This is a genomic window from Sphaerochaeta pleomorpha str. Grapes (assembly GCF_000236685.1).
Lineage (GTDB): Bacteria > Spirochaetota > Spirochaetia > Sphaerochaetales > Sphaerochaetaceae > Sphaerochaeta > Sphaerochaeta pleomorpha.
Map to the genome: position 1 here is coordinate 113,523 of NC_016633.1, position 57,671 is coordinate 171,193.

General features: G+C 44.2%; 52 protein-coding genes (2 of these 52 cut by a window edge). 24 read left to right on the forward strand and 28 right to left on the reverse strand.

The annotated features are described in order from the left end of the window. Positions 1 to 731: the 5' portion of a UDP-N-acetylmuramate dehydrogenase gene (murB, locus tag SPIGRAPES_RS00535; RefSeq protein WP_014268822.1), read on the reverse strand. Its footprint begins 187 nt before the window's first position; only the first 731 of its 918 coding nucleotides appear in the window; it begins with the start codon at positions 729 to 731; the stop codon falls past the left edge of the window. Between the two features lie 51 nt (positions 732 to 782). Here murB and cysS point away from each other — a divergent pair, with 51 nt between their 5' ends. From cysS to SPIGRAPES_RS00555, 4 genes are all read left to right on the forward strand, one after another. Further along, complete coding sequence (gene cysS, locus SPIGRAPES_RS00540) at positions 783 to 2,201, forward strand: cysteine--tRNA ligase (RefSeq protein WP_014268823.1); 1,419 nt, start codon at positions 783 to 785, stop codon at positions 2,199 to 2,201. 27 nt (positions 2,202 to 2,228) lie between these two features. Next, positions 2,229 to 2,747, forward strand: coding sequence for an RNA polymerase sigma factor (locus tag SPIGRAPES_RS00545; protein ID WP_014268824.1), 519 nt, complete (start codon positions 2,229 to 2,231; stop codon positions 2,745 to 2,747). Between the two features lie 3 nt (positions 2,748 to 2,750). Continuing rightward, entirely contained in the window at positions 2,751 to 3,284 is a 534-nt protein-coding gene (locus SPIGRAPES_RS00550) for an anti-sigma factor family protein (protein WP_014268825.1), read from the forward strand. Between the two features lie 109 nt (positions 3,285 to 3,393). Continuing rightward, entirely contained in the window at positions 3,394 to 6,048 is a 2,655-nt protein-coding gene (locus tag SPIGRAPES_RS00555; protein WP_014268826.1) for a valine--tRNA ligase, read from the forward strand. Between the two features lie 77 nt (positions 6,049 to 6,125). On the opposite strand, the gene SPIGRAPES_RS17540 is transcribed toward SPIGRAPES_RS00555, so the two are convergent. The 7 genes from SPIGRAPES_RS17540 to lon all read right to left on the reverse strand — a co-directional run bounded on the left by SPIGRAPES_RS17540 (position 6,126) and on the right by lon (position 12,585). After that, complete coding sequence (locus SPIGRAPES_RS17540; RefSeq protein WP_425358209.1) at positions 6,126 to 6,356, reverse strand: VOC family protein; 231 nt, start codon at positions 6,354 to 6,356, stop codon at positions 6,126 to 6,128. Further along, a complete protein-coding gene (locus tag SPIGRAPES_RS17195) occupies positions 6,262 to 6,516 on the reverse strand; it encodes a VOC family protein (RefSeq protein ID WP_215904761.1) in 255 nt (84 codons plus the stop codon). Before SPIGRAPES_RS17195 ends, SPIGRAPES_RS17540 begins: the two co-directional genes overlap by 95 nt. A gap of 181 nt (positions 6,517 to 6,697) precedes the next feature. Beyond that, positions 6,698 to 6,871, reverse strand: coding sequence for a hypothetical protein (locus tag SPIGRAPES_RS17125; RefSeq protein ID WP_014268828.1), 174 nt, complete (start codon positions 6,869 to 6,871; stop codon positions 6,698 to 6,700). Positions 6,872 to 6,964: 93 nt separating this feature from the next. Continuing rightward, positions 6,965 to 8,110 carry a glycosyltransferase family 2 protein gene (locus SPIGRAPES_RS00565; RefSeq protein ID WP_014268829.1) on the reverse strand — a complete coding sequence of 382 codons (1,146 nt, stop codon included), beginning with the start codon at positions 8,108 to 8,110 and terminating at the stop codon, positions 6,965 to 6,967. After that, entirely contained in the window at positions 8,110 to 8,868 is a 759-nt protein-coding gene (locus tag SPIGRAPES_RS00570; protein WP_014268830.1) for a hypothetical protein, read from the reverse strand. The genes SPIGRAPES_RS00565 and SPIGRAPES_RS00570 overlap by 1 nt, the downstream gene beginning before the upstream one ends. Before the next feature lie 8 nt (positions 8,869 to 8,876). Next, complete coding sequence (locus SPIGRAPES_RS00575) at positions 8,877 to 10,130, reverse strand: U32 family peptidase (RefSeq protein ID WP_014268831.1); 1,254 nt, start codon at positions 10,128 to 10,130, stop codon at positions 8,877 to 8,879. Further along, positions 10,120 to 12,585 carry an endopeptidase La gene (gene lon, locus SPIGRAPES_RS00580; protein ID WP_014268832.1) on the reverse strand — a complete coding sequence of 822 codons (2,466 nt, stop codon included), beginning with the start codon at positions 12,583 to 12,585 and terminating at the stop codon, positions 10,120 to 10,122. Before lon ends, SPIGRAPES_RS00575 begins: the two co-directional genes overlap by 11 nt. A gap of 427 nt (positions 12,586 to 13,012) precedes the next feature. Between lon and arcC the strand changes: the two genes are divergently transcribed. Together arcC and SPIGRAPES_RS00590 are read left to right on the forward strand one after the other, a co-directional pair. Next, a complete protein-coding gene (gene arcC, locus SPIGRAPES_RS00585; RefSeq protein WP_014268833.1) occupies positions 13,013 to 13,957 on the forward strand; it encodes a carbamate kinase in 945 nt (314 codons plus the stop codon). After that, a complete protein-coding gene (locus tag SPIGRAPES_RS00590) occupies positions 13,947 to 14,507 on the forward strand; it encodes a LemA family protein (protein WP_050805739.1) in 561 nt (186 codons plus the stop codon). Before arcC ends, SPIGRAPES_RS00590 begins: the two co-directional genes overlap by 11 nt. On the opposite strand, the gene SPIGRAPES_RS00595 is transcribed toward SPIGRAPES_RS00590, so the two are convergent. Beyond that, complete coding sequence (locus SPIGRAPES_RS00595) at positions 14,461 to 15,777, reverse strand: Lnb N-terminal periplasmic domain-containing protein (protein ID WP_014268835.1); 1,317 nt, start codon at positions 15,775 to 15,777, stop codon at positions 14,461 to 14,463. The two genes, SPIGRAPES_RS00590 and SPIGRAPES_RS00595, sit on opposite strands and share 47 nt — an antisense overlap. A gap of 86 nt (positions 15,778 to 15,863) precedes the next feature. On the opposite strand from SPIGRAPES_RS00595, the gene recO reads away from it, so the two are divergent. The 6 genes from recO (at position 15,864) to SPIGRAPES_RS00625 (ending at position 21,794) form a co-directional block, all read left to right on the forward strand. Then, positions 15,864 to 16,613 carry a DNA repair protein RecO gene (gene recO, locus SPIGRAPES_RS00600; RefSeq protein ID WP_014268836.1) on the forward strand — a complete coding sequence of 250 codons (750 nt, stop codon included), beginning with the start codon at positions 15,864 to 15,866 and terminating at the stop codon, positions 16,611 to 16,613. Positions 16,614 to 16,649: 36 nt separating this feature from the next. Next, a complete protein-coding gene (gene recJ / locus SPIGRAPES_RS00605; protein WP_014268837.1) occupies positions 16,650 to 18,797 on the forward strand; it encodes a single-stranded-DNA-specific exonuclease RecJ in 2,148 nt (715 codons plus the stop codon). Between the two features lie 118 nt (positions 18,798 to 18,915). Next, positions 18,916 to 19,125, forward strand: a complete 210-nt coding sequence (rpsU, locus tag SPIGRAPES_RS00610; protein WP_014268838.1) for a 30S ribosomal protein S21 — start codon at positions 18,916 to 18,918, stop codon at positions 19,123 to 19,125. A 240-nt stretch (positions 19,126 to 19,365) separates the two neighbouring features. Then, on the forward strand, positions 19,366 to 20,250 hold the full coding sequence (locus SPIGRAPES_RS00615; protein ID WP_014268839.1) for an NAD(P)-dependent oxidoreductase: 885 nt from the start codon (positions 19,366 to 19,368) through the stop codon (positions 20,248 to 20,250). Continuing rightward, positions 20,250 to 21,332, forward strand: coding sequence for a 3-phosphoserine/phosphohydroxythreonine transaminase (serC, locus tag SPIGRAPES_RS00620; protein WP_014268840.1), 1,083 nt, complete (start codon positions 20,250 to 20,252; stop codon positions 21,330 to 21,332). The genes SPIGRAPES_RS00615 and serC overlap by 1 nt, the downstream gene beginning before the upstream one ends. 6 nt (positions 21,333 to 21,338) lie before the next feature. After that, positions 21,339 to 21,794 (forward strand): Lrp/AsnC family transcriptional regulator, encoded by a 456-nt coding sequence (locus tag SPIGRAPES_RS00625; RefSeq protein ID WP_014268841.1) that lies wholly within the window; start codon positions 21,339 to 21,341, stop codon positions 21,792 to 21,794. Between the two features lie 53 nt (positions 21,795 to 21,847). Here SPIGRAPES_RS00625 and SPIGRAPES_RS00630 read toward each other — a convergent pair whose 3' ends face one another. Then, positions 21,848 to 22,258 (reverse strand): flavodoxin domain-containing protein, encoded by a 411-nt coding sequence (locus SPIGRAPES_RS00630; protein ID WP_014268842.1) that lies wholly within the window; start codon positions 22,256 to 22,258, stop codon positions 21,848 to 21,850. A 172-nt stretch (positions 22,259 to 22,430) separates the two neighbouring features. Between SPIGRAPES_RS00630 and SPIGRAPES_RS00635 the strand changes: the two genes are divergently transcribed. The 3 genes from SPIGRAPES_RS00635 to SPIGRAPES_RS00645 are packed head-to-tail and all read left to right on the forward strand — an operon-like array spanning position 22,431 to position 25,230. Further along, positions 22,431 to 23,423, forward strand: coding sequence for a dihydroorotate dehydrogenase-like protein (locus tag SPIGRAPES_RS00635; RefSeq protein ID WP_014268843.1), 993 nt, complete (start codon positions 22,431 to 22,433; stop codon positions 23,421 to 23,423). A 3-nt stretch (positions 23,424 to 23,426) separates the two neighbouring features. After that, positions 23,427 to 24,563 (forward strand): 1-acyl-sn-glycerol-3-phosphate acyltransferase, encoded by a 1,137-nt coding sequence (locus SPIGRAPES_RS00640; protein ID WP_014268844.1) that lies wholly within the window; start codon positions 23,427 to 23,429, stop codon positions 24,561 to 24,563. A gap of 28 nt (positions 24,564 to 24,591) precedes the next feature. Next, positions 24,592 to 25,230, forward strand: a complete 639-nt coding sequence (locus SPIGRAPES_RS00645; protein WP_172635054.1) for a hypothetical protein — start codon at positions 24,592 to 24,594, stop codon at positions 25,228 to 25,230. Here SPIGRAPES_RS00645 and mutL read toward each other — a convergent pair. From mutL to SPIGRAPES_RS00670, 5 genes are all read right to left on the reverse strand, one after another. Next, positions 25,227 to 26,993 carry a DNA mismatch repair endonuclease MutL gene (gene mutL, locus SPIGRAPES_RS00650; RefSeq protein ID WP_014268846.1) on the reverse strand — a complete coding sequence of 589 codons (1,767 nt, stop codon included), beginning with the start codon at positions 26,991 to 26,993 and terminating at the stop codon, positions 25,227 to 25,229. The two genes, SPIGRAPES_RS00645 and mutL, sit on opposite strands and share 4 nt — an antisense overlap. A 66-nt stretch (positions 26,994 to 27,059) precedes the next feature. Beyond that, positions 27,060 to 29,456, reverse strand: a complete 2,397-nt coding sequence (locus SPIGRAPES_RS00655) for a hypothetical protein (protein WP_014268847.1) — start codon at positions 29,454 to 29,456, stop codon at positions 27,060 to 27,062. A 20-nt stretch (positions 29,457 to 29,476) separates the two neighbouring features. Beyond that, positions 29,477 to 30,841, reverse strand: coding sequence for a hypothetical protein (locus SPIGRAPES_RS00660; RefSeq protein ID WP_014268848.1), 1,365 nt, complete (start codon positions 30,839 to 30,841; stop codon positions 29,477 to 29,479). A gap of 72 nt (positions 30,842 to 30,913) precedes the next feature. Beyond that, a complete protein-coding gene (locus SPIGRAPES_RS00665) occupies positions 30,914 to 31,669 on the reverse strand; it encodes a tRNA 2-thiocytidine biosynthesis TtcA family protein (protein WP_014268849.1) in 756 nt (251 codons plus the stop codon). A gap of 2 nt (positions 31,670 to 31,671) precedes the next feature. After that, positions 31,672 to 32,952, reverse strand: a complete 1,281-nt coding sequence (locus SPIGRAPES_RS00670) for an HD domain-containing protein (protein WP_041384784.1) — start codon at positions 32,950 to 32,952, stop codon at positions 31,672 to 31,674. A 78-nt stretch (positions 32,953 to 33,030) separates the two neighbouring features. Between SPIGRAPES_RS00670 and SPIGRAPES_RS00675 the strand changes: the two genes are divergently transcribed. The 5 genes from SPIGRAPES_RS00675 to SPIGRAPES_RS00695 all read left to right on the forward strand — a co-directional run bounded on the left by SPIGRAPES_RS00675 (position 33,031) and on the right by SPIGRAPES_RS00695 (position 38,349). Further along, positions 33,031 to 33,483: a hypothetical protein gene (locus tag SPIGRAPES_RS00675; RefSeq protein WP_041384351.1), complete on the forward strand. Its 453-nt coding sequence runs from the start codon at positions 33,031 to 33,033 to the stop codon at positions 33,481 to 33,483. A 133-nt stretch (positions 33,484 to 33,616) separates the two neighbouring features. After that, positions 33,617 to 34,639, forward strand: a complete 1,023-nt coding sequence (locus SPIGRAPES_RS00680; RefSeq protein WP_014268852.1) for an ABC transporter substrate-binding protein — start codon at positions 33,617 to 33,619, stop codon at positions 34,637 to 34,639. Between the two features lie 69 nt (positions 34,640 to 34,708). After that, positions 34,709 to 36,406 (forward strand): ABC transporter permease, encoded by a 1,698-nt coding sequence (locus tag SPIGRAPES_RS00685; protein ID WP_245535451.1) that lies wholly within the window; start codon positions 34,709 to 34,711, stop codon positions 36,404 to 36,406. A gap of 11 nt (positions 36,407 to 36,417) precedes the next feature. Next, positions 36,418 to 37,500: an ABC transporter ATP-binding protein gene (locus SPIGRAPES_RS00690; RefSeq protein ID WP_014268854.1), complete on the forward strand. Its 1,083-nt coding sequence runs from the start codon at positions 36,418 to 36,420 to the stop codon at positions 37,498 to 37,500. Between the two features lie 201 nt (positions 37,501 to 37,701). Further along, complete coding sequence (locus SPIGRAPES_RS00695; RefSeq protein ID WP_014268855.1) at positions 37,702 to 38,349, forward strand: TetR/AcrR family transcriptional regulator; 648 nt, start codon at positions 37,702 to 37,704, stop codon at positions 38,347 to 38,349. A 177-nt stretch (positions 38,350 to 38,526) separates the two neighbouring features. Here SPIGRAPES_RS00695 and SPIGRAPES_RS16360 read toward each other — a convergent pair whose 3' ends face one another. From SPIGRAPES_RS16360 to SPIGRAPES_RS00755, 12 genes are all read right to left on the reverse strand, one after another. Continuing rightward, on the reverse strand, positions 38,527 to 40,017 hold the full coding sequence (locus SPIGRAPES_RS16360) for a DUF1302 family protein (protein WP_014268856.1): 1,491 nt from the start codon (positions 40,015 to 40,017) through the stop codon (positions 38,527 to 38,529). Positions 40,018 to 40,036: 19 nt separating this feature from the next. Continuing rightward, positions 40,037 to 40,825: an outer membrane lipoprotein-sorting protein gene (locus SPIGRAPES_RS00705; protein ID WP_014268857.1), complete on the reverse strand. Its 789-nt coding sequence runs from the start codon at positions 40,823 to 40,825 to the stop codon at positions 40,037 to 40,039. Between the two features lie 107 nt (positions 40,826 to 40,932). Continuing rightward, positions 40,933 to 43,692 (reverse strand): efflux RND transporter permease subunit, encoded by a 2,760-nt coding sequence (locus tag SPIGRAPES_RS00710; RefSeq protein ID WP_014268858.1) that lies wholly within the window; start codon positions 43,690 to 43,692, stop codon positions 40,933 to 40,935. Between the two features lie 262 nt (positions 43,693 to 43,954). Beyond that, positions 43,955 to 44,686 carry a DUF4405 domain-containing protein gene (locus SPIGRAPES_RS00715; protein ID WP_014268859.1) on the reverse strand — a complete coding sequence of 244 codons (732 nt, stop codon included), beginning with the start codon at positions 44,684 to 44,686 and terminating at the stop codon, positions 43,955 to 43,957. Positions 44,687 to 44,817: 131 nt separating this feature from the next. Then, positions 44,818 to 46,095, reverse strand: a complete 1,278-nt coding sequence (locus tag SPIGRAPES_RS00720) for an L-cysteine desulfidase family protein (protein ID WP_014268860.1) — start codon at positions 46,093 to 46,095, stop codon at positions 44,818 to 44,820. A gap of 21 nt (positions 46,096 to 46,116) precedes the next feature. Then, positions 46,117 to 46,758 carry a GntR family transcriptional regulator gene (locus SPIGRAPES_RS00725; RefSeq protein WP_014268861.1) on the reverse strand — a complete coding sequence of 214 codons (642 nt, stop codon included), beginning with the start codon at positions 46,756 to 46,758 and terminating at the stop codon, positions 46,117 to 46,119. A 16-nt stretch (positions 46,759 to 46,774) separates the two neighbouring features. Beyond that, positions 46,775 to 47,614: a carbohydrate ABC transporter permease gene (locus tag SPIGRAPES_RS00730; RefSeq protein ID WP_014268862.1), complete on the reverse strand. Its 840-nt coding sequence runs from the start codon at positions 47,612 to 47,614 to the stop codon at positions 46,775 to 46,777. Positions 47,615 to 47,632: 18 nt separating this feature from the next. After that, positions 47,633 to 48,502: a carbohydrate ABC transporter permease gene (locus SPIGRAPES_RS00735; protein ID WP_014268863.1), complete on the reverse strand. Its 870-nt coding sequence runs from the start codon at positions 48,500 to 48,502 to the stop codon at positions 47,633 to 47,635. Positions 48,503 to 48,568: 66 nt separating this feature from the next. Then, positions 48,569 to 49,924, reverse strand: coding sequence for an ABC transporter substrate-binding protein (locus tag SPIGRAPES_RS00740; RefSeq protein ID WP_014268864.1), 1,356 nt, complete (start codon positions 49,922 to 49,924; stop codon positions 48,569 to 48,571). A gap of 26 nt (positions 49,925 to 49,950) precedes the next feature. Further along, positions 49,951 to 50,904 (reverse strand): uroporphyrinogen decarboxylase family protein, encoded by a 954-nt coding sequence (locus tag SPIGRAPES_RS00745; RefSeq protein WP_014268865.1) that lies wholly within the window; start codon positions 50,902 to 50,904, stop codon positions 49,951 to 49,953. A gap of 214 nt (positions 50,905 to 51,118) precedes the next feature. Next, complete coding sequence (locus SPIGRAPES_RS00750; protein ID WP_014268866.1) at positions 51,119 to 51,490, reverse strand: hypothetical protein; 372 nt, start codon at positions 51,488 to 51,490, stop codon at positions 51,119 to 51,121. A 102-nt stretch (positions 51,491 to 51,592) separates the two neighbouring features. Next, the gene (locus tag SPIGRAPES_RS00755) at positions 51,593 to 53,137 is read right to left on the reverse strand and encodes an IS1634 family transposase (RefSeq protein WP_014268867.1); all 1,545 of its coding nucleotides are present in this window, start codon (positions 53,135 to 53,137) and stop codon (positions 51,593 to 51,595) included. 238 nt (positions 53,138 to 53,375) lie between these two features. Between SPIGRAPES_RS00755 and SPIGRAPES_RS00760 the strand changes: the two genes are divergently transcribed. Genes SPIGRAPES_RS00760 through SPIGRAPES_RS00770 form a run of 3 tightly spaced genes read left to right on the forward strand, consistent with a single transcriptional unit; the run spans position 53,376 to position 55,623 of the window. Further along, positions 53,376 to 54,161, forward strand: coding sequence for an ABC transporter substrate-binding protein (locus tag SPIGRAPES_RS00760; RefSeq protein WP_014268868.1), 786 nt, complete (start codon positions 53,376 to 53,378; stop codon positions 54,159 to 54,161). Positions 54,162 to 54,176: 15 nt separating this feature from the next. Next, the gene (locus SPIGRAPES_RS00765) at positions 54,177 to 54,845 is read left to right on the forward strand and encodes an amino acid ABC transporter permease (RefSeq protein WP_014268869.1); all 669 of its coding nucleotides are present in this window, start codon (positions 54,177 to 54,179) and stop codon (positions 54,843 to 54,845) included. Further along, positions 54,838 to 55,623 carry an amino acid ABC transporter ATP-binding protein gene (locus SPIGRAPES_RS00770; protein ID WP_014268870.1) on the forward strand — a complete coding sequence of 262 codons (786 nt, stop codon included), beginning with the start codon at positions 54,838 to 54,840 and terminating at the stop codon, positions 55,621 to 55,623. Before SPIGRAPES_RS00765 ends, SPIGRAPES_RS00770 begins: the two co-directional genes overlap by 8 nt. A gap of 111 nt (positions 55,624 to 55,734) precedes the next feature. Here the strand turns inward: SPIGRAPES_RS00770 and SPIGRAPES_RS16365 are convergent, their stop codons facing one another. Further along, positions 55,735 to 56,802: a GGDEF domain-containing protein gene (locus tag SPIGRAPES_RS16365; protein ID WP_172635055.1), complete on the reverse strand. Its 1,068-nt coding sequence runs from the start codon at positions 56,800 to 56,802 to the stop codon at positions 55,735 to 55,737. Positions 56,803 to 57,299: 497 nt separating this feature from the next. Here SPIGRAPES_RS16365 and SPIGRAPES_RS00780 point away from each other — a divergent pair, with 497 nt between their 5' ends. Beyond that, positions 57,300 to 57,671, forward strand: partial view of a transporter substrate-binding domain-containing protein gene (locus SPIGRAPES_RS00780; RefSeq protein ID WP_014268872.1) — the 5' portion only. It continues 453 nt past the right edge of the window; only the first 372 of its 825 coding nucleotides appear in the window; it begins with the start codon at positions 57,300 to 57,302; its stop codon lies beyond the right edge, outside the window.

Consider the following 57,671-nt stretch of genomic DNA (forward strand, 5'->3'; position numbering starts at 1 on the left):
CACTCTTCGATGAGTTTTCCTGCAACGTGTCCAGGAGGGTTTTTGAATACACAACCGAGACTGGGATTATCATACTGGCCGTCCAGTTTCCGTTTTCTCTTGGCTTCCTCTTTGCGGAGTCTGGCATCTGAGGTCTGGATAGTAGGGATGAGGCGAAAACCTGCCTCGTACATGATGAAATCCCTATGGTCGGAAAAAGGGGACTTCCTGTAGGAGAATTCGTCAGCATGGGTTTGCATCCGGTGCAGTTTGCCGTCGAGGGTCATATAATCGACATAATATAGCAAATCGCTGGTCTGTACGTTGTTTGCCCCGCTGTTGCCAAAGATTGCCCCACCGATTGTTCCCGGGATACCCCCTAGGTTTTCCAAACCGGAAAGCCCTGCCTCGATGGACCTGTCTATTGCCCGGTCGAGAGAGAGCCCACAACGGACACAGAAAAGCTCACCGGAAATATGCAGTCTGGTAAGATGCGTCGTCACAATGGTCAAACCTTCGATCCCGTTATCACTGATCAGGCAATTCGAGCCACCCCCGAGAACCGTAACCTTCATTTGCTGCTCTTCTGCATAGCTTAAAAGCGAACGCAACTCTTCGAAATCCGAAGGGTGGGCTGCGCAGTCAGCTTTACCACCGGTATGGATGGTGGTATGGTCAGAGAGAGGAACCTCATATTCCAGTAATTCTTCAAGGTTGATTTTTTCACCACTATTGCGTACATTGATAGCCATGAGGGTATCTTATCCCCTTTTATCTGGGTGGGCAACCCAAAGGAGTTTTGAATGTCTATTTCCCTCTATAATACTATGAGTCGGAGCCTGGAAGAATTCAAACCGATTAGTAAAGAAGAAGTCGGGATGTATACTTGTGGTCCAACCGTATACAATTATGCCCATATCGGGAATCTCAGGACCTATCTTTTTGAAGACCTCTTGAAGCGCACGTTGCTTCATGCAGGGTATTCGGTAAAACATGTCATGAATATCACTGATGTCGGACATCTTAGTGGAGATGGCGACGAAGGTGAGGACAAGATTGAGAAAATGGCACATAAAGTCCATAAGACAGTCTGGGAAGTTGCCGATTTCTACACGAAGGCCTTTTTCAAGGATTCTGAGGCCTTGCATATTATCAGGCCTGAAGTGGTCTGTAAGGCTACCGATCATATTTCCGATATGATTGCCTTGATCAAACGCCTTGAAGCAAGCGGGCACACCTATGTAAATGGAGGGAATGTCTATTTCAGTATTGATTCCATCCCAGACTATGGTAAATTGGCTAGGTTGGATCTATCCAGTCTCCGTACTGCCGTACGCGATGATGTAACTGATGATTCCAACAAAAAGAATAGTAAGGATTTTGTCCTTTGGTTCACGAACAGTAAGTTCGGGGATCAGGCAATGATGTGGGATTCTCCCTGGGGAAGAGGATTCCCCGGATGGCATATAGAATGTTCTGCGATGAGTATGCGCTATCTTGGTGAAGAATTTGATATCCACTGTGGTGGTATCGACGCCATTCCCGTTCATCATACGAACGAGATTGCCCAGAGTGAGGCAGCAACCGGGAAAAAATGGGTCAATTATTGGATCCATGGAGAATTCCTGCTGGATAATTCTGGTAAAATGAGTAAAAGCAAAGGGGAATTCCTTACTTTGGCTTTGCTCATTGATAAAGGGTATGACCCCATGGATTACCGCTATTTTTGCCTTGGCGGACATTACCGGAGCCAGTTGAAATTCTCTTTTGAATCACTGGATACTGCGCATACAGCACGTTCCAATGTATTCGATAGGGTCATAGCCTTAAAGAGGGAAGGGGCAAAGGAAATACCCTTGGAGAGCGAAGCTGCAAAAGCCTATGCTGCCGCCTTCGATGAACACATCAACAATGATTTGAATACTCCGCGGGCTCTTGCCGATCTTTGGGGTGTCCTAAAAGATGATACGTTGCTTTGTGATGAAAAATATACTTTGGTGCTCTATTTTGATGACCTCTTTGGGTTAGGTCTCAAAGATCTGACAGTTCCAAAAGAACATGTTGTCGACAACCCTGAAGCACTTGCCTTGCTTGAGCAGCGCACTCAAGCAAAGAAAGAAAAAAACTGGTCGCTCGCGGATTCGATTCGCCAGCAACTGGATGCGTTGGGGTTTCTTGTCAAAGATACAGCCTCTGGGCCTACTTTGGAAAAAAAGATGTAACTTGGTTACCAGTGAGTTGTTAAGGTTATGGAAATACAGAGCAACGATGAGCGTGCGTTCAAGCAGGTGTATGAGCAGGTTTTCCCGATTTTGATGCGTGTTGTGTATCATGTCACCAATAATCAGGATCTTGCGGAAGAAATTTGCCAAGAAGCATTCATCAGGTTTTTTGATAAGGGGATGGAATTTGCAACCCTTGATGATGCCAAGTATTGGCTAATCAGGGTTTCAAAGAATCTTGCCATCAACCAGGTCAAGCGGAAAGCGCGTGAACAGGGGATGGTTGAAAAGCTGAAGCGGTATCCTTCTTCGCACTCGAACAACAAGGATGGTGGACAGGTCCTCGTTGAGAAGGAAACTTGCAAGCAAGTTCAGGATGCAATTGATATGCTTCCAGAGAAATTCCGGCTTGTCATCGTGATGAAGGAGTACACTGATATGGACTATAAGCAGATTGCCCAGGTTTTGCATATTTCCGAAAGCAATGTGAAGGTAAGGGTGTACCGGGCACGGAAAATGCTTGAGTCCATCTTAAACCAGGAGTAGCCTATGTGTGTCGATGATGAATTGTTGAATACTTTTTTAGATGGTGAACTTGCAGAACCTTGGAGAACCCAGGTTGAAGAGCACTTGAGCTATTGTAGTGCCTGTAAACAACGGTTGGAGCAATTGCGGACTCTGCATGAAAAAATTGCAAGCGCAGCGCTGAGGATGGAGGATATTAAGCCAAGGCAGGACCGTGTTTTATCATATTTTGAAAAAAGCCGGTTCCCTTCCAATAAAAAAATGGGGATTTTCCGCAAAAAGATCCAGGTTAAGCTTGTCCCTGCGTTGATTACTACAGCAGCAGCCTTTGTCGTTGTATTTATAGGTGCGTTCGTATTGTTCGGGACAAATGGACAACAGACGCAGCAGATATTGCCAGGGGTCTCAACTCCTATCGACAGTGTCAATGTCAGACAGGTTTCCGATATGCAGGAGGTAACCCTCGATTCTTTCTCCCTCGAGCAAATAGTGCAACATCTCGATTCGATGGGATATGCAGTGAAACTTGAGGTAAAAGCGGTTACACCGCTTGATTAAGTATTGATTCCATTATTTTCCTCGCTTTTAGGGCTCTACAACTTACTTGTAGAGCCCTTGTGATTCTGTTACTATAGTTGCAATATTTTTCGCTGTCAGGAGGCGTATTGTGAAGGCTGTCGAATTGCCAAAGGCCTATGATCCAAAAGACTTTGAGGATCGTGTGTACGAGGTCTGGGAAAAAGAAGGAATGTTTCGACCGAACGAGGGTGAAGGCGAGGCCTTTACCATTGTCATGCCCCCTCCGAATGTTACGGGAATCCTGCATATGGGCCATGCCCTGAACAATTCCCTCCAGGATATTCTTACCAGGTATTACCGGATGACCGGCCGACCGACCCTTTGGGTCCCCGGAACCGACCATGCAGGGATTGCTACCCAGAATGTGGTAGAACGCCAGCTTGCCAAGGAAGGGTTGCGTCGTCAGGACTTGGGACGGGACAAGTTTTTGGAACGTACCTGGGCGGTCAAGGAAAAACACCACGATATAATCAAAAGCCAGCTTGAAAAAATCGGAAGCAGCTGTGACTGGGAACATGAGCGATTCACCATGGATGAAGGCCTCAGTAGGGCTGTAAGGGAATCCTTTGTTACGCTGTATGAGCGTGGCCTTATCTATAAAGGCGAATATCTGGTCAATTATTGTCCCAAATGCGGGACTGCCTTGGCCGATGACGAAGTCGAATATAAGGAATTACCTGGAAAACTATGGGATATCCGTTATCCTTACAGTGATGGGTCTGGCTATATAACCGTTGCGACTACCCGACCTGAGACCATGTTCGGGGATGTGGCTGTTGCGGTAAACCCTGATGATGAACGATATACGTCCTTGATCGGGACTATGCTCGATCTTCCCCTTACCGATCGGAAGATTCCCATCATTGCCGATAGTTTTGTCGACCTTTCCTTTGGTACCGGAATGGTAAAGATTACCCCTGCCCATGATCCTAACGACTGGCAATGTGGTAAACGGCACAATCTCCCTGCTATCAATGTGCTCAATGGTGATGGCACCCTCAATGAGAATTGCCCTGAGAAATATCGTAATCTTCCGGCTACCGATGCCCGCAAACTGGTTGTCGAGGATCTTAGGGCACTGGGTGTCTTGGGCAAGGAAGTCGAGCATAACCATGAGGTAGGACATTGCTATCGCTGTTCTACAGTCATTGAACCATACCTTTCCAACCAGTGGTTTGTCTCTATGAAGGGTATGGCTGACAAAGCCCTTGCAGCCTGGAAGAACGATGAATTCACTTTCTATCCCAGACGTTGGGAGAACACCTATTCCCATTGGCTCGAAAACATCCATGACTGGTGTATTAGCCGCCAGCTCTGGTGGGGGCATAGAATCCCGGTCTGGTATTGTGAAGATTGCGGCGAAGTGATTGTTTCCCGTGACGATGCCACCGAATGTCCGAAATGCGGTTCGAAAAACCTCAGGCAGGAAACCGATGTGCTCGATACCTGGTTCAGCTCCTGGCTCTGGCCGTTCAGCACCCTTGGCTGGCCTGACAAAACAGCAGACCTTGAGAAATTCTTCCCTACCAGTACCTTGGTTACCGGTTATGACATCATTTTCTTCTGGGTTGCCCGGATGATCATGGCATCCCTGGAATTCTTGGGTGAGGTGCCTTTCAAAGATATTTACATTACCGGTCTCGTGCGGGACAAGCAGGGTAGGAAAATGTCCAAGAGCCTCGGCAATGGCATTGATCCTTTGGAGGTCATCGACCAGTATGGTGCCGATGCAATGAAGTTTACCCTTTGCTATATGGCAACCCAAGGACAGGATATCCTTATCGATATGGATTCCTTCAGGATGGGTTCCCGTTTTGCAAACAAGATATGGAACGCCGCAAGGTTCCTGCTCATGAATCTTGAGGGGGCAAACCTCCTCGATAGTAAGGAACTTACCCTTACCACCATGGACAAATGGATTTATAACCAGCTCAACGAAGCCACTTTGAAGGTTAAGGTTGCGATGCAGGGGTATAAATTCAATGATGGGGCACAGGCTATCTATGATTTCTTCTGGAACGACTTCTGTGACTGGTATGTTGAGAGTGCAAAGCACAATCTCTATAGCGAGGACCAGGCAGTCAAGGATCGTTGTGTAACCATCCTTCTTGATTTGTTGGCCGAATCAATGCGTCTGATGCATCCTTTTGTTAGCTTTATCTCCGAGGAAATCTATCAGAAACTTCCGAACGTACATGATAGCCTGATCACCAGCCGCTATCCTGTTTTCACAGAAGAGAGGAGTTTCAAGGATGATGCTCTGATGGTATCGCGTATGCAGGAAGCAGTTACCTCACTCAGGGCTGTTCGCAGTGAATTGGGTATTCCGATCGAGAAGAAAATCCGTGTGGTTATCAAATGTGACAAAGATTTTGTTGCGAGTGATTTCTTTGCAGAAGAGAAATGCCTTATTGCTTCCTTTGTCAATGCAAGCGAATTGTTGATTGACAATGACGGTAAGACAGATGTGCAGGGAGCTTTCCCTGTTGCTGGGACAGGCTATGAATCCTATGTCTTTGTTCGAGAGGCCATAGACCTTGAAAAGGAAATAGATCGTCTGAAATCTGACTTGCAGAAAAATACGGCTAGCCTTGAAGGTGTGTTGAAGAAACTCTCCAATGAGAAATTCCTGAACAACGCCAAGGAAGAGGCAATTGCCAAGGAGCAGGGCAAGAAGGCCGAATTTGAAGAGAAGATCGAGAAAGGCAATAAACACCTTGCCTTGCTTAAGTCCTTCCTCTAAAGACTTTTTTCTACAGTTTCTGGAAAAATGGCCTGTCTCCGGTAGGGGGCAGGCCATTTCAATACAAAAACTACGTATTAGGTAATTTCTGCAAAAATTTCATGTATATTGCCATCTGGGTCTGCAAACAGTGCTGTTCTTTGATTCCAAGGCATGTTTTGTGGTTCGCGAATAGAAGTTGCTCCTTTTGAGATTATCATCGTAAACGATTCATCAACATCGTTTACGATTTTCACAGGGGAAAGCAAGTTCAAAGCTCTGTCCAAATGACGCTTTCCTATATTCACTGCTATAGGCATACATAACATCTCTCATACAAATTGCAAATCTTGCTCCATCGTTTTCAAATTCAACATACTTGCCAAGGTCATTTTCAATGGTAAATCCGAGTACTTGATTATAGAAATTTTTCATTTTATCAATAGTATTTGTCCAAATCGTAATAAGATTGATTTGAGCTTTCATCATAGAGTATTCCTTGTTCTTCTTGACTAGTTTGTGAACCTAAGGTAAAAACTTCTTCTCAAGTTGCTAGTATCTGTTCTTTCTGATGCAATAGCTATGTAAAAAAAATCATTCAAACTAAAAGCAATGTCCAGTACAAAAAAAGCGCCCCATGCGGGACGCCATTAAACTTGAAGCATAAGTACTATTCAGTCTTTTCGTCCTGAATTTCCTTTCTTCTTTCTTTACAAAGCTTAGCAATTTCGGCCAGTGCCTTACGGGCTCTAGCTGCCGATACCTTTATACCTTTCTCAGAAAACTTCTGGTTTTCTGCAAGGTAGGTTTCATACTGTGCAACGATTTGCTCGTGAATAGTCATGGAATCCTCCGTTGGTCTAGGTTACCTTATTCTACCATGCTTTTTATTTAGTGCAAGAGATAAACTCAAAATAAACGCCCCAAATGCTGTTTATTATGTTATTTTTCTGTCTTTCCATACAAAACCTTTTCCGCTAACCCTCAGATAATACCCGTGAATATACATACTGACTACAAAAAGGAATGACAGTGGGCCCATGATGGCTACCTTAAAGGGATATCCATGGAACAAGGCCATCCTGATCCATGAGCCAAACAGGAGAAACGAACCTACCAAAGCAAGGGTTCCTGGTAACAATACAGCCGGATTGTCTTTGGAAATTACAAGCAGGACAGCTGAAAAGGGAAGTGAAAAAGCACATCCAATAAGCAGCATTGCTGCAACGAATATCGCGAAAAACATTGGTACCGATTGTTTGATTACCCCCGTTATGCTTCTTTCCGTACCTTTGAAAGAATCTTTGAACGAAGTATACATGGTACAGGATACATTGTTTTTTAAATCGGCAAACATCTGTTTATGGCCGTTTCTCGCAAAAGTACGGGCAAGCATGACATCATCGCAAATTACGTTTTTCATGGTAGAAAATCCGCCAATGGCAATAAGGGCAGATTTTCGAATGAACAGATATTGTCCGATGGCCATGGAAAATCCTGGAAATTGTAATTTTTCCTGCAGTTTTATGGGCAGATAGAGCACGGTATTCAATATCATTACACTGATGAGTGTCCATGTGAATATTCCTGTGCTTCTCTGCAGGGGATAGCCACTCAACAGGGAAGCCTTATGCTTGACCAGTACGTTCAAGCCGAACTGGACACTATGTATTCCATGAACCGTATCACAATCGGTAAACAACAGGAATTCACCTTTGCTTTCTTCAAAGAGCTGTTGCATCGCAAAGAGTTTTCCCCTCCATCCATCGTTTAGCTCCCTTCCTCTGATATATCGTACACGCGTATCTTCTTTTTGCAGGGCAAGGACTTTATCAGCCGTCCCATCAGTTGAATTATCATCAAGTACAAGGATTTCCAGGTTTGTGTAGCTTTGTTCCATCATGGATCTGACACATTGTTCAATCGTTGTTTCTTCGTTCCTGGCTGGAATGACGATACTTATAAAAGGGGACAATTCTGTTTTTTCAGTTGCATTGAGCTGTATGAGCCTTTTTTTATTTGTAGTGGAGAGTATGGCTGCATAGCATCCTACTAGCAAAAGTATGAATGAGAATATAAGCATCAGTTTGTTTTCTCCAATTCTGCAAGATATTCATCAAGCATATTGTCTAAACCATAGAGTGCTTTTGCTGCTTTCAGGTAGCCTGAGGCATTACCAAGATCACCAAGTTTGTAACAGGCTATTCCTATTCCGCTATATACGTTGGCAAGGTCCCATTTCGCAAGGGAATCCTTTTTTTGTCGTAGTACTTCCAAAAACATAGATAAGGCTTCCTTGATACTGTTTTGGGATATGGATGGTGAGTATAACATACTGTTCGCCTTTAAAAGAATTGCCGTCGTCTCCGTTGGAAAGTTTGTATAGGCTTTTCCTATCAGCTTGGAACTTGCAATTCCCCGGGAAAGGTTTAAGGAGCTAATCAGATACCATATGCCATTGATATCTGCGAGTGCACAATACGAGTAGAGAGTGTCTTTGCCCAAAGTGCCGGCCTTTGTTTCAGCTTCCCCCAGCAATTCCTTGGCATAAGGAATTTGCTTGGGTTCGACCTCTATACACATCCTAGCCAGCGCAGTATCTGCTTTGATTTCCAGCACCACGCGTTGTGTTGCGTCAAGGGAAGAGGAAGGCATTGCCAGGATCTCTGATCTGATCTGTTTTGCTTGTTCGAAATTGCCTGTGTTTTTCGTTTCTTCCAACAACTGTGAATACAGCGGGATACCTTGGAGAAACGCATAGCTGTCCGTAACAGTCTGTGCTGCTGAGGTATGCAGGACAAGGAAAACAAACAGCAAAACAAAGGCAATTGTCTTTCGCATACTACCTCTTATTTTCCGATTTCACGGCGAATGATATATCCTTTTTTTACCGGTAGTTCTGTTTTCAAGTACTGGACTTTACAATGGTCAGCCTGAAAAACTTCCTGGAACTTTTCATCTAGCAGGATAAAGTCGGAGTCTTCAAGTTTCAAGACATCGTTACCTATATATTCAAGGGTTTGTCCGACCTTGATTTGGTTTCGTAAATCCATCGACCAGACATGTTCTTGTACTTCCTCGTTTATAAAGCCACAGAATAGGTAGTCCCGAAGGTATCCTGACTGGGTGCTTGTATCTATGGATTCTCCCATTGCAGGGTCAACAGGTCCATGTCCATAGAAGAAACCTGTAGAATACTCACGATGGCTGATATTCATCAGGTCATCCCGATATTCCATCCAGCTAGCATCACCGGTTTCCAGGGCTTCCATCGCTTTCTTGTAGGCACGGGTGACTACCGCTACATAGTAGGGGCTTTTCATACGGCCTTCAATTTTCAATGAATCGATCCCTGCATCTACAAGGTCTTTGACATGGTCGATCATGCAAAGATCCTTGGAAGAAAGGATAGTCGTATACCCATCCTGCTCACTGATAGGATAGTAGACCCCGGGTCGCTGTTTCTCTTCCAAGGCAAGGTTCCCGCTTTGCAATAGCTGGTAATCCCAGCGACAAGTATGGGAACAATCCCCTTGGTTGCCACTTCGTCCAGTAAGGAAACTGGAAAGAAGGCAACGACCGGAGTATGCCATACACATAGCCCCGTGCACGAAGGTTTCCAATTGCAGATCGGGAACAGCATCCTTAATCTTCCTGATTTCAGAAAGGGAGGTCTCACGTCCTAAAATAACCCGGGAAAAGCCTAGGGACCGATACACCGAAGCACTGCTACTGTTCATGCAACTGGCCTGGGTAGAAAGATGAAGCTCTACCGAATCGCCGAATGCCTCGCGTATGATCGGGACCAGCCCAATATCACTGATTATGAATGCATCGAAAGGCCATTTTTTGATTTCAGGTATCTGTTGTTTCAAGTCTTGGATCTGGTCCTCATGAAACAGGATATTCATGGCACAGTAGAGTTTTTTTCCGGTTTTTTGCTTTAAAGCAACAACTTTGGCAAGGTCTCCCTCACCAAAGTTATGTGCATTTGCCCGAAGGGAAAAATCTGAAAGCCCCATATAGGCTGCATCTGCGCCGTAATCGAAAGCCACGGCCAGCTTTTCAAAGTTTCCGGCCGGGCTCAGTAGCTCAACGCTCACGCAGAACCTCCCCGACAGCCTTGGCAACTGCCGCGGATATCGAAGCCAACTCACTGGTATTGATACCAGGTTGTTCAATTGGTTCCATTGCAACCCGCTCGTTATCCTTGGGGAAGGCATGGGTCAGGACTTCTTCAATGTTACCGACAAGATGGAAGGTAATTCCTTCCTTGACTGTAGCATCGAGTTTATCCAGGTCACGTTTGTTGAACTGGGGTATAAGGATGGTGTCAATCTTGTTTCTCCTGGCAGCGAGGACTTTCTCCTTCAATCCTCCGATCGGCATGACTTTGCCCTTAAGCGAAAGTTCACCGGTCATTGCAAGGTTTTCCTTGATTATCTGGTTGGTTACCAATGAGTACAGGGCGACAGTCATGGTTACTCCTGCTGAGGGGCCATCCTTAGGGGTAGCACCTTCGGGAACATGGAGATGGATTGAGTTGTTCTCAAACCAGGACTTATCAATCTTGTGCTCCTTCGCATGGGCTTTAATCCAGGTATAGGCAATGTTTACCGATTCCTGCATCACATCCCCAAGCTGACCGGTCAGTTTCAAATCGCCCTTGCCAGGGACATTCTGGGCTTCGATGATAAGTGTGTCACCACCCATGCTCGTCCAGGCCAACCCGATTGCCATACCCGGTTTGTCTGCCTTGAGGATCTCATCCTCGACGAAGACAGGCTGGCCCAAAAACAGTTCAAGGTTCTCGTTGTCAATGACAACGGGAAGTTTGGTATCGGGATTTTCTTCAATCATAAGGGCAACCTTTCGATTGATCTTATGCAACGATTTTTCGAAATTCCTGACTCCCGCTTCCCTGGCATATTCGTCAGCTATTTTGCGTAGGATGGCTGGGGAATACTTAATCTCTGCTTTGGTGAGGCCATGTTTCTCCAAGGATTTGGGAACAAGGTACTTTTTCCCGATGGCGAGTTTCTCGTCACTGGTATAACCGGATAGTTCAATAATTTCCATACGGTCGAGCAACGGTCTGGGAATGGTTTCCAGAGTGTTTGCCGTACAGATGAAAAGGATCTCAGAAGCATCGAAGGGGAGATCGAGGTAATTGTCCCTGAACGTGGTGTTCTGCTCAGGGTCGAGAACCTCGAGCAAGGCACTGGCTGGGTCGCCCTGATAGGATACCCCCATCTTGTCGATTTCATCGATGAGGAATACAGGGTTTTTCGTCTTGGTTATCCTAAGACCCTGGATAATCTTTCCGGGCATTGCCCCGATATAAGTTCGCCGATGGCCTTTTATCTCGCTTTCGTCATTCATGCCGCCAACCGAGAAACGGAAATATTGCTTTTTCAGGGCACGGGCAATGGAGATTCCAACACTTGTCTTACCGACTCCCGGAGGGCCGACAAGGCAGATGATCGAGCCTTTTGTATCTTTTTTCTTTTTGCGGACTGCAAGGAACTCAAGGATTCTGTCTTTGACTTCTTTTAGTCCATAATGGTCATGTTCGAGTATTTTCCTGGCAGATTCTATGCTGAAATTCTCGCTCTTCGGTTCTTTCCAGGGAAGGTCGGAGATGATTTCAAGATAGGTTCTGCTAATAGAATATTCGGGGCTGCTTGGATCCATTGCCTCAAGGCGTGCCATCTCCCTGCTTACCGTTTCCTCGGCTTCCTGGGGGAGGGGAAGACCCTTGAACTTGTTTTTGAGGCGATTGATCAATTCAACCTTGGGGTTGGTTGTCATTCCGAGTTCGGCCTGAATGCTTTTTAACTCTTCCCTCAAAAAATATTCTCGTTGGTTTTTCTCGATCTTCTGATTGACCCTAGCCTGGATTTTTTCCTGCACAAGGGCGATGTTCTGCTCGTTTTTGATGAAGACCAATACTTTTTCAATACGTTTGCGAACGACCAGGGTCTCAAGGATTCCCTGTTGTTCTTTTCTTTCGACGTTGAGGATGCTTGAAATAAAATCAGCGAGTTTGCCCGGATGGTCGATATTTACCATATTCAACCGCATCTCTTCACTGAAGAGCTGATTGTTTTTGGTTAATTGTTTCATTTCCGTAAGCAGAAGTCTGGTCCAGGCACGTAACTCTTCCGGTTCGTCCTCGATGTCTTCAAGATAGGAAACCTCGGCCACCAGATAGGGGCCGCTAGGGTAGTATTGTTTGGTTTCAAACCTCTTGAGAGTAGATATGAAAATACTGATCCCGCCGTCAGGGAGTTTTATTTTCTTTACGATTTTGGCGACGGTTCCCACTGTATACAGATTATCCTTGGTATATTCCTCTTGTTCCAATTCGTCTCTGACCAAGAGAAGGCCAAGGTAACCGCCATGCTTGATAGCCTGGTTTACGATATCGACATCCTGGTTATCCGTGATCATCAGGGGTGTGAACAATCCGGGGAATACGGGATTGCCCGTTACCGGAAGGATAAACAAATTATTGGGAAGCAGTTGCTCGATGGGCATGAGTTCCTGTTCAGACATAGCGCCTCCGTTAAATAAAAGTAAAATGGAAGGGTTCTTTGCCCCTCCACCATAAAAGTAATCAAACTTTGCAAGGAAGGAAAGTATCTAATCCTCTTCTCTTAGCCATTTGACTCCAAGTTAGCATAAAGGGGTATCAAGGAGTGCGAAAAAACCTTGAAAAACAAATAAGGAAGTAAAAGTCATACTAGCAAAATAGAGGGCAAACAAACACATTTCTTTCGTATCAAGACCCAATGCTCTTCTCATGTTCTCCCCATATCCGCTCGAGTCTATACGAAATACAGGGGTATGGTCAAATGGACGTACCTGTAAGAAACCTAAATCAACTGAGAGAGAAAAAGTGTTGCAATTTGTTGCATTTGTGGTATGATAGGGTTACTGAAGAAGTAAAAAGAAGAAACGTACCAAGGAAGGAAATATAGCTATGGATAGCAAGCTGATTGTCATCGCCATTGGCGGAAACTCATTGATTGAGGATGCAAAACATGTAACGGTTTCAGCCCAATATGAGGCTGCAAGAAAAACAGCAGAACACATTGTCAAGCTCGTCAAGGCTGGACACAGGGTGGTTATTGCACACGGTAATGGGCCTCAGGTAGGGTTTATCCTGCTCCGTGCTGAGTTTTCCCGTTCAATCTTGCATACTGTTCCCCTGGATAGCTGCGTAGCCGATACCCAGGGTGCAATAGGGTATCAGTTGCAGATGGCTTTGGATAACGAATTCAACAAGGCAGGGCTTCACCCCTCGGTTGCAACCGTCGTTACCCAGGTAGAAGTATCGGACAATGATCCTTCTTTCCAGAAGCCCTCAAAACCTATTGGGTCCTTCATGACCAGTGAGGATGCAAATTACCACAAGGAACATGACAAATGGGAAGTTGTTGAGGATGCCGGCCGTGGGTATCGTCGCGTCGTTGCAAGTCCCAAGCCGAAGGCAATTGTTGAAATCGATACGATCAAGACTTTGCTTGATAACAATATCATCGTCATTGCCGGAGGTGGTGGTGGCATTCCCGTGGTACGCGACGAGGATGGTTATCTGCATGGACGCGAAGCCGTAATAGACAAGGATCTTGCAGCAGCTTTAATGGCCAAACAGTTGAAAGCAGATCTCTTTGTCATTTCCACTGCAGTCGAGAAAGTATGCCTCAACTACGGCAAACCCAACCAGAAGACGCTCGATACAGTAACCATCGCAGAGGCTGAACAGTACATCAGCGAAGGCCATTTTGCCCCGGGAAGTATGCTTCCCAAGGTTCAGGCAATCGTTGATTTTGTTAAATCGACAGGTAATACCGGTCTGATTACCGATCCCGAGCACATCTATGGTGCCCTATACGAGGGAAAGGGAACGAAGATTGTCCTCTAAAAAGCCCTATTTTCCAAACCTCCGCAGTGCTGTAATCAGCATTGCGGTTGTTTGTGTACTTTTGGTACTGGCTGTGCTTGTCATTGACCGTTCGACTGTCATGCGGTTGAACCGATATATGGCGAAGGTTGAGACTGCCAGAGAAGATGCAATCGAGCAAATCGATCTTCGCTTTTCCTACGCTGGGAAATTATCCATTCTGATGAGCAAAGGGGAGCTTGGCGCTCCCTTATCAGCAGCGGTTTCACTGTATGCACCCCAAATGGATATTGAAGGGTTAAGCTTGGCCTACAATTCACTGGACAGTGTTTTGTCGAATCTCCAGAAACAAATATACCAGGAACCGGATTACCTTTTGTATCTTGCCTATTTTGAAAAACTATATGACTGTGAAACGGCCTTAACCCAGGCAGTTCTGACCTATAATGGTGAATCTGAGAATTTCAACAGACAGATTTCCGCGTTCCCGGCAAAATTCATTGCCAAACGGCTGGGAATGGAGCCTATGGTTCCTTTCTCAATTGCAAAGGCTTTGAAAAGCCGTCCTTGACAAACCCGACCAAATAGAAAGGTGTAAGTAGCAGGATGATGTTTAGATTATCCTGGATACATAGGGCTGGGAAAAGTCCCTTTGCAATGACTAGGAGCACAATAAGGATTGAAAAGATTCTATAGGTCTTCAATACCGGTTCTGCTCCTTTTTTCTTAGATATGGCTAAACCAAAGCTTTTGAAACAGGCATAGAAAAGCAGCGGATTGATAAATACTATGTTCTCATTGAACCACGTCATGTCCATGTTTGAAAGAGTCATCATACCAAGAAGCAAGGTACCAAGCACAGATAGGATGAGCAGTACGGTTCCATTGAGCAGGGCCCAGAGTTTTCTTTTCCCCCTTCGTAACAAAATCAGGCTCAAGAGACCCAGCCCTACTCCTGCAAGGGCAAAATAGCCGTCGTCGCTGACATTTTTGGGGGAGGGGACGAAACGAATATTCAATCCTGCAGTATCATTCAGGACAGACGTATTTTGGCTAAGGGGAGTTCCGTCTGCATAGGAAAAATCGAGAACCGAATGGTAAAGGCTGTCAGGAAGGAACATTTCATCATAACGGTCCACTGGTTTGTCTACCGTATGACCCTGGAGAAAATCAAGGAACAATTGGGTTGCCTTGTTATGGGAAATGCTTCTGTCAGCAAGGGACCGGTAGGTTCCCCCTGCATCTTGGCTCTCAGCCCAGGTCCTGAATTGGTTTTGAGTCGCTGCATTGATGATGTCTCTCAGACGTGTTGCGCAATTATCCCTGTAGAAATGGTATAAATAGGTGTTGTTTCCTTCTTTCGTGTTGTTTTGTAGGAAACGAACAGTTGTAAACTTTGCTTCATCGGACAGGTTTAAATCTGTCCAATAGACATCGCGGTTCTCTGCGATTGCATCTTCGATTCTCCAGTCCGCCCCACTTGCAAAAACAGAATACAGCATCCTTCCTCTTGCGAAATTCAAGTAGAAATGCTTTTGGCTGGTGTCGAAGATACCGTAATCATACATGACCTTCTGTCCATTTGGTTGGGAAACAACCAGGGCGCTGTGTCCAAACCAGGCATAGAGGGGGTCTCCTGGGCCAATCGTGACCAGGCTGATAGTACAATCCTGTATCCAATCGCTTTGATTTTGGGCCAAAGGCTTGGAAAAATCCATTTTGGAAAGCTCAAGTTCGCTGTCGAAAGGTTGATCGTTGCTTACATTGGGCATAATGCTGAAAGAAAATGCCTGCATTGTTAGGCAGACAAGGAAAACCATTACCATGATTCGACGTTTCATGGTGGGAAGAATATCACAGCAAGACGATTCTTCCAACCAGTTGACGTTTTGTCTTGTTACAACTAATCTCAAAAAGTGGAGGCTACATGGAACGAAACGTATCGTCCTTGGCAATTGTGGTCCATAGCCAACGGTACGGGCAACTGCACCGTAAGTTGAAATTGCTTACTGTTGATTTTGGTTTGATCGATGTCGTTTCCTATGGGGCCCGGAAATCTGTGAAAGCTGTGAAGGCCGAGGTCTTTGTCGATGGCCAGTTCTTCCTTTATTATAATCCTGTAAAGAAAAGCTATACACTTTCCGATGTCCAGGTAGTAGCTACCCATGATGAAATTCGCTCCGACCTTGGTGCTACTTATGCCGCTTTGTTTTTTTGCGAGATGATCATGAAGACCCATGGGGGTGATAGTCCCCAGCAATATGATTTGATGAGCAAGGCTTTGGATATGCTCGTCTCTCACAGGATGCTTGCAAACCGGATTCTCATCCAGTTTGTCTGGAAGCTTATTGCTATTTGTGGTCTCCAGTCGGGCTTGGAACGTTGCCCCATATGTGACCGGTTATATGAAAGCAATGAAATTCTTTCGTTCAATGCACAATTGTCTGCCCCTTGTTGCAGTGATTGTGCTACATTGGATTCAGCGATGATGCTTCCTCCCGGTGCGAGGAAATATCTGAGTGTAACTGCTTCCATGGATTTTGTATCCGCTGTTTTTGTTGCATTGAGCGATACCGCTACCTTGCGAATCAAGAACTATCTGTTGAGGTATGCTGCCATCGTAAGCGGTGGCGCCCTCAAAACCCTCAGTGGAGGTCTGTTGCAAACAGAGCTCTGAAGTGTTTTTGCATATTTATTGTAAGGTTGTATATATATGTTTTGGAAAAAAAGTCCGGTTTCTTCACGGGATGTCAAGCGCCTGCACGAGCAGTATGGCGTTGACTTGTTGTGTTCTTCAATTCTTGCTCGTCGTGGCCAGACCGAAAGCGAGCAGATTAAGTTTTTTCTTGAAAATGAATTGACGTTTCTGCATAATCCGTTCCTGTTCGACGATATGGAAGAGGTAGTCGACCGTCTCAATGTTGCCGTCGCCGAGGGTGAAAAAATCCGGGTTTTCGGTGACCGCGATGTTGATGGAATAACGAGTACTGTGCTTATGGTGCAGGAATTCCAGAGACTGGGGGTAGAGGTTTCCTACAAGCTTCCTGATGGGGATGAACCGTACGGTATGACCATCGATGGCGTTGAAGCTGCCGCTGCAGACGGGATTACCCTCATCGTAACGGTAGACTGCGGCATTTCTAACAATGCTGAAATTGCCCATGCGAGGTCATTGGGAATAGACACCATAGTACTTGATCACCATATCAGTGGCGAAGAACTCCCCCCCGCGCTTGCAATTATTGACCCGAAGGTTCCCGGCTGCGGGTATCCGTTCAGTCACCTCGCAGGTTGTGGGGTAGCGGCAAAGGTAATTTGGGCGCTACGGTTCAGCCAGACTGATTTTTATCACGAGGACTGCATTCTTTTACATGCACAACCGGGTCATGATACGGTCATTATCCAGGCTATCCGGGTGGAGAACCTTCTCGAGATTGACCGGGTGATCGAGGAGATTAACCCAGGGTTGCTTTCTCCTTCACAGAGCAAGGCACTTAAGTTCCTTTCCTGTGATGTGCCCATACTTGTGCTCGATGCTCCCTCTGAACTGGCCCAGTTGAGACTCGCTTTTGGCAAGGCTGTCGACATCCATTTGGTCGATATGCGTTCACAGATGGAAAATGTCATGCCGGTTATCAAGGGGAAAAGCCTTTTTGCACTCTCCAATATGAGCAGGGCGATGAAGTATAGCGTGCATGGCCGGGATGAGCTTCAGGTTCTCTATACGCTTTTTATCGCCTATTGCATGAAAAAGTATCCTCTTCTCGATACCGGTTATGAATCGATTCTCGACTTGGTTGCCATTGGTACCATTGCAGACTTGATGCCCATGGAAGACGAGAATAGGTTACTGGTTAAAAGAGGCCTGAAGGTATTGACTGCAGGGACGCGTCAAGCTCTCTTGCCCCTTTTCTCCATGCAGAACCTCGTTGGGAAGCAACTTTCTACCAGTGATCTCTCCTGGCAGATTTCCCCTATCATAAACGCAAGCGGACGGATGGGAAAACCCTCGGTTGCTGCCGACATGCTTTTGTCCCCCGACCTTTCCCATGCTGAGCAGTTGGCAGGGGAGTTGGTCAGGTTGAACAAGGAGCGTCAGAAACTGGGGGAGGAAGCCTGGGACAGAATGCTGCCCATGGCAAAGGAAAGCTTTGAGAGTACTGGTTCAAAACTGGTGGTGGTCGAGGATTCTTCTCTTTCCCGCGGAATTACGGGGGTTATGGCAAGCAGGCTGCTCAAGCAGTTCAATGCGCCGTCTCTGGTGTTGGCGACGGTAGGAGGATCCAGGGTATCAGCTTCCATGCGGAGCCCCGATGATTTCAATGTCCGTGAATTCCTTTCGCTTTTCAGCGATTTGTTCCTTGATTACGGTGGCCATGTCTGTGCCGGTGGATTCTCGATGGATCTGAAAAACCTTCCTGTTTTCAAGAAACGGGTTATGGAGGAAATCGACCAGATGGATTGTCTGGAAGCTGAAGGCGAGACTGTCTCGATCGACTGCACGCTTCCCCAGGCTTACATGACTCCCGATATTATCAAGGTTGTTGAGTTCTTTGAGCCGTATGGCGAAAAGAATCCCCCGCTGGTTTTATTGATGGAAGGGGCTGTTATTGAAGATATTCAGTTTATGAACAATAACAAGGGGGGAGCGCAACACGTGCGCCTTACGATTGCTTTCGGCCAGTACAAATGGCCGGCGTTGTATTGGAAAGCAGGGGAGAGGGTAGGAAGGGACTTTGACAAAGACTCTGTGGTAGATATCGCTTTTCGTCTCGGGAGAAACTATTTTCGCAACCAATCGACTTTGCAACTGACAGTGATCGACCTTAAGACTGAAGCGGATAAACTTTCTGGAAAATAAGATAGAGGAAGGTGTTCCTTGCGATATTTGGCTTGAAATACTTGACAGAGACGGTTGTTTTCGGCAAGCTGATTAAGCATTTTAGACCCAGTGATCGGGAAGGGGGGTGAGAATTAATATGGCATACGTAAAAGTAGATGACAATGAACCTTTGGAAAAATCAATCAAGCGTTTCAAGCGCATGGTCGAGAAAGAAGGCATCATCCGCGAATGGAAGAAGCGGGAGTACTTTGAAAAGCCCTCCACTATCCTTAACAGGAAGAAAAAAGCTCTTGCACGCAAGCAGATGAAAAAGGTGCGCAAGTTGCACGTTTCAAAGAGTTACTAAAACAACAGTACCGCCGGATTTGCTTCGGCGGTATATTTTTTGTCCGAATTTTCATGTACTTTTCATTTGTTGGCAATCAATTCTGTTTATACAGTAACATTTAATAGATATTTTTATAAATACGTAAATTTTTATAAATAAAATTAGACAAGAGCCTCTTTTTTGTGTACAATCTTGAGAAGAAGATATGTAATCATGGGCTTGATTCCATGAAGAACAGGAAAGAGAGGAACGAAAAACATGCTAATTCTTATTTCTGACGCTTTTGATGCATCGCTGGCATCTCGTCTTGGGGCGCTTGGCGAAGTGACAACTGACAAAAATCGCCTTGGCGAAGCAAATGTCGTACTTGTACGAAGTAAAACAAAGTGCACCAAAGAATATATCGATCAGGCACCAAACCTTAAGTTGATTATTCGTGGTGGCGTCGGTATTGATAATATTGATAAATCCTATGCAGAAAGCAAAGGAATCATTGTTCGCAATACTCCAAAGTCTTCGGCAATCGCTGTAGCGGAATTGGCTTTTGCCTTAATGCTCAGTACCCCGAACAATATCGTTACCTATCATAATGGTATGAAGAATGGCGAATGGTTGAAGAACGTCAAACGCACTGAACTCTTTGGAAAGACTCTCTGCCTCTTTGGTATCGGAAACATTGCAAGCAAGGTTGCCGAACGGGCAAAGGCTTTTGGTATGACCGTCGTTGCCTTTGACAAGTATGTTCCCTCTTCCCCGCTTGCCGAAATGAAAGCAACACCTGAGTTGGCAGTAGAAGACGCAGACTATATCTCCTTGCACCTGCCTCTCACTGACGAAACAGAAGGTATGGTAAACAAGAGCCTTATTTCCCATTGTAAGAAAGCCCCGGTTATCATCAATACCGGTAGAGCCCTGTGTGTAGATGCCAACGACATGGTTTCCTGTCTCGCCGACGGTTCCGTTGCCTGGTATTGCACCGATGTATTCCCGTCAGACCCACCTGCACCTGATTATCCTATCCTTAAGGCCGATCATGTGACCCTTACACCCCATGTCGGTGCAAACAGCAGCGAGAACCTGCTCCGCATCGGTGATGAAGCCTATTCAATTATGGAAGAACTCAAAAACGGAGGAAAAATCTAATGGAACGTAAAAAGAATTTCTTTGCCGGCCCTTCTGTGTTACCTATGGAAGTACTGGAGCAGATGCGCGACCAGATGGTCGAATATAATGGACAGGGCTTGTCCATGGTAGAGGCTAGCCACCGCGGTGGACTTTTTGAAGACATGTATGACGAATGTCTTGCTACCTTCAAGGAACTCTTGCATGTACCTGATGACTATGACATGTATTTCCTTGGTGGTGGAGCTACCCTCCAGTTCACCATGATCCCCATGAACTTCCTTCGCCCCGGAACGGTTGCCGACTACATCAAGAGTGGCACCTGGGCCAACAAAGCAGGCGAAGATGCCGAGAAACTTGGCAGTGTCAATTACTATTATGATGGTACTGATAACAAATTCACTTCTCTGCCTGATCCTGCTACCGTAAAACCCAGCAAGAACAGCAGTTACCTCTATCTTTGTTCCAACGAGACAATCGGAGGAATCGAATGGCAGGATTTCCCTGATACCGGAGATGTACCCCTTATCGGTGATATGTCCAGCGATATCCTTTCCAGACCTGTTCCCGTGGAAAAGTTTGACATGATCTATGGTGGTGTCCAGAAGAACCTGGGACCTGCCGGTGCTACCTTTATCATCATGAAGAAGTCTTTGCTTGAAAAGCAGAATTCCAACCTGACCGCCTATATGGATTACAAGCTTCACAGCAAGGAAAAAGGCCTGTACAATACTCCTCCTGTATTCTCAATCTGGGGTGTCAAGCTCGTACTCGACTGGATCAAGAAAAATGGTGGGGCTGAAGGCATGGCTGTCCGTGCCCAGGAAAAGAGTTCCATTATTTACAATGTAATTGATAGCTCTGCATTCTTCCGCAGTCCTGTAGATGCTAAGTATCGTTCGAAAATGAACATTGTTTTCCGTCTTCCTAATGAAGACTTGGAGAAGAAGTTCGTGAACGAAGCCCAGAAAGAAGGTATGCTTGGATTAAAGGGGCACCGTTCTGTTGGAGGATTGAGGGCAAGCGTGTATAATGCATTGCCAAAAGAGGACGTTGTTTCTCTTGCTCAGTTCATGAAGGAATTTGAAAAAAATAACGGTTAGGCCATAATGAAAAGTAAAATGGATGAGACAAACAAGGCAATTATCAAGCAACTGCGTGACGGACGGAAGCCATTTAGTGCTATTGCAGATGAACTGGGCATTACCGAGAATACGGTACGTGCCCGGGTGAATAAACTCATGGATGAGGGAGTTCTGCAGATATCCGGGCTTGTAAACCCAGAATCAATTCCTGGTTTGCAGGTAGTTATGATGGGTGTCAAGCTTAAGACTTTGGACCTGGAGAAAAAGGCTAAGGAGTTTTCTGAACTCCGTGGTGTTATCTCGGCTGCTGTCGTGACCGGTCGCTATGACTTGATTGTCCAGTTGGTCCTTGCAGAAGACGAAGGGCTTTCACTCTTGGATTTCTTCAAGAGTGAGCTTGATAAAATCGACGATATTGCGGAAGTGGAGACCTTTGTTGTCTACCAGTCCCACAATTTCAGGATTCCTTATATTCTGTAGGCAATTTCCTTTTTACATTTTTCAAGGGGGTACCAGGTTTCTGGTACCCTTTTCTAGTTCTGTACAAAGGAATTCGCAAAAAGGCTTACAGCGTGTAAATCTTCTTCGTTTGGTCTATTCGCATGCAGCTTTCCCGCTTGTCCCCGGCAATGGAATTCCTTGTCACTGACACTAAGGCCTTTTTGTTTTGCAATTCTTTTTATTGGCCTATAGGTAGAATGCAGTATCGCTGCAGTACCAAAAACGACTATCTTTGAAACCTGGCCAGGTTGAAGGCGAGAAAGAAACTCCCTGACCGATGGATCCAAAGTACCCCCATAGACAGAGCTACCAAGAAAAAGGATGTCTGCTTTCTCCAGGGGGGTTTCTATTGTTTCTGCTGGAACTCCCACAGTTTTTGCTATGGCCTCTGCGAGTTTTTTGGTGTTACCTGTTTTCGTGTAATATCTAATTGCAATATCCATTATCTCCTCCGATTACCTTTAGTATTATCCTTGATTGTTGTGGTGTATAGGGTATGGGCCCATGATTTCTCGAGGAACTTGTACCGGTTTTATAGAGGAAAGTATTTTTTCATGGTATACTTTTTTTGCTACGTCGAAAAAAAGCAATTAATGTTCCTTTGGAGGGCTTATAATGGCAGATTTGTCAACGAAATATCTTGGTCTAAATTTGAAGAACCCAATCATTGCAGGGAGTAGTCCCCTGACATCTTCTCTCGATTCCTTGAAAAAATGTGAAGATGCAGGGATCGGTGCTGTTGTCTTAAAGTCAATTTTTGAAGAACAGATTGATAATGATTCCAATTCAAAAGTATCAGAAACTGAAGAATTCCTTACCCATGCAGATGCGTATGAATTTGTAAAAAATGCAAGTATGGATCGCGAGATAGACCTGTATCTGACGATGCTTGAAAATGCAAAAAAATCTTTGGATATTCCTGTAATCGCCTCTATAAACTGCAAGAAAAACGGTGCATGGATAGAATATGCCAATCGTTTTATCCATTGTGGTGCTGATGCCATCGAATTGAACCATTACATTATCGCTGCCGATATTGAAATTGAGGGATCATCAATCGAGAAAGAATATTTTTCTTTGGTCAAAGCAGCAAGAAAACAGATTAAAGTGCCATTGAGCCTTAAAATGGGTGCCTCCTTTTCTTCATTGGCAAATGTGTTGAGAAGGCTTGATGAATTATCCATTGACGGTGTTGTGCTGTTCAATAGATTTTTCAGTCCTGATATCGATATTGAGTCAATGTCGATGGTCCCTGCACAGATGCTGAGCAGTGAGGATGAATATACACAGTCACTCCGATGGACTGCGCTCATGAGTGAGGAACTTCGGTATGATATTTGTGCATCCAGGGGTATCCACAGTGGAAAAACCGTTATCAAACAATTACTGGCAGGAGCAAAATCCGTGCAGGTTTGTTCGGTGTTACTCAAGGAAGGCTTGACCAGTGTATCCAAGATGACAAGTGAACTTGAGTCTTGGATGGATCGCCATGAATATGCCCATATTGCTGATTTCAATGGAAAACTTGCCCAGGAGAGGATTGCAGATCCTTCCAGCTGGGAACGAAGTCAGTACATGAAGTCCATTCTGGGCGCCCAGAAGGGATAACCTATGAATTTGGATAAGTATAAAGATATTGGTCCTTACAGGGGGGCGGATATTCAATCTGCCCTCGATCGTGTCATGAAAGATGGGTCAGGCATTGGCCATGTCCTGGATTTGCTCATTCCTGGTGATAGTCCGGAACAAGTTGAAAAGAAGGCAAAGTATCGTGAGCATATTCACGGTTTGCTGCAATCGGTGAAAACCTATGACGACTTTCAACGGAAAATAACAGCCGGGATATTTCTCGATGCTATCATGAAGAGCAGTGTCAATGTTTTTTCTACCAGTGGAAGCGAAAATATCGAGAAGGATAAAGCCTATTTGTTTATGAGCAACCACCGGGATATTGTACTCGACTGCGCACTCATAGACTATGCGTTGATTCATTGCGACCGAATGATTTGTGAGATGGCTATCGGGGACAATCTTCTTACGAACCAGTTTGTAACAGATTTGTTTAAACTGAATGGTGGGGTTACTGTCAAGAGAACGCTCCCTATGCGGGAAAAATATCTAGAATCAGTCCGTTTGAGTTCGTATTTCGTTGAGATAATCACTGAAGAGAATAAATCCATCTGGGTTGCCCAGAAAAGTGGTAGGGCAAAAGATGGGCTCGATAACACAACCCCTGCAATTATCAAGATGTTGCACCTTTCCCAGAAATCGAAAGGGATCTCTTTCAACGAGGTTGTCAACAGATGCCATATCGTTCCGGTTGCCGTTAGTTATGAATACGATCCCTGTGACTTGATAAAATCGAAGGAAGAGGTTGATCGGATAAAAAAAGGCGAGCGTACCAAGAAAAAATATGAGGATATCATCAGTATCGTGCATGGTTTGAAAGGCTATAAAGGAAATATCCATATTGCCTTTGGAACCCCTATTCAAGGAGCATACGAGAATTCCGATGAAGTAGCACAAGAGATTGATCGACAGATCCATTTGAATTATAAGTTATGGCCGACTAATTGTTTTGCCTATGATTATCTGGAAGGCAAACACGATTTCGCTTCTTCCTATGCTTCTTTCGATTCTGAAAAATTCCTTGCCAGGTTCAAGGATGCAAATGAAGATGTCAAACAGTATGCACTCAATGCATATGCAAATCCAGTACGGTCTTTCCTTGCAGCCCAGAAGCAATAGGGCTCTGCGGGGCCTCCTTTTAACAACCATGGCCATTCTGGCCATGGTGTTTCTTTCCTGTAGCCGAACACCTTTTTCCTTGGTTTCAGAAACCCATATGGTGAGTTCTGTGACCCGTTACGGGAAAGGCGGCGAAATATTGGAAACCTACGAAAATCTCAGTATCTACATCGAAACAGAAGAGGCTGGAAACCTTGGCATGCAAATGCAGGTGACTTCCCCCAGTGGTCTCAATATTTGGAATTTCCCTGCAACACTGAAAGAAATGGACGGAAAAGTATTATATGGTAGTTCTGCATTAGCTTTGCCTGAGGGAAAATATCTGGAAAATGGTCTCTGGCACATTTTGGTTATGAGAAAGGATGGCAAGAGCCTAGAAAAGGATTTTTTGGTCCAGACACGTACCGAGAAAACGGTCAGCGCCCCGTATCAGGTCTCGTTCAATAAGCAGACAGGTTTTCTTTCACTGCAAAAACCGGATGCAGATCAATTTTGCATGATCTCCCTGCTTTCAAAAACAAATACAGTAATCTATGAAGGTGAAATGCAGGGTGATTCACTGGATGTTAAAAAACTTACAGAGAGATGGACCCAGATAGATTCTGTGATGGTTGGGTTTTATAATTCTTTTGAAAACAGGTCTATTATTGGGTGGTACACCTTTTAGGTTCTGCCGACCGCTTCGCTGAGTTCTTGCTTGTTGAGTCTTACCACAAAGGTTCTGCCATGCGGGCAACATGGGTCTTCCATGGCAAATACTTTATCCAATATTGCTTTTGCAGTGATTTTGTCCAGCACATCACCGCTTTTTATTGCAGCATGGCAAGACACAATAGCATACAGGCCTTTTTCCACCTCGGCAGTATCTCCGGTATGGTTTTGGATAAAAGCAACTACCTCTTGTTCAATGTCCCTGAACATTGCAGGTATCGAATAGAGTTTCCAAAAGAGATCTGCGCTTTTCTCAAGCTTTATCCCCAGATTCAGGTATACATCGGTATTCTCCCCCAGATAATTGTCGACGTCACGGTCGACTTCAAATTCAACGGGGATCATAAGAGCCTGTACTTCTTTCTTTCCCCTGATCTCATCAAAAAGAATACGTTCATGGGCTGCATGTTGGTCTACCAGAAATAATTCTTCTCCTTTTTGGGCAATAAGGAACAGATTGAATGCTTGTCCGATATAGGTGTAATCATTTTCAACAGCCTGGGAAGCCCAGATATCTTCTTGCTCAGTGGTTCTGGTTGCCTGCATGGAAGTGTCTACCTGTGATAACACCTCCCGTGCCTTGGAAAACCACAAAGGATCGCTGGGTTTTTCTCTCTGTGCAGGTATTTGGGAAAAGGAATTCCTCTGAACAGGTGCTCTATAGGGGATTTCCAGGTTTTCAGCGAGGTCGCTTTGGAACGTTTCTTCCCTCTCTTTTACGAGCCGGGGAATCGTTCTTTTAATCTGAGTGCTTATCATGGCAACTACCTGATGATGAATCTCAGCCTTGTTGCGCAATTTTACTTCCCGTTTCGTTGGATGGATATTGAAGTCCACGAGGGTAGGGTCAACAGTAATGAACAGGTAGCAATAGGGAAAGGATCCCCCCGGCAATAGTTCCCCATAGCCATAGGATACGGCCTGCACGAGCGAATATTCCTCAACCGGTCTTTCATTGACATATATTTTGATATGGGACCTATCACTTCTGAAAATTGCCGGAGAGGAAGCAAGGGCATACAGACTGAACCTTCCCGCATTGTCAAAAAGTTCAAGCATTTCGGAAGGAACGATATTCTGGGAAGTGGAGAGAGCATCGAGGATGCGTTGTTTTTTATCAGTAGCTCGTAAATCCAATTTGAGCTGTCCATCACTATAGAACTTGAAGGAACGGTCAGGGAAGGCCAAAGACTTCTCGATAAGAAGGTTTTTGCACATGGTGGCTTCTGTTGAGGGGCGTTTGAGGAACTGTCGCCTTGCCGGAACTTCCTTGAATAAACCAGATACCGTTACCTTGGTTCCTTCAGAGGGGCCTCCTGGGACAACGGCCTGTTTCCTTCCATTGTCAATGGTAATTGAAAAAGCATCATTCTGCAAAAACCTGCTGGATATGGTGATGCTTGAAACAGCTGCAATGCTATAGAGGGCCTCGCCCCTGAAGCCCATGGTATCGAGGTGGTAGAGATCTTCAAAACTTGTTACTTTGCTTGTGGCGTGGCTCTCACAGCACAGTGGGAGGTCCTCACTTGCAATCCCTTCGCCATTGTCAATAACGGTAATTTCCTCAAGCCCCCCTTCGGTAACGCTTGCAATTATCGACGTACTATGGGCATCTAAGGCATTGTCCAATAATTCGCGCATAACAGAAGAAGGACGTTCAATGACTTCTCCGGCAGCAATGCGCTGGGCTACGATTGAATCGAGTACATGAATTTTCATACAGACAATGTAGCATGAAAGGGAAAAAAGGGCAAAAGGAAAGGGCCCGAAGGCCCTTGTTGCAACTTAGAATTTCTTCCCAATATCAATAGTGGCGGAAAGGGTTACCTTGGGAACCGTATAGGAAGTAGTCCCTATCGGGTACAGGGCCTTTGCTTTCAATTCGGCGAAACCTAACCGGAAAGACGCCTGGAGGAAAGAAGAAGCATACTTGCCACCGAAGAGGGAAAGAATATCAGAGGACCCATCAAAGAGGTTGCCAAGCGAGTCGATGATTCCTATTTGTTGTATTCCCAAAGAAATACCAAAGTTTTTCTGGTCAAAAGAAAGGGAAATCTGGCTAAGGTCAGCTTTCCTGCTTGCATCGGAAGAAAGTGTTGCGATGGTAAAAGCACTGGTAAACGGTACGTTCCACAATAATTCGGCACTGAAAGTATCAGACTTAAACCCCAGGTTTGCGAAAATGGTAAAATCTGAATCATTTTCGGTACTGATTGAACCATAGGTAAAATCATTGATCATCAGGCTCTGGTTTTTCCCTTTCTCAATACTGATAAGTGATTCGGCAAAGAACTGGCCGGCGTGTAAGGTAAACCCAGCGTTTGCAAGATAGTTGGGAAAAATGGTCGGGTCTGTTGAATCAAAGAGTTCGGTGATGTCAAATGTTGGGTAGGCAGGCAAATAACTGCTTGCATTAACCAAAATACCCATCTGTATGTTTCGCTTGTTTATGACAGGGAATTTGAACGACAGGGTAGGATAGAGGTCAAAAGACAGTACAGGGTCGGTTGCAACAGCTACCAATGATCCAAAAGACATCTGGAAGGGATAGTTTTCGCTTCCGCTATATAACAGGGTGATTGAACCATATTGGGGTTTATCAGCAAGCAATCGATCCATGTTCAAGTCATCAAAGGTGGTGATCAGAGAGATTCTTGAAAGGGTTATCTTGGAATAGAGTCCCAACTTGTCAGAGTCTCCAAAGGCAGGGACTGTCAGGTTGGAAAAATCAGAATCGTTATGATAGATAGTGTCCAAGGCAAGGTAGAAGGGGGATGAGGTATATCCAAAACGGAATTTTTCTATGTAACTGGCTACATAGGCTACCGTTTCCAAAGATCCAGATGCATTATTCTGGACATTTGAGGTATAGGTAGAGAAATCGGTAGTAGCGACATCCCCATGCAATTCCAAGGTGAACGTCTTGTAGGAAAAATACGGAATGAATGTAATCGAATGGGATTGGGTGTTCCCAGAGGTACCGTCATACGTATAATCATAGATTGTCTTCAGACCAACACTTCCCAAAAAGGGTTTGTCTTCAGTGGTCGAAAGAATTACAGGCATTTTTGAAACTTTCTGAGGCACTACCTCGGTACTGGGTTGCGGTTCTGCAGCCACTGCTTTTTCGACAGCAACGACTTGCTCGACTTTTGCAAGGGGAGCTTCAACCTGGGTAGATGTTTTCAAAACAGGGGCGGGGGGAACTATAACCTGAGCTGTAGCCTCGTTGCCTGTCTCCAGCTCTTCTGTTGTCACAGTTTTGACATTCTGCGGTGAAACAGGTCTGATTGTAACTATTATTCTCTTTGGGGCAACAGGTACAAGGGTTGTATTGATTTTTGAAGGAGTTTTGGGGACTGCCTGTTGTTTGGTAACTACACTGATGATGTGGGGAGCTGGTACCGAACCTATTTCTGTCGTATTCGTGAAGGCTGAAGGAGCGGAAATGGAAACCGGCATAATGGTTATCCCTGGTTCCGTGGGTTTGTCTGGGACCTGCAAAGCTACGACAGAAACCTTTGGTTTCCTTGGTGTCGGGGCGATAGCAACTGGCGATATGTCACTTACCAGTTGTTTGGCGAGCATGAGGTCAGGATAGGTAGCATAGGTGAGATAATAACCATCCTGGATTTCATTGACTGAATGCAGGGGATCGTTCATACGTAATTTCCCGAAGGGCTTGACCAGGGTCGTTGCATGACTGATGCCATTGGAGGCCGTAACAGTGCCCCCAAAAGAGGTCACTGATTCTTCATCATCAGTGGAAATGACAAAAATTTCACCTTTTCCCTGCAGTTTGAACTGGGAAACCGGGGTCGCTATGATCAATGAACCTTCAAAAGCTTCGTTTGTGCTGAAAGTGGCTTTTCCTCGGACGAGATAGAGGCGGGGACTTTCCAAGGAAAGGTCACCCGTAACAAGGATAGCATCCTCGAATAGATTGATGGTGCCGACGGGGGTCTCAATAAGAATTGGGGTTTCGGGATTATTGATAATCCACCCCTCTCCAATTTGGGAGACAACCGTTTCGGTGACTTCCCTTTTGTTCCCTTGGCTATCATAGAGACGGAAGCTTCCCACATCACCGTCACCGATAGTAAAAAGATCGCTTGCAGACAAGGGGAGCAACACTAGCAGGATAGCTAGGGAAAGACCCACTTTCTTTAGGAACAAATTCATAGCTTCTCCCTCTCTTTGGCTTAGAGGATTGAAATCCTCACCGCAGTTTCAACTTCCAATGTAGAATTGGCTTCTTCATCGAATACCATACTGAGGCCAATATCGAAGGAGTAGGGCTTTACATTGATTACAGTGGTAGCCCCGATTTCAACATTCCGTAATGTAGACAGCCCATCGAAAAAAGCTTCCCCAGTACTCGTAGGATAAAGCTTTTCATAGCTCAAGTCCAGAGAAACGATGTTTAATAAACGTTTGTCTATCCTTGCAGTTGCAAGAAAGCGGTAGTTGGAATATGCCCCATTTGCATAATCGCTCCGCAGCCGGGTTGTAAAGTAAGCTCCCTTTGATGCGAAATTCAGGGCAAACTGGGCATCCAATCGATTTGTACCAATGGCAACAATACTATCTTTCAATTCTGCATAGGTTTTACTCTCAAACCCAGTGTCGAAATAATCCGCATAGTAGATCCCAAAATGGGGTACGGTGATGCTTGTATTGAAGATAAACAGACTTTTCCAGTGGCCCCAAATCCCATAACGGGTTGCAACTCCCGGTTGGGTAGCGATTCCATCTGGGCTCTGTAAAAGCAAGTCGGAGAAAAACACCATTTTCAGGGACTCCCAGGTCAAGATCGGGATACCCATGTCGATACTTATCAACCTGCGGCTCTCGGAAACGAGTGCCGAATCGTCAGCATAGGTAGTAGTGTAAATGCTGCTGGGGTTCGATGCAAAGGAAACCCCCGTTTCAAGTTCTGAGAAAAGACTTTTGGATGTAGATGTATAGAGAGGACGGGCAAAGATTCTCCAGCTAAGGAGGGTAGGCTCGAAAATATCATTAGTCAAAAATTCAAAGCCTGTGAAAGGAATTCCGAGCAACATCCCGTCGAGCATGATATCCAAACCGGGTTTTGCCATCCTGACTGAAACAGAAGTGTCGAAGAAGCCATTGATCAAGGCTCCGTCACCTATGGTAATTCCCGATAGCTTTCCATACCGCAAATACAACTTGTCATAGCGTTGGCCCCACTGGGCATACCTTATAAATGAGCTATATTGCTTGAGAACGGATATGACAAACTCAGACTGACTCTGGCCATCTTCTTTAAGGGGTGGCTTCCAACCGCTGAAGTCGAAGTCGAGGGTTATAGGATCGGTTTCAAAGGTACCTTTGATTTTCAGATCCAGTTGGAAAGCGAAATTACCAACGACAAAATCAGGAGTCAGGGACAGACTGAAGGAGCCATCAGATGTGGCTGTCCCTTCGAGTATTCCCGATAATGAACCTTGAAGGTCTGATTCCCCTAAGTCGATCGTACTACCGGCAGATAACGTAATGCAGGCAGATAAAAACGTAATGAGGACGAGTAAAAAACGTTTATGCAAGTATAAGTCCTCCCGGCAGGATCAATTTTGTCATGTACCTTTTGAAATGTAAACATGATTGAAAACATTTTGTTACATTCGTGGCTCAAAAGAATGTGCATTAAAGACATGTTCGCGGGTAAGTTTGTCTATGTGCGATAATTCTGATATAATAGGTTTCAGCCTTGCTCGTACATTGGATTGGTCATAGGGGCAAACAGGTTTTATGACAGGAAAATCATAGTGCTCAGCCATTCGTTTGATCACCGATTCATGGACTTGTATCATTGGTCTGACGATATGTATTTTCCCATCAAAGAAAGGTTGCACAGGAAGCATGGTAGAGAAATTTGCCCTGAAACAAAGATTCATCATGGTTGTTTCTACCAAGTCATCGAGGTGGTGGCCCATCGCAACGAGGGATATCCCGTGTTCCTCGCAGTACTCGAACATGATCCTTCGCCTGTTTCTTGAACAAAGGTAGCAATTGAATTCTCCCTTGAACGAGTCAGGGTACTGACGTTCATCTACTATGCTAAAATCGATATCGAGAGCCTTGAAATACGTTGCAAGCTTTTCCCTGTATTCCTCAGGGATGGGATGTTCTATCCAATTGATCATGAGTGCTTTGATTTCATAGGTGACAGGCAACCACTTCCTTCGAATCGAAAGTGCCATTGCCATTGCCAGAGAATCCTTTCCCCCAGAGACAGAGAGAAGCACTGAATCGTTTTCTCTTACCATTGAATAGGTGTTTATTGTTTTTCCGGTCTGTTTGACAAACCGCATTACCCAAGGAGGTATGTCCCCGTTGATAAGATTGAGATAGGATTCTTTTTCTTCAGCCATGTCTAAAACTCCAATGCCTCACGTACCGCTTCTTTGCCAACATACGAAGGTGTGAAGATTCTGGTTTTTCTTAGGCTTTTTGTAAAGACCTTTCCAATGTCTGCCGAGAAAAGCGTATCATAATCCCCAAAGGGAATACACGTTCCGTTTTCCTGTACAAGGGGAAGGTCAGTCTCGAAAGAAACCGGTTCTGGTATATCAACAATTATTTCGAATTCCTGCAGTGCCGAATAGTTGCCAGTTTGCTTGAGATTCTCGTAAATTCGTTTTTCAACAGTTTTCCTGCCCATCAAAGAAAGTGCATCCCTGTCAAGTTTCCTGCTTGCATCAAAACTTTCCTCATACCGGCAAGCGAGAAAATTATTATCACGGACTTGTGAAAACAGTACGAAAGGAGCATAGGAAATCTTTTCGGGAAGTGAGAAAAACTGCTCGTCGTCCAAAATATACAGCTTTTCGGCAGAGAGAACCGAATCGTCCAACGCACCTATTACAGCTTTTTTTATCATTGCTGTTGCCGAGCGCGTAAGTTTATGCCAATACACATTCTGATACATAAGGTATTTACTGAAAAGGATATGTTCGACAGACCCCGCACTTTGTACAGGAAGGGCTGGGCATCCGTTTTGTAACAGCAAATTGTCAGTAATATAGGGAACATCCTGGTTTCCATACGGTACCCCGCAGAAAAAGGCATCCCTGTTGAGATAATCAAGTTTATCTGGGTCGAGGGTACCGGAAAGAAGGGACCGGTACAGGAGGACTTCAGTATCTGTACACGGACGGTCAGTGTCGATTATATCTGCAACAGCACTTGGTTTGCATCCGGCTTTACCTATGGCATTTTTCAGTTGCAGGTCTCCTTGGATCAAATCGGATGCTATGCTCTCATGGCTTTTCAAGGGAAGTTCTTTCAGGGAATGGGCAAAGGGGAAATGGCCGATATCATGTAAGAGGGCGGCACAGAGAAATGTACGCATACCTTCTTCGGTTATGGGCGTCTCGGTTCCATTTGCTATTGCTTTCTTGAGCAGAGAGACCAAAATGAGGTGACTTATATGGTATACGCCCAGGCTATGGTCAAGCCGCGTATGTACAGCTCCCGGGTAGATATGGAACGTCGGGCCCAGCTGTTTGATCCTTCCCAGCTTCTGTACGCAAGGGCAAAGATAAATTTCCTTGAAAGCAGCGCTGAGATGGATGTCTTTCCATAAAGGGTCACGGATTCGTATATCATAGGATGCGAACAGGCTGGAAAGGGCATGGCTCGTTTGGCTTTTCATATTTGCAATAGTATGCACTCTCAGCATTCCTGTAAAGAAGGTTTGACAAATTCCCTTCGATGGAATACACCCATACCTATGGATATCCGAAAAAAGGTTTTAATTGTTTTATGCTTAGCATCATTGCCGATGCTCAATGCTGCTTCGGTAGGCACGCAGCTTTCGCTTGCTTTTCGGACACCTCTTTTTCCTTCAGATCCAAAAATAGGGCAACTGGTTTCAAAAAATGCAGGACCGGTCGAGAATCGTACCGATCAGGCACTACGTGAGCAGTGGTCTCCCGATTGGGTGGAACGGTATGTAAAAAAGGAAGCCAGGTATGGATTTGCAAAGGCTTTTGATGCCACGTTGGCCTCCTTGCTTCCCCAGACCTCCTTTTTCCTCTCCCAGGCCAAGGAAAATGAGGGGATAACGACCATTACGGTGCGTATCGAACAGAGTGGGGATGAACCCGTTTCCTATGTGACACTTAGCTGGGAACCAGATGAAAACGGTGTTTTTTATATCGTTGCTGTCAGCAAATTCAAGTAAATGCTAGCTAGTATTCTTTTCTGAGTCACGACTCTTGCGAACAATTTTGATGCCGATATCGAAACCGTTGTCTTGCTATCTATACAGGTAATGATAAAATTATATGTTCAAAAGATTTTCTTTGGAGGTTTTTATGAGAAAAGTAATTTTTACCGTGCTTGCCTGTTTGATGGTGGTGACCCCGCTTGTCGCACAAGGGACGAAGGAGGATTCTTCAGCTGCAAACGAATTGGTAGTCTATGCCAGTGTCGATGAAGCCAATGCTGTCAAAATCCTTGACGCCTTCACCGCCGATACACAGATCAAGACAAGCTTTGTCCAGCTTTCCTCTGGTCCTGCCCTTACCAGAATCCAGGCAGAATCGGGGAAACCCCAGGCTGATGTTTGGCTTGGTGCCCCAAGTGACAACCATGTCATCGCGAAAAAAGATGGTCTGACAGTTCCCTACAAAGGACCAAACTTCGAAGCTTTGGGCTCTGAATTCAAGGATGCAGAAGGGTATTGGAGAGGTTTCTACATGAATCCGCTCTGTTTCGGGATCAACACAGTTGCTTTGGCAAAAGCCGGTGCAACCATTCCCCGTAGCTGGGCCGATTTGCTCAAACCCGAATATAAGGGCTTGATCCAGATGCCTACCCCCCAGGCCTCGGGAACCGCTGTTACCATGGTCTATAGTCTCATCGAGATGATGGGTGAAGACCAGGCTTTTGCTTATATGGCAAAGTTGAACAAGAATGTCCAGACATATACTTCTTCAGGCACTGGCCCTTCAAAGGGTGTCAATGTCGGCGATTGTGCAATTGGAATCCAGTTTTCCCCTGCTTTCTTCCAGATGAAGGCAAACGGGCAGCCTATCGAAATCGTATTCCCTTCTGAAGGTTTCGGTTTTGAATTCCCTGCAGCTTCCATCCTCAAAGGAGCCAAGAACTATGAGGCTGCCAAGATTTTCATGGAATGGCTGGTAAGCAAGAAAGGTCAGGATGTGCTCAAGTCGACGGGTACCTACTTCTACCCGGTTATCGATGATGCCGAAATCGATCCTGTCATGCCAGCTTTCTCTACCTTGCATGTAGTTGGTGTTGACCTTTCCTACTATAGTTCACGCAAACAGCAGTTGGTGGAACGCTGGGTGAGTGAAGTACTCTCTGCAAAATAACCGGTTTTGATAATTCTCGGTGGCAGAGACAAATCTGCCACCGAATGTCGTTTTGGAGCTATTGAGGTCATGATGAAAACTACTTACCTTTCCAAAAAGTGGCACGGATTGAAAAAACTCAGCAAAGATCCTCTTTTACTTTGCGTAATCCTTGCTTTGTTGTTTGCGCTCTTATTGTTCATAATCTTCCCTTTATGGAAAGTCTGTGTGGTCAGCTTCCAGGTGGATGGCCATTTTTCTTTTAAGAATTTCTCCGATGTCCTGACGTATAGCAATGGTTATTATCTCAAAGCCCTGGTGAACTCTCTTTGGATGGGTGTTGCAACAGCTTTGATAGGGACGTTTGTTGCCTATATTTTTGCCTATTCCCTCACGAGGGCAAATATCCCCGGACGGAGATTTTTCAATCTGATTGCAACAATCCCGATTATCAGCCCTCCTTTCATCGGTGCTTTGGCAGTGGTTATGCTGTTTGGGCGCAATGGATTTATCAGTTCTACGATTCTGGGGATGGAAAATGCAAGTGCTTATGGCCCAAGGGGCCTCTTATTTGCTCAGGTCATGACCTTTTTTCCGGTTGCTTATATAACTCTAAGAGGTGTATTAGAGTCAATAAGCCCTACTTTAGAGGATGCCGCAATGGATCTCGGAGGAAATAGGTTCAAGATTTTCCTTAAGGTTACCTTACCGCTCTCCATTCCAGGGATTGCAAGTTCCATTTTGGTACTCTTTGTCGAATCACTTGCCGATTTCGGCAACCCCTTGGTTTTGGCCGGTGCGAAATTTCCGATCCTTTCTGTGCAAGCCTACCTGGAAATAACCGGAATGGGGAATTTTGCAAAGGGCGCCGCCCTTGCCTTTATCCTGCTTATCCCCTCCGTATCTGCCTATGTCATGCAGAAGTACTGGGTAAGCAAAAAACAATATGTGACTGTTACCGGGAAACCTACGCAGTCGTCAAACAATGTTGTAAGCAAAAAAGCCAGATGGTGGTTGTTTGGCGTCTGCTGTGCGATAGCCTTTTTTGTAATACTTGTATATGCCAGTATCATCTGGGGTGCTTTTGCGAAATCCTGGGGGAACAGCGCAGAGGTAACCTTCGATAATTTCAGGTATGTGTTCAGGGTTGGTTTTGAATCAATTCTCGATACCCTTGCAATTGCTGGGCTTTCCACACCTGTTGCAGGAGTGGTAGGTATGGTAATTGCTTTCCTTGTGGTAAGGAAAAAGTTCATGGGAAGAAAATTCATGGAATTTTCCAGCATGCTGAGTTTTGCCGTTCCCGGTACCGTTGTCGGTATCGGCTACATACTTGCATTCAATCAGCAACCGTTCTATCTGACAGGGACTTTGGCAATACTCTTACTGAATTTCATATTCAGGTATCTTCCCGTAGGGGTTCAGGGAGGGATTGCCGTATTGAGCCAGATAGATCCATCCATTGAAGAGGCTGCAGTTGACCTTGGGGCAGATAGTAACATGACATTCCGTAAGGTTACTTTGCCTCTGATGATCCCAGCCTTCTTCAGTTCCCTTATCTATTCCTTTGTCAGGAGTATGACTGCAATCAGTGCTGCAATCTTCTTGGTTTCTGCAAATTGGAAGTTGATGACGGTACAGATTATGAGCCAGGTAGAAAGCGGTAGGATTGGGGCAGCAGCGGCCTTCAGTCTCATATTGGTCGGTATCATTCTTTGTGCAATGTTCGTAATCAAGACGTTCCTCAAAGTGAAATACCATTCAACAAGTTCAATTCTTACCCATTAGGAGTAAAAGGTATGAGTGTTACATTAGTTAATATTTCAAAGGTCTTTACCGACCAAGATGATAAGACAAAAGAATTTACTGCTGTCAGTAATGTCAATATCGAGATTAAGGAAGGAGAGATGGTTACCTTTTTGGGACCATCTGGATGTGGAAAAACCACAACCTTGCGTATTATCAGCGGGTTTGAGAATCAGACTACCGGTGATGTATATATCGATGGAAAACTCGTAAATGACCTTCCCGCGAACAAGCGTGACTCTTCCATGGTTTTCCAGTCCTATGCTATTTTCCCGCATCTTAGCGTAGCGGATAATATTGGTTTTGGGTTGGAACTGAAAGGAATGAAAAAGGCACAGATCAAAGTGGAAGTAGACAAAATCATGCAGACCATGGGGTTGTCATCCCTAGGGAATCGGCAACCGAGCCAGTTGTCTGGCGGACAACAGCAGCGGGTTGCCCTTGCACGTGCTATCGTGAACAAGCCAAGGGTATTGCTATTTGATGAACCGCTTTCGAACCTTGATGCCAAACTCAGGGAACAGATGCGTACCGAAATTCGTAGGATTCAACAAAAATTTGGCATTACAAGTATTTATGTCACCCATGACCAGGCAGAAGCAATGACCGTAAGTGACAGGATCATGGTAATGGACAAGGGGATAATCCAGCAATTGGGTACGCCTTTTGAAATCTATAGCAGGCCAACCAACCATTTTGTAGCCGATTTTATCGGAAGGGCGAATTTCATACCTGCTACAGTCGTGACCCTAGATAAGGAAGTGACGCTGAAAGTAGGGGAAAAGGAATGTGCATTCCCCAGTTTCAACAAAGATTTGAAGGTAGGGAAAAGCGCTACCATCGTGATTCGTCCCGAGGGCCTTCGCATTGGCAAAAAGGAAGAAGGGGCCTTCTTCAGGGGTAAAGTCACACAGGCAGTATATCTGGGTTCCACTATGGAATATGAGATTGCTGTTCCAAATCGCAAGGAGCCTGTGGTTGCAATTTCCTATAACCCGGTACTTGAGGGTTTCTACAAGATAGGGGATACGGTCTCTCTTACATTCGATCCCATCAGTGCCCATGTGATTTCTTGAGCAACAGGTGTTTTGTGTATCAAGTCGTTTGACAGTCCTTGTAAAAATGAGAAAAGAGTTTTCCTTGGTTTGTGAATTCTTGCATAGTTTCTGCTATAATCAAGAATTGCCAAGGAAAAACTTTTTTTTGGAAAAAAACTGTACTATTTGAGTTTTTTTTATCGGTATGGTATAGTTTTACAATTAAATTGAGGTGACTAGATGGGGATTGTTGAACGGCGGATTCGTGACCGTCAGAATAGGGTAATGGAGATTCTTGACGCATCAAAGCGGATGTTTCGTTCCCGGGGGTTTATCGAGACTACCATGAACGAAATAGCAACCGATTCTGATTTAAGCAGACGGACTCTCTATTTATATTTCCATAATAAGGAAGAAATATTGCTGACCCTTGCCGTACAAACACTGGAACAGCTTCTGGAAGAAACGGCAAAATCGAGAATCCAGGAAATGACCGGCATTGAACGATTGATCAACCTTGCAACGACCTATCGAAATCTCTATGTCGCCGATGCTGGCAGCTTCCAATTCATTCCGAATTTTACCAATTGTGTCCGTGCCTTGGGAGGTTCTCACCCAATTGTAAAGAAATGTGAGAATATTACGAATGAATTGATTTCCATTGTCTCAATGATGCTACAAGAGGGTATGGAAGACCATAGCGTACGGAAAATCGATAATCCGACCAAAACTGCAGCGATACTGATTACCATGATCCATAGTTTCATCCAAAGTGTAGATACCGATAACGATCTGCTCTGTATCGCTTTGCATATTTCCCCATCTGATTTCCTTGATGAATCCTTTTCTTTTATTACCCATTATCTATCAGCTAAAGACAAAGATTGAGTAAGCTTACTTTTCTGGTATAATTTTCAACACAAACACCCCTGGGCAACATTTGCCTAGGGGATTATTGTAATGGGAATGATGCCAATACGTTACTTCCTGTCAGGTTTCTACCAAGACACATAAAAGTCCCCCTAAGAATGGAGAAAATCTTAGGGGGACTGAAATACAATTTCATTAGAAACTATAGGAAGCTTGTACCTGGATGAAATCATTGTTGGCGTAAGCTGCAAATTCACCATCCTCATCTGAGGTGAACAGAAAAGCAAGGGCAGTAACCATAAAGCCATCTTTCAACTGATATTCGAATTTTGGCATCACGATCAAATCTTTTTGCTCAATTCCCCAGATAACAGAGATTGATGGTTTGGCCTTCGCATGGTTATAGCTGTCAGAAAACTGCAGCACAAGCTTGTCAGTCAGATATTTCCCTGCGGCATTGTAATCCATATCGCTGCTTGAGGAAATTTTGTCATTGTTGAAGATGTAGCTTCCGATGAGCTGTACATTCAAATTCATTTCGTTATAGGGGAGGTTGGTATCGAAACCGGCAAGATACTGCAGACTGTTGTTGTGGACTGAAGCATCGTCTCCGTCAATATCCTCGGTCAGGTAGTAAGCAACTTCACCGCGAAGGTTGCATCTTCCCAACACCCCTGCACCGTCAATACCGAAGACCTGCAAACGATCATAGGAAAGATTGAAATCTGTTACCCCGGTTGCATTGGCAGTATAAGACACAGAAGGGGTCTTATAATGGCCAAGGTAATACTGGGCACCGAAATCGACAGGGCCGTAGGACCCGGTCAAGCGAAGACCGTACTGGCTGTATTTCAGGGAGTTGGTATCGGGGAGGAAGTCAGAGGCGCTGCTATAGGTATCGGTTATTGCAGAAGCTGCTGATACACCGGCTAAAGCTGCAGTTGCTGCGGCTGCTTCTGCCGTTCCCGAACTAGCAAGAACAGCTGCATATGCTGAGTTGTAGGCTGTGGAATATGCAGTTTTGGCCAAGTTGGTGACATAGGAAGTTCCCAAAGTGACCAATTGCGTCCCTGCTGCAGGAGCCCAGATTCCACTGGTAGGAATTTTATCGGCAGTCATGGAAGGTGTCCATACAGCTTCCAGACTCAATGCATTGCTCATATTCCAGGTCACCTGGAGCATGTCTTCACTGATTCTTCTGTCAAGGTAGTCAGGGATGAGGAAATCTGAATAATCATTTGCATTGAACAAGTCCAATACATGGAGGTTGTCCCCGCGTCCCCAGACTATTTTTGACTTGCCTGCTTCTACGACGAAGTCGCCGAGGAAAGCCTTGTAGGTCAATTCGTCAAGGATTTCGGTTGGGTCATTTCTGAAGAGCAACTTGCCTCTCATTTCGCTATCGGTGCCATCATAGGTAAAGTCCAGGCGAACAGAAGGGTCAACCATGGTGGCATAGTAATCGCAATTGCTGTTCAACGTATTGTCTTTGGATACATAGGCCCTGCTTGTAAGATCTGCATAGCCGTTGATAGTCAAGGCACTGGAAGATGCCGAGGAGGAAAGCTCTGTACTTTCCATTGAGTCAAAGAATGATCCGAAGCTGTCGTCTGCAAAGGCAATGCTGCCCTGCAGAAGAAGAACTCCTGCCATCCCTACGATCAAGGTTTTTTTAAAATGTGTCATACTATACTATCCTTTGAAATTACACTCGTCCGGTTTTAAGGAAACTGGTTGAGAAAAGTTTGCTGCTAATCGGTTTGTCCAACTGGAGTTGCAGAATGGTAAGTCTGGTGGAATGTCCGCTCTGTAGGTCTACCATATAGGAAGTAAACGGAATCCAGTAACCGTCCTGCTGCTTGAGAGATTCGACCATGAGTACTTTGCAAGGTTCTTCATGCTTGTCGAACATCTCAACCTTTACCGGGACAAAGCTTTCTTGGTCGATATAGGAAAGGCGGTACCCGTATTGTGATTCTGAAGCATTTTTCGCTACTGATTTAACCTTGTAGCAAACGTAGGAACCAACATTTTCTTCACCGATGAGCTCATGGTTGTCTACAGCAACTTCCCTGGTTTCCAGATCATCATAGGTTGCATCGGTGCCCATGAACGATTTATCCCCTTCACAAGAGGCAATACGACGGGTAGTTCTCAAGGCAGGAAGGTAAATCCACTTGTCATTCGGACGGCCGTCATTTTCGACCTGCAAAAAACGAGTATCTTTTACCGACGCAGGACTTCTGAAAACCATGACAGTTGAAACCAAATCATTTTCCATCTTTCCCCATTCTTCCATCATACGGGTTTCCACAGTGCCATTGGCGTCGATAAGGTCCATCTGTACTGCTGAGTGGGAGAACTTGGGTTCTGCCACGTCATACGCTTTTTGCATGACTTCGGTTCCGGTCATGGCGAACACGGGAACTGATACTGCTACAGCCAGGAATAATGCTATCGTGAGCTTTTTCCCTTCATTGCATTTTGTTTTCATAACAACTCCTTCGATACGGAACAAGAATAGGCCTTGGCCTGTTCTTCTCTAGTGGATCGTCCTACGGGGAAACAATTCCCCGCGAACGGTTCATACTTTGTGGGTGGTCAGTTTTTGTTGCGCTTGCTTTTTACCGGTCTGGAAATGAATCGTGGTTTGAATACGTTCAGCATCGCTGGAAGAATGGTCATGGCAGTAACAGAACTAGTCAGCATGACGACTGCCACGAGGATTCCGATATAGCGCAAGACAACGAACTGGGAAAGACTGAGAACCAGGAAACCCAGTCCTACGGAAACAGCATTTACTACAATTGCTTTTCCCGTTGTTGCCAGCGTATTGAGCGTAACCGCGTGCAAATCATCGCAATGAAGCCTCTCGTAGTGATAGTCGCTCATGAAATGGATTGTATAGTCTACGCCTATTCCAATGGCAATCGAAGCAATGAGACTGGTAACCATGTCCAAATTGATACCAGCCAGTCCCATGATGCCGAAATTGATGAGAATCGAGAGAGATAAGGGAACCGCTCCGATAAGACCAGCTGCAGGTGAATGGAAATAGAAGGACAGAATCAAGAATACTGCAAGGATTGCAAGCAACAGACTGGTCATTTGGCTTGTAGTGATCATATCGGTCAATGCATTTTCCAATTCTGCGATACCATAGGCCTGGATTGTATAGCCCTCAGGGAAATGAGTACTGGCGTAGTTCTGAGCATCAACGATGATATCATTGACCAACTTCGTCTTATGGGTAGTCAGCTGAATCTGCATACGGGCCTGAGAAGGTTGCATAGCATTGTCAGAGAACTGATCCAAGGAACCTGAATAAAGCAAAAGATACTGGGCAATAAGGTTTTTGAGCTCCTGTCGGTCGTTTACAGGGTATTTTGCCAAGTCGTAGGGAATCTCATCATAGGCAGCGCCTTTATAATTCAAGTCTTTTTCCAGGGCAGTAAGGAACTGGTCGACAGTCATTTCACCGCCACCAGCCTCTGCGAATGTGCGGTTGAAGAGGTCAAGCACATCCTCTACAGTAGGTGTCATCCCAAGCTGTGAAGCTGAGTCGGTATAAGATGTCTGTGTGTCAATTTCGGTGGCAGGTTCCTCACTTGAAGAGAAGAAGCTATCAACGCTATCGCTAGATGCAGCATTTTTTCCGTCACTTGCAAAGAAGCTATCGAAACTGCCTTCCTCTGCAACTGTAGTATCATTGGCGAAGAAACTGTCGACTGAAGAACTCTGGTCAGCGGAGAAGTCCTCGGGAGAATCCCCTTCTGTAGTTGCACCGGAATGCATAACCTTGTTCATTCTCTTGATGAAATCAGAGAAAGAGACAATCTTTCCAATATCAGCATACTTAGTAGAAAGGTAAGAGGAGAGTTCATCCATGTCCTTGAGAATTTCAGGGTCGGTCAGGTCTCCAGGGTTTTGGCCTTTTACTATAAAACTAAAGCTATTGGTTCCGGAGAAATTTTCATCGATAAACTTGGCGTCGGTTCTGATGGGAGACTTGGCAGGGAAATAGTTTATGATGGAAGACTCGACCTGCAATTTTATGATTCCCCAGAAGGAAAGTCCCATTATCAAAATGAATACTAGGAAAACCATTCCCTTACGGTTGGCCAGGTAGGTATAGAGTTTCCCTACTGTATTTTCATGCCAACCAGTCTTTTCGTTGCCTTTTTTATAATTCTGTTCTGGTGTCAGTTTCTTTTGCTTTGCAATCTTTTTGTTTACGCTACCCAGTGGTTTTACCAAAATGAGGGCAGGGATAAAGTAGAGGGAAAGCAGAAGTGCTATCAAAACACCGGTTGCACTGAACACTGCAAAGGTCTTCAAAGGAAGGATTGGGCTGGTGATCGTCGAGAAAAAACCGCCGATGGTGGTCACCCCAGCCAGGATGACTGGAATACGGACTTTCTTCATTGAATGTTTCACTAGGGCCTTGTGCCTTTCGGGGGTCAATGCCTCGGTTTCACTTTTTAGTTCTTCATAATAATGATTCATTACATGGATGCCGTATGCTGAACCGACGGCTATCAAAACAACCGGAAGACAACTTGATACAACGGTGAAATGGGCTCCACTTATGGCCATCAAGCCAACGGTCCATACGGTACTGATAATGACTGTTATAAAGGGAAGCAGCATTCCTTCCAGATTCCTGAAGGAAAAGAGCAGGCAGAGCAGCACGACAAGTGATACCAAGGGGATTAAACCTGACAAGTCAGTATGCATGTATTCGCGTGCTTTCTGGGAGAGGACAGGGTCTCCTGCCAGCCTGATGTTGATAGCGGGAACCGAATGGCTGTCTATAATCTGTAAGGTATCTGCATACAGCTGGTCCATCTGGTCGGGAGTGATGTCCTTGTTTATGGTGACAATAATCTGGCTACCTCGCAAATCCTTAGAGGTAACTACTTTGTCATACATAGCCTGCCAGTCGATGATATGTTCTGTGAGATTCTTCAATTCTTCGTCTGTTCCGGTAAAATCATCACCGATCAGGGCCCCTACTGCCATTCCTCCGTCAATCCCATCGATGAAATCAACATTCGTCAAGGACTGTACCTCATCGATGAACGGAAGATTTTCGATCTCTGTGGTCAATTCCCGTATCAGGGTAATCGCCTCAGGGGTCAAAATGGTTTTGTTGTCTGTACTTATGGCAATATCCATGAGAATCTGGCTGCCATATAGCTCATCGGCTTCTTCCAGAAGCGTATACGAGGGTAGGCTGTGCGGAAGATAGTTCTTGATTTCGTTGTCAATAATAATTTTTGGAATCATGTATCCCATGACCCCAGTTGCAAGTATAACCACGGCAATTATTATCCATGATTTACGGGAAGAATGTCCCATGCTCTGATGCCTCCAATGAATGCTATGTGCAAAGAATAACTTCAATGAGAATATATTGCACACAGTGTGAAATTCAAGAGTATAGCAAAACCATTTTACTTGTGATAAAAATGATTCATTAGCTTACTGGTCTGGTATATTTGGTTTTTCTTGCAGAAATCCAAGAAATCAAGCGAGAGGCTCAAACAAAAAGGCCTTCCCTGCATTACTGTATGGAAGGCCCCCTTTATAATGATGAATTGTTTAAAATGATTGCTATTGGTTATGTGTTTCGTTTTCTTTTCATGATTGTCTTTTCGGTTTCCTTCGTAAGAAAAACAAATACAAACAATATGGAAGCATACTGAAGGACTGTGTAAAGTGGAGAAATTCCTGTCTGCTGTAGTAAGTTGGGATCGCGAGGCTCTGTGCGATCCTCTTTGTGGGAAAGTTCCTGCAGGCCGGAATTACTAAAAGGCATGCTTACCCATCGCAGATATTGGGTTGTTGCCAAGTTGTAAAGGCCAAAGGAAAGCATTCCTATGGTAAGTGCTACTGCAAGGGTTTTTTGTATTTTCCGATGGTTCCCAAGGTGTTTTGTTACAACTTTTTTGATCATCTGGTAATGCATGCCAACATGGATTCCCAAAATAATGAGTAATGCAGCTGCGGTTGAGAGATGCACAGTCTTCCATATATTGCTGCCATGGATATTGAATAGGGTTTTGCTGATCATGACAGAACTGATTGCCATAAGGATAATCCCAATGCAAGAAAACAAGGAAAGCACATAGCCTGCTTTCGTTTTTACTGGAAGGCTCTTGCCAAAGATTCTTTGCGTGCAATGAAAGAAATATCGGTAATTAAAAAAAATATGGATCAAGAAGATCCCCAGCAGGACAAGGCCCGCCAACTCATGGAACTCCATTGATACTGCATTTTTGTTATACATCAATACCAATAGGAGAGCCATCACTGCATCGAATACCAATTTGTAGGTTGTTTTGTGGTTCATGGGCAAACTATAAAGAATGCAAATAGCCCAAACAACACAGATTTCACGAAGAAATAAGGAGCTTGGGTTAGCGGTGATAGAGAAATATGGAGTAAGATAAATTTCTATGGGAAATAGAACCTAAAAGGACATCACCCAATCATAAGCGAAAGGATTTCCCTGTCGGTATCTACCATTCCTTGACTCGCAATTTTCCCTATTCCGCTAATGGTTTCCTCAATGGTGTTTTTGACAATACCGTCTCCATTTGCAAAATATTCTTTTTTCATTGCTAGGTTATGTCCCAGTAGCGCCGCATCAATTGCGCTGGCAATTTTCGCAGCACAGGAAGGTTTTGCCCCGTCACATAACATGCCAGAGATATTAGCCAAAGTGTTTGTGATTGTCTCTTCAATCTGTTCAAGCGTTCCTCCAAATAGCCAAGTAATTGCAGCACCGGCACCGCTTGCAGCAGTAACAGCCCCGCAATAAGCAGATAATCTTCCAATGAATGATTTCTGGTGAATTGCAATCAGATTACTGATAGCCAAGGCTCTGATCAATTTTTCGTTTCCAACTTTCAATTCCTTTGCATATTCCATAACTGGCAATGAAACAGTCAATCCTTGGTTTCCACTCCCACTGTTGATGACAACAGGAAAAGGACATCCGCTCATTCGAGCATCAGAACCGGCAGCAGCAACAGCTTTTGCCCTTACATTGATACTCTGTCCGTAGAATTCCAGCAAATTTTTTCCAATAGATACACCCCAATTATTTTTCAATCCCTCCATACTGATTGCATTGTTGAAAAAAATCTGCGGTTCAATGATTGGGCTTAGCTTTTCAATATCGATAGATTCTGCAAACTGGACGATTGAGCGAACGGAAAGAGGATTGCCGAAAGGAGTATTTTCGGTACCTGGATGTTCCGAGAAGGGGATTTCGAAGAGAACGACATTATTACGCTTCATCAAAACTATATGGGTATGTTGATGGATTATCTCTACAAATGCGGTATCTCGATCATTTTTTGCTATAACCTTAACATGGAGCTTGGCCGCTGTATTCAGAACAGAAACGGTAATAGGAATGGTTGCAAGCAAGGTTGAAGCATAAACAATATCTTCGTCGGTTATATCCGTTAGGACTTCCAACCCTTTTTCAGGGTGCCCCCCTGCAGTACCGATAGCAATAGCTGCCTGTATTCCTTTCAGCCCACCACTATTGGGGACAATCACACTTTTAACGTTTTTTATGATATTACCATTGCATGCAACTTCTATACTGGTTGGAATACCTCCCAGAATATCTTTTGCCTTTGCTGCAGCATACGCCAGGCAGATAGGTTCTGTGCAACCTAATGCAGGAACCAATTCTCTTCGTAAAATTTCTAAATATCCGATGCATTCATTATTGGAGAGGGTCATTCTCTGTTCCTGATTTTTTGGTTATTGCATTTGGAAAGATGTTCTCATAGAAAGAATATCTTCTACCAGTATTTCTTTTGCATTCTCAAGCGATTTTGACTTTATTGTCTCAATTAAACGTGCATGTTGTGATGCATCTGAAAGTTTCTGCTTATCCCAGGTAGTGTTAAAATAACGATACGCCCCCCTAGAGCAATAATTGAGATTTTGCTCTAGGGCTTTGTCCAGTAATGTGTTGTTTGCAAAACTGCATAGAAGCAAATGAAAACCCATATTCATTTTCCAATGTTTATCAACTTCATGGTCATATGTTATGGATTGTGAATGGATCACATTTTCTTCGAGTCGCTGAATATGCCGCTCGTCAAGTTTATAAAAACAATGTTCAAGTGCTCCTAATTCAAGGATGCAACGCACTTCCAATCCTTCTTCCAATTGGCGTGGAGTAATTTGGGTGATCTGATAACCACACCTTGGGATGCTTTGTAACATCTCTTCCGAGCATAGTTGTACCAAAGCTTCCCTGATTGGTGCTTTGCTCACCCCATATTTTTCCATAAGTGAGCGTTCCGTCAGAATTTGATTTGCGGGATATTTCCCTGTCAATATCTCATGATATTCCTGGTTGTGGATTCGTTCTTTCAGAGATTGTTTTTCTTCCATGTTGCTTTTTTACGGTCTAGCCTTTTACAGCCCCTGCCGTTAATCCTTCTTTATGAAAATATTGTAAAACCAAATAGGCAAAGATAACAGGAATAATTACAATTGTTGTTCCTGCTAGGATTACTTGCCAAGGGGTTGAAAGTCCGTCACTTACCGGTAAAAGTGAAATGGAGACCATAAGGGTATATTTTGATGTTTTCCTAAGAAATAGCAAGGGCCAGAAGAAATCATTCCAACGTGCCACTATGGTAAGTGATGCCCAGGAAGCCAAAGCCGGTTTGATGACAGGGATGATTATCTTATAGAAAATTCCAAAGTCTTTACATCCATCAATCTTGGAAGCCTCAATTAACTCATCTGGAACATTTACAATGTATTGTCGCATATAGAAAATTCCAACTGCTGTGGCAATCCTTGGGATTACCAATGCCCAGAGACTATTTATTAGATGGAGTTTCTTCATGATGATAAATTGGGGTATTGCACCAACCTCCGGTGGAATTAGCATCGTTGCAATGACAAAATAGAAGAGGAAATCTCTTCCGGGGAATTTGTATTTTGCAAAAGAAAATCCAGCAAGTGCACAGAAAAAAACCGTTGTAAGAGTACCCATCGTCGTAGTGAATACACTATTGAAAATATTGGAAGCAATAGGTATCTGTCTAAATAGCCTTAGGTAATTGTCAAATGTTGGATGGTAAACCCGAATTGAATTGAGTCCACTAATACTTTCTGAGATGTCTTTAATGGAAATCAGACACATCCAGAATATGGGAAAAATGCTTATGAGGACAATGATAGATAAAATAAGATACACTAAGAATTGACCTGTTATTTGCTTGGTATGATTTTTCATTAGATATGACTCCTGTGATTATATTTCGCCTTGCTTTTTTCGAACAGCAAACTGTATCAGCGAAATACCCAGCAAAATAAGAATAAGTATGCATCCGATAGCGGCAGAATAGCCCATTTTGAAAATGGTAAAACCATTCTGATACATGTACTGGAACAGGGAGGTGTTTGAGGTACCGGGGCCGGGTAGGATAAATGGCTCATTGAATATTTTCCAACTATCCACTGTAAGGGTGATAAAACAGAAAAATAGGATATTGCCGAGGGATGGCAGGGTGATATAGAAGAACTGCCTGAATATCCCTGCGCCATCAACGCGTGCTGCCTCATAATAATCTTTGCTGATATTCAACAAACCTGAAATGATAATCATGGTAAACCAAGGAGTATTTCTCCAGATATTCAGAATAATTACTGGGATTTTGCTCATGGAAGTGCTTGTAAGCCAGGGAAGTCTTCCGAAGCCCAAGGCAACAAATATTTCATTGACCAATCCCACATTCTCGTCAAAGAGCATGCGAAAAATCAAGCCCATCGCAATGCCTGCACATACATTGGGCAGGAAGGTAATGGTTTTAAAAAAGGATTTTGATTTTAAATTGGACGAAGTTAGTAGCATCCCAATTAAGATGCTCAAGGATAGGATGAAAAATACAGCAGTTACCCAGTATACAATAGTATTGAGAAAAGCTTCGATGAACATCTGGTCCTTTAGCATCATCAGATAATTTTCTAATCCAACAACTGTAGGTTTTCCAATTCCATTCCATTCAGTGAAACTGATAGCTATTGTCCAAATGGTAGGAATCAACTGAAACACTAAAAAAAGAATAAAGAACGGCAGAATAAACAAGTAGGGATATTTGTAGGTTTTTAAAGTCTTAAGCATATTGATCCTCGCCAAATGGATATAGTTCCACCTGTTTTGAAAAACAGGTGGAACCTTTCTAAAGAATTATTCGATTGTGGTTTTACCGATTCTTGCCTTGAGATTTTTATCTATATTGGCAATAGTAGCTTGCATTGTCTGGTTTCCTGCAACATATTTCTCAATTTCAACACTGATGATAGTGTCAGCTTCAGCATCCTTTGGTGTTACTATCAGGTTGGCACTGGAATTGGCAAGACCTTTTCCCTCCATTTCCCTGAAACTTTGGCCACCATAGAATTCGCTGCTTTCTTTCCAGAATGGATCTTCTAGCATTTCAAGAGAAATTGGATTTGCATATGGTGCATTTTGTTCCACCATTGCATTTACCCACGCTTTCCTTGGTTCATTATCAAATTGAAAATCTTTCCACAATTTTTCTACCAAGGTAGTGTACTTACCATTAGGCTTATTGATTATTGCAAAATAGGATGCAACCGGGGCTCCTGCCGTCCCAATTTCAGCAAAAACAGGAGCAGGCATTACACGCCATTGGCCTGAAGTTTCCGAAACATTTTTCCGGAGGAATTCATCCCAGAAAGCACCGATGTAAAAGGTTGCAACTTTGTTTTCTCTGATTGCATCATAGAGGGCAGGTTGCATTATAGCGCTTTTCAGTAATAAACCTTCACTATAAAGGGTATCCAGGGTATTAAGAGCCAGTTTTACACCAGGGTCAGAGCCGAATACGACATCTCCGTTTTCACCCCAGATCCTTGCATTGGCTTGTGGCATAAGACCCCTTCTTCCCCAGTATCTCCAAGTTCTGCTACCCGGATCAATGTAGGAAAGATAGACCAATCCATTGCTTTTTTCTTTCAGCTGTCTTCCGGCTTCAATATAGCCTTCCATGGTGCTCATCATTGCAGGGTCAACACCATACTTGTCAAAAATTTCCTGATTGAAGAAAAGCACCTGAGGTCTGACTGATTCTGGTAAAGCGAAAATTTTATCTTTGTAGATTGCGTCACCTGACGCACCATCGACCATTTGATCTTTTAATGAATTGGCCAACGCGGTTTCGTCTTTTACGATGCCACCTGCAGCGAGATCCTTGAGGTTGACCGGATCGATATACAGGGCATCCGGAAGGTCATCGTAGACACCAGCTAGATATGTCATGGTGACTTTCTCCCGAGAATCTGCCGCTCCCTGGGTCTGGACAATTTCAATCTTTACTTCTGGTGCAATGTCACGATTCCTTTCGAGCCATGCATCATAGTATTGCTGGAGGTATTGAGGTTGCCCATATCCATAGATAACCACAGTGCCTGCTGGATAGACTGTACCTGTTGATGATACAGTAGCCTCCTTTGCTCCCCCGGCATACGCCGACAACATTACCATGCTCAGAAAAATCACAATAGTTGCTTTTTTCATCATACGTAGTTTCCTCTTTTTGTACATATTTATCGAGTAGCCATTACAGCTTGCTTGATTCTTTGATAGGGAATTTCGGTTGGAAGCGTGCAATCAGCCCCAAGGATGAATTTTTTCTTTCCGAATTCATTGAGTATTTTGGCGACCGAACTCTTCAGGTCCTCTTCAGAGGAGCCGACTAGGGCTCCTGTCCTGTTTGCGAGTCCTCCCATTATAGTAGCCTCTGGAAAAAGTTCTCGTCCTTTGCTGAGAGGAAAATCTGTTTCATAAACGCCCCAGTTGGCAACATCAATCAGACTTCCATAGGAAGCATATCGATCCATAGCAAGGTTTTCCTTGCACATATGGAGAAAATTCTTACCCCCATTGTTTTTGCATACTGACAGAATTTGTTTGTCAAAAGGTGCTATGGCCATTGCAAACTCCTCGTCTGTCATGAAATGCTTTTCTGCCCCTAATGCAGCATAGTAAATGCCATCGACACCAGCCTTGATAATCTGTTCGGTAAGCAGACACATTGCATCGGTAATTCTCTTGCAGGCATCTAAAAATGGTGTTGGATTTTCTCTCAGGTGAGCAACATGCAGTTCTCTCGTTGGTATATAGCCGTACCGGGATTCAATTGGATGAATACTTGAAGCGCATACCCCATGGATTGTCCCCAGCGTAAACGTATTTTCAGGATTCTTGTCAAGGATTTGCTTTACAAAATCGACCTGATCACTCAGAAAGGCATCTTTCATAGAATAGGATGGGATTTTTTTCCAGTCATTTGGAGTTTTAATATCGCCGACATCTGGAATAAGATTCTCGTTCATGATTTTCATTATGTCTACTTCGGTTTCCCGATAAAAATCAAGGTGGGCTTTTACCCCCGGTTTTCCTTTTGCAACTGCTTTTGGAAAATGGAGTGAAAAGCTAGCCGGTACAAAATCGACATCTTTTCCATCTATCGAAGCTAACACCCGTTCTCTTTTATTCATGATCAATGCTCACTTTTTGTTTTAAAATATGATTACTAATCATATCAGTGGTAAGCTTAAATAGCAACGAAAAAGTTACTTTTCTTGTAAAGTGTATAAAGTTAACTATAAAAAGAAATTAAAGGATTTTATAAAAACTTTTCCTTGCTTTGAATTCTTTATTGGATGTGTTTTTTCAGTTGCTACTATCAAGATAGTAGTATCAATAGTATGGCTAGAGGCTTGTTTTCTTAATTACTAGTACATAGCTTCCTGGCTCTGGAACCTGGACGGACAGTTCTTCAATGGCTTCGCCTTCTACCGATCCAGATTCCCTGTATTCGTTAAGAAGGAGATTGACATTGGTGTCGATCTCTTTTGTGTTGAAGGTTATCGTAGTTTTTTTAGGTACGAAATAAACCCGTACATTCTCTGCGTCGCTAAGCATGGGGCCCGACCATACTGGATTTTCTTCGAAAGGGGGCAGGGCAGGGGCTGAGTGGTAGATACCACAGGAGGGAAAATAGAAAAAGCAAAACAAAAGAACCATAAGAAAAAACAAAAACGAATGCCTGTTTCTCCTGTTCTTCTTAGGTTTTACTTTCATGTTACACCCTTCTTTCTATACATAGTCACCATAGCTAAATCCTAACTGCCCTTAAAAGATTACAGGAAAAGTGTAATTTTCAGGAAAAAATGCAAAGTAAGATTATTCGGCGCCTTTAGGCAAGACGAAATGCAAGGACTCTGATAGGAGTGTCTGCATTTTCGTAGGTGCCGAATAGAGAATTCTTGAGGATTCCGGCAAAGAAACCCTAAAATATGAGTCCATCGCGTCTAGAACATCATGAAAAGATGCAAAAGAGGCAAGGCGATCATCTTTCTGTATGGATAGATCAAGATTTGACGAAAGAATTAATGCAAGGAATTGGATAAAAAGACGAACGGAGAATATTTGGGGGTCGTTAATCTGCAGAAGCTTGCAATCGATTTCATTTTTCAAATTTTCAAAATGATTCTCAAGTTGGTTCCTTCTGCCAAATTGATCCAAGACCGTTTTGGAATCATCCTCGCAATTTGTTTGTATAGCCCAGAAACCAGCATTTGAAAGGAAGAAAAGGTGCTTTGGGTCAACTTTTCTGGCAACCTTTCTTGACCCTCCAGGATTTTTACGTAGTTCGAAATACCGGTCGTAGAGTTGGCTGTGTTCCTCGAAAAGATTGTTGTCAATTAATTCTGTCTGACAGTTTGCAAGCAGTCCTTCCAGGTTTCTTTCCTGCTCCTTCCTCCAGAAAGGATCAAAGAAAACATGGATAGTGCTTTGCTTATCATCTGAGGGGTATGCAGTATAGCGAATGGTTTCCACACGGTGGTCGAAAAAGGGTTCTGTGGTGTCAAGCTGCTTTCTAAAATCCTCGATCAGGCGATTTTGCCAAGAAATCCTGGAAGGGATCCCTATCATGAAATCAAATCCATGTTCCATAAGCAGCGCAATGCTGGTTTGGGTATATAAAATACGATTAAGGACAAGCGAGCATGGAACATGCCTGTAAGCACCTACCTTGGAAAGAACAGTCTCTGCGTCTTGAGCAATCCGGAGGTTTCCCGCTAATGGAAGATAGGTAAGGGGGATTCCTGATTTTTTATCGCAGGCTATTGCAAGGTGTATCTGTTCAAGCGCATCGCGATCCCTATTGTTGCCGTAATAGAGGAAGGGGTTGTGCCTGCTGTAGGATGCTGCGCTTGTAATGACATAGATATACTGCTGCGATATCTGCATGGTTTTAACCCAATTCTCGAAAAATCGCTCCAGGGAAGCCCTTTCGATGGATGCAAGAAATTCGACAATTTGGCCTGGCTGTGAAAGCTCAGTCCCAATCCCGTGGTGGTCGAGCCATTTTCCGGCTTTGCCCAATGGCTCAGTTTCACAGGTGCAATAATAAGCCAAGGCAAGGAGTTTTCGTGCGTTTGCGTTGCCGAAGGAAGTCTTTAGGACTTTTTCGAGTTTCAGGCTTTTTGCCATATGATCCAATACAAGAATCTGTCCTATTGGGTGTATGGCAAACGTAGGTTCTTCTTGGACCGGTGACTTTTTCGCTTTGGATGCCATGTATTTTTCATTGAACACCTGCTTGCCGGTTTTTGTGTCGATCTTACCGATGCACACTCGTTTGTGTCTGGTCTGTTGTTTTTCAAAATTCCAATAAAACTGGTCATGATAGAGATAGGTAACCCCATTTTTTTTGTTTTTCACTGGTATTATCCGGGGTTTTGAAAATATTTTTTCCATGTTATAAATTGTAACAAAAAAACAGGGTAAATGCAATATTAATATTATATATTATAAAATGATAAATAAAAATTATGTAGTATTTCAAAATTTAATTAAAAAGAAATAATTCCTTATAAGAAATAGAAAAAAGAAAAATAACTTGTAATATAATTATATATAATGTTACAATGATAGAAACCTACACATGAAAGGAGTATTCGTGAAAATCACAAAAAAACTGGGATTTGTATTGGTGACTGTCGTTTTGCTAGGGTTTTTTTCTAATTCCTTGGTCTTCGCAAATGGAACAAAGGAGTCGCCCGCTACTATAGCATTTGCTGGTTCCGGGGGGTATCCACCGTTTAATTATATGACCGACGAGGGAAGCGTCATCGGTTTTGATGTGGATGTTGCCAAGGAAATTGCAAAGAGGCTTGGCAAGGAAATGGAATATAAGACTACAGCCTGGGATGGCATTATCGAGGGGCTTCGAGCCAAGCGTTACGATGCAATCCTGGGAAGTATGGGAATTACAGAAGCTAGGGAGAAAGTCGTAGATTTTTCCATTCCCTATTATTACAGCGGCCCGCAGCTGATAGTCAGGCGTGACAGCACAATAAAGGGAGTTTCCGATTTGAAAGCTACCTCTCGTGTAGGGCTGGTTACAGGGACTACCTTTGAAGAGGATGCTGCAAAACTTGGGGTAGTGACAAAACTCTATGAAGATGACAATCAGACCTTGATGGAATTGATCAACGGACGGCTAGACGGGGTTTTGACTGACAGGATCGTTGGATTGAATGCAATAGGAAAACTTCAAGGTGGAGAACAGCTCATGCTGGTAGGTTCTGTACTCAGGTCAGAGAAAATGGGTATTGCCTTCCATGATGGTGATGATGCGCTACGCACGCAGGTGAATGCCATTTTGGTCCAGATGCAAGAAGATGGGACTCTGGCAACTATCAGTGCAAAATGGTTCGGTGGGGAAGATATTACCCATGAGTAAAAAGGACGTAGACCGATGAGTATTTTCCCCTGGGACCTGAGCATTGTCCCCCAAAAATTCTTTTTGTTCTGGGAGGCTGCCTCCTACACGTTGGAGATAACTTTCTTTGGTGTGTTGTTTGGCCTCCTTATCGGTCTGCTGGTTGCCCTCGGGCGACTGTCAAAAAACAAAGCACTTTCATCCGTGTGCAGATCCTATATCTTCTTGATACGGGGAACCCCTTTACTGGTTCAATTGTTCATCATCTATTATGGATTGACCTCGCTGGTCACCATTGCCCCGATTCCTTCGGCAATCATAGCGTTGGCCATCCATAATGGAGCATACATAGGGGAGATTTTCCGTGGTGCTATCCAATCGATCCACTATGGGCAGCTAGAGGCTGCAAAGAGCATCGGAATGACACATATGAAGGCAATGGAAAGGATTGTACTTCCCCAGGCGTTCAAACGTGCTGTCCCTTCGCTAGGGAACCAGTTGATCATCGCTCTCAAGGATAGTTCTCTGGCCTCTACGATAGCGGTTCCGGAATTGATGCTCAAAGGAAGGCAGATGGGTTCCTCGACGTTTATGTACATGGAAATGTTTATAATCGTTGGAATCTGGTATTTGCTCATGACCAGCGTATTGTCGTTTGTCATGCATAAAATTGAGATGAAATTGAAGGTGAGTGACCGTGGCTGAGAAAATACAAAACAAAACGGACCCGGTAACAGGGAAAACCAATGAACCGATTCTCCGTATTGAAAACCTAAGCAAGAAGTATGGCGAGCTCCTTGTACTCAAAAATCTTTCGCTTTCCGTGCAAAAGGGTGAGGTGGTAGTAATCATCGGTGCCTCAGGAAGTGGAAAAAGTACCTTGCTTAGATGTGTGAACTTTCTTGAGAAGACCAAAAAGGGTAAAATCTATCTGGAAGGGAAATTGATCCGAAACCAGGAGAAACAGCTCACGCGATATCGGCAGGAACTGGGGATGGTCTTCCAGCATTTCAATCTGTTTCCGCATATGACTGTTGCCAGAAATGTAATGGAAGGCTTGGTGCAGGTAAAGAAGATGCCTAAGGATGAAGCCAGGTTGGAAGCTGAAAAACTACTGGACAGGGTAGGCCTGCTGGACAAAGCCGATGTATACCCTGCAATGCTTTCAGGCGGGCAGAAGCAAAGGGTGGCAATTGCAAGGGCTTTGGCCATGAAACCCAAAATAATGCTGTTTGATGAGCCAACCAGTGCGCTTGACCCCGAATTGGTAGGGGAAGTGCTTTCTGTAATGACCCAGCTGGCAAAGGAGGGCATGACTATGCTCGTCGTTACCCATGAAATGTGGTTTGCCAGTGAGGTAGCAGATAGGGTCATCTTCATGGATGGTGGAATTATTGTAGAAGAAGCTCCCCCAAAAGAGATGTTCTCAGCGCCCAAGGAAGAGCGGACCCAAGAATTTCTCAGCCAAATTTTGCATAGGTAGGAAAGATGGTACGCTCTTGCCGATATGCAGGAGGTAACGTTTTGCTATACTAATTAGAGTAGTCTTCCTGTGGTCAGAGGCAATTTGATCACAGCGGGGATTTTTTTGTAATCAGGCGAATTCCGTAAAACAGACTACGCAGTTTTTGCCTTGCTCTTTTGCCTTGTAAAGCGCAATGTCTGCCTGTTTCATGATATCGCTTGCCTCAAGTCCCGGCACCCATTGGGCAATTCCGATACTGATGGTAAAATGCAAATCCTTATCGTCGAGGATTGGGTAGTTTATGAGCTTGCCCTGAATTGTCTGGGCAACAGATACTGCATCATTTACCGAGGTGATGTCCTTGAGGATTACCGTAAATTCATCACCTCCGATACGGGAACAGACGTCGCTTCTGCGGGTCCCTTGCTGAAGAGTGGTTGCTACAGCTTTCAGTACAAGATCGCCAACCATATGGCCATAGGAATCATTAATGAGTTTGAATCGGTCAATATCTATCATCAAAAGCGAAAACTGTGATTTTTTGACCCTTGACTCACGAATTTCTTCGTTGATCTGTTTCTCAAAGTATTGTTTACTGTTGAGTTTTGTCAGATAGTCGATTTTTAATGATTCAAAACGTTTGGCGATCAAATAATATGCTGTGGTTGTCAGAAAAATCGAGAGGAAGGTAAAGCTGGAAAAAATAATCCAAGCCATTTTTTTGGTAAAATGTAAAAAGGTTTCAGCAGAAAAATCTACTCCTGCCAGCCCTACAAGTGATCCATCGCGTTTGTCTATGATGGGTGCGTAAGCCGAGATAAATTTTCCCCATCCTGAAGACTGAACAAGGTCTGTAGATACTTGCTTTTTGTTGTCATACGCATTGCGCTCAAAGTCAGCTAGATAATCTTCTGCTCCGATCGGGGAGAAATTTTCACTTAATGGTTCTTCCCCATCAAGAAGATAGGCTATCGAATCATTGCCTGTACGTTTTTCAGTATAGATATAATCGACGCCAAGCTCATTTTTCAATTGTCTGAACAATTGATTCATGGCCTCGTAATATGCCAAATCGTAATTACCCTCAGTGTACTCTTCCGTTTCACTGAGTTTCCGGTAAGAATCCATGTCTTGGTCGATAATATGGGCTGTGAGGATAGCTATTGCGCTCGCATGGTTTTGTATTTCTTTAGCCACTGAAACGCGGTAATTTGCATAGAGAAACGAAGCGAAGGAAGAAAGGGAAAAAGATATTATTAAAAATAGGGAAATCCATATTCTTCTTTTTCTGGATAGGAAAAAGCGAGTCATCTTCAAAACAGATAACCTCCAAGCTAAATGTAAATTAACGTTTTTCATGATATCACGTTCTTTAAAAATAAGTGGGAAAACTTTTACTAAATGGTTGTTTATGAAAATCCATGCCGAGGGCACCGCCGTTTTGGGGAAGGATCAATAGGAAAACCAAAACGGTAATCGGCTTGGCTTCCATTGCGTTGGCAAAGTAATTTTTTTAATAATAAGGTTTTCTCTATCGATAAAAAGAATTACCATATGCCTAGCTTGTTTCTGAAGTGCAAATGCTACGAAAGTGAGGTAGAATTGGGGGAAGAATTCTTTCTTGTCGGCAAAGGTATGTAGGGGGGGTATATCTTTGGTATCTGAGAATTAGCAATACATTGGAGGCTATCTACATGAAAAATAATTGGTTGTTCGCCTTGGTCCTTCTCGCTATCGCTCTATTTGTATCAGGATGTTCAAAGACTGAAACGAAGGGGGCTGCAGGTGCTCTTCCTTTGGTGGTTGGGATGGAATTGGCATACCCTCCCTTTGAAACGAAAAATGCCCAGGATGAGCCGTCTGGGGTAAGTGTAGACTTGGCCAAAGATCTTGGCGCTTATCTGAATCGTCCAGTGACAATTGTAAATACAAACTGGGACGGCCTTATTCCTTCTCTGCAGACTGGGAAAGTCGATGTAGTGATTTCTTCCATGACCATTACAGAGCAAAGGGCAGAGGTTGTTGATTTTTCCAATCCTTATGCCCATTCCTACCTTGCCTTGCTG

What these genes read in the sequence shown, in the direction of transcription:
- SPIGRAPES_RS00730 (WP_014268862.1), bottom strand. Translation starts at nt 47,614, where the DNA reads ATGAAAAATCATACCAAGCAAATAACAGGTCAATTCTTAGTGTATCTT.
- SPIGRAPES_RS00685 (WP_245535451.1), top strand. Translation starts at nt 34,709, where the DNA reads ATGATGAAAACTACTTACCTTTCCAAAAAGTGGCACGGATTGAAAAAA.
- SPIGRAPES_RS00720 (WP_014268860.1), bottom strand. Translation starts at nt 46,095, where the DNA reads ATGACCCTCTCCAATAATGAATGCATCGGATATTTAGAAATTTTACGA.
- SPIGRAPES_RS00710 (WP_014268858.1), bottom strand. Translation starts at nt 43,692, where the DNA reads ATGGGACATTCTTCCCGTAAATCATGGATAATAATTGCCGTGGTTATA.
- SPIGRAPES_RS00705 (WP_014268857.1), bottom strand. Translation starts at nt 40,825, where the DNA reads ATGAAAACAAAATGCAATGAAGGGAAAAAGCTCACGATAGCATTATTC.
- SPIGRAPES_RS00680 (WP_014268852.1), top strand. Translation starts at nt 33,617, where the DNA reads ATGAGAAAAGTAATTTTTACCGTGCTTGCCTGTTTGATGGTGGTGACC.
- SPIGRAPES_RS17540 (WP_425358209.1), bottom strand. Translation starts at nt 6,356, where the DNA reads ATGTTATGTATGCCTATAGCAGTGAATATAGGAAAGCGTCATTTGGAC.
- SPIGRAPES_RS00635 (WP_014268843.1), top strand. Translation starts at nt 22,431, where the DNA reads ATGGCAGATTTGTCAACGAAATATCTTGGTCTAAATTTGAAGAACCCA.
- SPIGRAPES_RS00725 (WP_014268861.1), bottom strand. Translation starts at nt 46,758, where the DNA reads ATGGAAGAAAAACAATCTCTGAAAGAACGAATCCACAACCAGGAATAT.
- SPIGRAPES_RS00690 (WP_014268854.1), top strand. Translation starts at nt 36,418, where the DNA reads ATGAGTGTTACATTAGTTAATATTTCAAAGGTCTTTACCGACCAAGAT.
- SPIGRAPES_RS00570 (WP_014268830.1), bottom strand. Translation starts at nt 8,868, where the DNA reads ATGCGAAAGACAATTGCCTTTGTTTTGCTGTTTGTTTTCCTTGTCCTG.
- SPIGRAPES_RS17195 (WP_215904761.1), bottom strand. Translation starts at nt 6,516, where the DNA reads ATGATGAAAGCTCAAATCAATCTTATTACGATTTGGACAAATACTATT.
- SPIGRAPES_RS00750 (WP_014268866.1), bottom strand. Translation starts at nt 51,490, where the DNA reads ATGAAAGTAAAACCTAAGAAGAACAGGAGAAACAGGCATTCGTTTTTG.
- recJ (WP_014268837.1), top strand. Translation starts at nt 16,650, where the DNA reads ATGTTTTGGAAAAAAAGTCCGGTTTCTTCACGGGATGTCAAGCGCCTG.
- SPIGRAPES_RS00595 (WP_014268835.1), bottom strand. Translation starts at nt 15,777, where the DNA reads ATGAAACGTCGAATCATGGTAATGGTTTTCCTTGTCTGCCTAACAATG.
- SPIGRAPES_RS00675 (WP_041384351.1), top strand. Translation starts at nt 33,031, where the DNA reads ATGGATATCCGAAAAAAGGTTTTAATTGTTTTATGCTTAGCATCATTG.
- SPIGRAPES_RS00545 (WP_014268824.1), top strand. Translation starts at nt 2,229, where the DNA reads ATGGAAATACAGAGCAACGATGAGCGTGCGTTCAAGCAGGTGTATGAG.
- arcC (WP_014268833.1), top strand. Translation starts at nt 13,013, where the DNA reads ATGGATAGCAAGCTGATTGTCATCGCCATTGGCGGAAACTCATTGATT.
- SPIGRAPES_RS00565 (WP_014268829.1), bottom strand. Translation starts at nt 8,110, where the DNA reads ATGCTTATATTCTCATTCATACTTTTGCTAGTAGGATGCTATGCAGCC.
- SPIGRAPES_RS00640 (WP_014268844.1), top strand. Translation starts at nt 23,427, where the DNA reads ATGAATTTGGATAAGTATAAAGATATTGGTCCTTACAGGGGGGCGGAT.
- SPIGRAPES_RS00735 (WP_014268863.1), bottom strand. Translation starts at nt 48,502, where the DNA reads ATGCTTAAGACTTTAAAAACCTACAAATATCCCTACTTGTTTATTCTG.
- SPIGRAPES_RS00615 (WP_014268839.1), top strand. Translation starts at nt 19,366, where the DNA reads ATGCTAATTCTTATTTCTGACGCTTTTGATGCATCGCTGGCATCTCGT.
- SPIGRAPES_RS00670 (WP_041384784.1), bottom strand. Translation starts at nt 32,952, where the DNA reads ATGAAAAGCCAAACGAGCCATGCCCTTTCCAGCCTGTTCGCATCCTAT.
- rpsU (WP_014268838.1), top strand. Translation starts at nt 18,916, where the DNA reads ATGGCATACGTAAAAGTAGATGACAATGAACCTTTGGAAAAATCAATC.
- SPIGRAPES_RS00715 (WP_014268859.1), bottom strand. Translation starts at nt 44,686, where the DNA reads ATGAACCACAAAACAACCTACAAATTGGTATTCGATGCAGTGATGGCT.
- SPIGRAPES_RS00745 (WP_014268865.1), bottom strand. Translation starts at nt 50,904, where the DNA reads ATGAATAAAAGAGAACGGGTGTTAGCTTCGATAGATGGAAAAGATGTC.
- SPIGRAPES_RS00625 (WP_014268841.1), top strand. Translation starts at nt 21,339, where the DNA reads ATGAAAAGTAAAATGGATGAGACAAACAAGGCAATTATCAAGCAACTG.
- SPIGRAPES_RS00765 (WP_014268869.1), top strand. Translation starts at nt 54,177, where the DNA reads ATGAGTATTTTCCCCTGGGACCTGAGCATTGTCCCCCAAAAATTCTTT.
- SPIGRAPES_RS00695 (WP_014268855.1), top strand. Translation starts at nt 37,702, where the DNA reads ATGGGGATTGTTGAACGGCGGATTCGTGACCGTCAGAATAGGGTAATG.
- recO (WP_014268836.1), top strand. Translation starts at nt 15,864, where the DNA reads ATGGAACGAAACGTATCGTCCTTGGCAATTGTGGTCCATAGCCAACGG.
- SPIGRAPES_RS00655 (WP_014268847.1), bottom strand. Translation starts at nt 29,456, where the DNA reads ATGAATTTGTTCCTAAAGAAAGTGGGTCTTTCCCTAGCTATCCTGCTA.
- serC (WP_014268840.1), top strand. Translation starts at nt 20,250, where the DNA reads ATGGAACGTAAAAAGAATTTCTTTGCCGGCCCTTCTGTGTTACCTATG.
- mutL (WP_014268846.1), bottom strand. Translation starts at nt 26,993, where the DNA reads ATGAAAATTCATGTACTCGATTCAATCGTAGCCCAGCGCATTGCTGCC.
- SPIGRAPES_RS00630 (WP_014268842.1), bottom strand. Translation starts at nt 22,258, where the DNA reads ATGGATATTGCAATTAGATATTACACGAAAACAGGTAACACCAAAAAA.
- SPIGRAPES_RS16360 (WP_014268856.1), bottom strand. Translation starts at nt 40,017, where the DNA reads ATGACACATTTTAAAAAAACCTTGATCGTAGGGATGGCAGGAGTTCTT.
- SPIGRAPES_RS00645 (WP_172635054.1), top strand. Translation starts at nt 24,592, where the DNA reads ATGGCCATTCTGGCCATGGTGTTTCTTTCCTGTAGCCGAACACCTTTT.
- SPIGRAPES_RS00550 (WP_014268825.1), top strand. Translation starts at nt 2,751, where the DNA reads ATGTGTGTCGATGATGAATTGTTGAATACTTTTTTAGATGGTGAACTT.
- SPIGRAPES_RS00665 (WP_014268849.1), bottom strand. Translation starts at nt 31,669, where the DNA reads ATGGCTGAAGAAAAAGAATCCTATCTCAATCTTATCAACGGGGACATA.
- lon (WP_014268832.1), bottom strand. Translation starts at nt 12,585, where the DNA reads ATGTCTGAACAGGAACTCATGCCCATCGAGCAACTGCTTCCCAATAAT.
- SPIGRAPES_RS17125 (WP_014268828.1), bottom strand. Translation starts at nt 6,871, where the DNA reads ATGACTATTCACGAGCAAATCGTTGCACAGTATGAAACCTACCTTGCA.
- cysS (WP_014268823.1), top strand. Translation starts at nt 783, where the DNA reads ATGTCTATTTCCCTCTATAATACTATGAGTCGGAGCCTGGAAGAATTC.
- SPIGRAPES_RS00740 (WP_014268864.1), bottom strand. Translation starts at nt 49,924, where the DNA reads ATGATGAAAAAAGCAACTATTGTGATTTTTCTGAGCATGGTAATGTTG.